Origin of the sequence: Bacillus daqingensis (genome assembly GCF_042654445.1) — a bacterium.
In the GTDB taxonomy this organism is placed as follows: Bacteria; Bacillota; Bacilli; order Bacillales; family Salisediminibacteriaceae; genus Alkalicoccus; species Alkalicoccus luteus.
Window position 1 is genome coordinate 226,749 of the sequence record NZ_JBHSGK010000021.1, and the last position, 57,671, is coordinate 284,419.

The 57,671-nt window shown below is 49.3% G+C and carries 57 protein-coding genes, 1 other RNA gene and 1 other annotated feature (2 of these 59 cut by a window edge); of the genes, 11 read left to right on the forward strand and 47 right to left on the reverse strand.

Features of this window, described 5'->3' with window-relative positions; all coding sequences use genetic code 11:
- Positions 1-287, forward strand: the final stretch of a protein-coding gene (locus tag ACFO4L_RS16670; RefSeq protein WP_377910795.1) for a prolyl oligopeptidase family serine peptidase. 1,636 nt of this gene lie to the left of the window's left edge; only the last 287 of its 1,923 coding nucleotides appear in the window; its start codon lies off the left edge, out of view; it ends in the stop codon at positions 285-287.
- A 67-nt stretch (positions 288-354) separates the two neighbouring features.
- Here the strand turns inward: ACFO4L_RS16670 and ACFO4L_RS16675 are convergent, their stop codons facing one another.
- Positions 355-594: an HPr family phosphocarrier protein gene (locus ACFO4L_RS16675; protein ID WP_377910796.1), complete on the reverse strand. Its 240-nt coding sequence runs from the start codon at positions 592-594 to the stop codon at positions 355-357.
- A gap of 106 nt (positions 595-700) precedes the next feature.
- Between ACFO4L_RS16675 and ACFO4L_RS16680 the strand changes: the two genes are divergently transcribed.
- Positions 701-1,342 carry an NUDIX hydrolase gene (locus tag ACFO4L_RS16680; RefSeq protein WP_377910797.1) on the forward strand — a complete coding sequence of 214 codons (642 nt, stop codon included), beginning with the start codon at positions 701-703 and terminating at the stop codon, positions 1,340-1,342.
- A 105-nt stretch (positions 1,343-1,447) separates the two neighbouring features.
- On the opposite strand, the gene mtnN is transcribed toward ACFO4L_RS16680, so the two are convergent.
- Entirely contained in the window at positions 1,448-2,158 is a 711-nt protein-coding gene (gene mtnN / locus ACFO4L_RS16685) for a 5'-methylthioadenosine/S-adenosylhomocysteine nucleosidase (protein ID WP_377910798.1), read from the reverse strand.
- A gap of 313 nt (positions 2,159-2,471) precedes the next feature.
- On the opposite strand from mtnN, the gene ACFO4L_RS16690 reads away from it, so the two are divergent.
- The gene (locus ACFO4L_RS16690; protein ID WP_377910799.1) at positions 2,472-2,678 is read left to right on the forward strand and encodes a DUF2536 family protein; all 207 of its coding nucleotides are present in this window, start codon (positions 2,472-2,474) and stop codon (positions 2,676-2,678) included.
- A gap of 701 nt (positions 2,679-3,379) precedes the next feature.
- Here ACFO4L_RS16690 and ACFO4L_RS16695 read toward each other — a convergent pair.
- The 15 genes from ACFO4L_RS16695 to ACFO4L_RS16765 form a co-directional block, all read right to left on the reverse strand.
- On the reverse strand, positions 3,380-4,141 hold the full coding sequence (locus tag ACFO4L_RS16695) for a YrrS family protein (protein ID WP_377910800.1): 762 nt from the start codon (positions 4,139-4,141) through the stop codon (positions 3,380-3,382).
- A gap of 194 nt (positions 4,142-4,335) precedes the next feature.
- Positions 4,336-4,806 carry a transcription elongation factor GreA gene (greA, locus tag ACFO4L_RS16700; RefSeq protein ID WP_377910801.1) on the reverse strand — a complete coding sequence of 157 codons (471 nt, stop codon included), beginning with the start codon at positions 4,804-4,806 and terminating at the stop codon, positions 4,336-4,338.
- Positions 4,807-4,988: 182 nt separating this feature from the next.
- Positions 4,989-5,624, reverse strand: coding sequence for a uridine kinase (gene udk, locus ACFO4L_RS16705; RefSeq protein WP_377910802.1), 636 nt, complete (start codon positions 5,622-5,624; stop codon positions 4,989-4,991).
- A gap of 59 nt (positions 5,625-5,683) precedes the next feature.
- Complete coding sequence (locus tag ACFO4L_RS16710; protein WP_377910803.1) at positions 5,684-6,328, reverse strand: O-methyltransferase; 645 nt, start codon at positions 6,326-6,328, stop codon at positions 5,684-5,686.
- Between the two features lie 71 nt (positions 6,329-6,399).
- Positions 6,400-7,527, reverse strand: coding sequence for an endolytic transglycosylase MltG (gene mltG / locus ACFO4L_RS16715; RefSeq protein ID WP_377910804.1), 1,128 nt, complete (start codon positions 7,525-7,527; stop codon positions 6,400-6,402).
- A gap of 147 nt (positions 7,528-7,674) precedes the next feature.
- Positions 7,675-7,992, reverse strand: coding sequence for a DUF1292 domain-containing protein (locus ACFO4L_RS16720; RefSeq protein WP_377910805.1), 318 nt, complete (start codon positions 7,990-7,992; stop codon positions 7,675-7,677).
- Between the two features lie 16 nt (positions 7,993-8,008).
- Positions 8,009-8,419: a Holliday junction resolvase RuvX gene (gene ruvX, locus ACFO4L_RS16725; RefSeq protein WP_377910806.1), complete on the reverse strand. Its 411-nt coding sequence runs from the start codon at positions 8,417-8,419 to the stop codon at positions 8,009-8,011.
- Positions 8,416-8,682, reverse strand: a complete 267-nt coding sequence (locus ACFO4L_RS16730) for an IreB family regulatory phosphoprotein (RefSeq protein WP_377910807.1) — start codon at positions 8,680-8,682, stop codon at positions 8,416-8,418. Before ACFO4L_RS16730 ends, ruvX begins: the two co-directional genes overlap by 4 nt.
- 129 nt (positions 8,683-8,811) lie before the next feature.
- The gene (gene alaS / locus ACFO4L_RS16735) at positions 8,812-11,442 is read right to left on the reverse strand and encodes an alanine--tRNA ligase (protein WP_377910808.1); all 2,631 of its coding nucleotides are present in this window, start codon (positions 11,440-11,442) and stop codon (positions 8,812-8,814) included.
- Positions 11,443-11,729: 287 nt separating this feature from the next.
- Positions 11,730-14,006, reverse strand: a complete 2,277-nt coding sequence (gene recD2 / locus ACFO4L_RS16740) for an SF1B family DNA helicase RecD2 (protein ID WP_377910810.1) — start codon at positions 14,004-14,006, stop codon at positions 11,730-11,732.
- Between the two features lie 12 nt (positions 14,007-14,018).
- Positions 14,019-14,681: a tetratricopeptide repeat protein gene (locus ACFO4L_RS16745; protein ID WP_377910811.1), complete on the reverse strand. Its 663-nt coding sequence runs from the start codon at positions 14,679-14,681 to the stop codon at positions 14,019-14,021.
- Positions 14,682-14,806: 125 nt separating this feature from the next.
- Entirely contained in the window at positions 14,807-15,910 is a 1,104-nt protein-coding gene (gene mnmA, locus ACFO4L_RS16750; RefSeq protein ID WP_377910812.1) for a tRNA 2-thiouridine(34) synthase MnmA, read from the reverse strand.
- Between the two features lie 48 nt (positions 15,911-15,958).
- On the reverse strand, positions 15,959-17,104 hold the full coding sequence (locus tag ACFO4L_RS16755) for a cysteine desulfurase family protein (RefSeq protein ID WP_377910813.1): 1,146 nt from the start codon (positions 17,102-17,104) through the stop codon (positions 15,959-15,961).
- A gap of 31 nt (positions 17,105-17,135) precedes the next feature.
- Positions 17,136-17,555 (reverse strand): cysteine metabolism transcriptional regulator CymR, encoded by a 420-nt coding sequence (cymR, locus tag ACFO4L_RS16760; RefSeq protein WP_377910814.1) that lies wholly within the window; start codon positions 17,553-17,555, stop codon positions 17,136-17,138.
- A complete protein-coding gene (locus tag ACFO4L_RS16765; RefSeq protein ID WP_377910815.1) occupies positions 17,539-18,186 on the reverse strand; it encodes a YczE/YyaS/YitT family protein in 648 nt (215 codons plus the stop codon). Before ACFO4L_RS16765 ends, cymR begins: the two co-directional genes overlap by 17 nt.
- A 142-nt stretch (positions 18,187-18,328) precedes the next feature.
- Between ACFO4L_RS16765 and ACFO4L_RS16770 the strand changes: the two genes are divergently transcribed.
- A complete protein-coding gene (locus ACFO4L_RS16770; RefSeq protein WP_377910816.1) occupies positions 18,329-19,651 on the forward strand; it encodes an AAA family ATPase in 1,323 nt (440 codons plus the stop codon).
- Between the two features lie 67 nt (positions 19,652-19,718).
- Here ACFO4L_RS16770 and ssrS read toward each other — a convergent pair.
- The 24 genes from ssrS to ACFO4L_RS16890 form a co-directional block, all read right to left on the reverse strand.
- Positions 19,719-19,898: non-coding RNA, 6S RNA (gene ssrS / locus ACFO4L_RS16775), on the reverse strand.
- Between the two features lie 298 nt (positions 19,899-20,196).
- A complete protein-coding gene (gene aspS, locus ACFO4L_RS16780) occupies positions 20,197-21,984 on the reverse strand; it encodes an aspartate--tRNA ligase (RefSeq protein ID WP_377910817.1) in 1,788 nt (595 codons plus the stop codon).
- A 5-nt stretch (positions 21,985-21,989) separates the two neighbouring features.
- Entirely contained in the window at positions 21,990-23,267 is a 1,278-nt protein-coding gene (gene hisS, locus ACFO4L_RS16785; RefSeq protein WP_377910818.1) for a histidine--tRNA ligase, read from the reverse strand.
- Between the two features lie 72 nt (positions 23,268-23,339).
- Positions 23,340-23,562 (reverse strand) — a binding site (T-box leader).
- Positions 23,563-23,601: 39 nt separating this feature from the next.
- Positions 23,602-24,057 (reverse strand): D-aminoacyl-tRNA deacylase, encoded by a 456-nt coding sequence (gene dtd, locus ACFO4L_RS16790; protein WP_377910819.1) that lies wholly within the window; start codon positions 24,055-24,057, stop codon positions 23,602-23,604.
- Positions 24,058-24,073: 16 nt separating this feature from the next.
- Positions 24,074-26,269, reverse strand: a complete 2,196-nt coding sequence (locus ACFO4L_RS16795) for a RelA/SpoT family protein (protein WP_377910956.1) — start codon at positions 26,267-26,269, stop codon at positions 24,074-24,076.
- A 181-nt stretch (positions 26,270-26,450) separates the two neighbouring features.
- Complete coding sequence (locus ACFO4L_RS16800; protein ID WP_377910820.1) at positions 26,451-26,963, reverse strand: adenine phosphoribosyltransferase; 513 nt, start codon at positions 26,961-26,963, stop codon at positions 26,451-26,453.
- A gap of 13 nt (positions 26,964-26,976) precedes the next feature.
- Entirely contained in the window at positions 26,977-29,313 is a 2,337-nt protein-coding gene (recJ, locus tag ACFO4L_RS16805; protein ID WP_377910821.1) for a single-stranded-DNA-specific exonuclease RecJ, read from the reverse strand.
- Positions 29,314-29,636: 323 nt separating this feature from the next.
- Entirely contained in the window at positions 29,637-29,954 is a 318-nt protein-coding gene (locus ACFO4L_RS16810; RefSeq protein ID WP_377910822.1) for a LapA family protein, read from the reverse strand.
- Positions 29,951-30,859, reverse strand: a complete 909-nt coding sequence (locus tag ACFO4L_RS16815) for a cation diffusion facilitator family transporter (RefSeq protein ID WP_377910823.1) — start codon at positions 30,857-30,859, stop codon at positions 29,951-29,953. Before ACFO4L_RS16815 ends, ACFO4L_RS16810 begins: the two co-directional genes overlap by 4 nt.
- 60 nt (positions 30,860-30,919) lie before the next feature.
- Positions 30,920-31,882: a protein translocase subunit SecF gene (gene secF, locus ACFO4L_RS16820; RefSeq protein WP_377910824.1), complete on the reverse strand. Its 963-nt coding sequence runs from the start codon at positions 31,880-31,882 to the stop codon at positions 30,920-30,922.
- Entirely contained in the window at positions 31,863-33,188 is a 1,326-nt protein-coding gene (gene secD, locus ACFO4L_RS16825) for a protein translocase subunit SecD (protein WP_377910825.1), read from the reverse strand. The genes secF and secD overlap by 20 nt, the downstream gene beginning before the upstream one ends.
- 101 nt (positions 33,189-33,289) lie before the next feature.
- A complete protein-coding gene (locus tag ACFO4L_RS16830) occupies positions 33,290-33,583 on the reverse strand; it encodes a post-transcriptional regulator (protein ID WP_377910826.1) in 294 nt (97 codons plus the stop codon).
- A gap of 16 nt (positions 33,584-33,599) precedes the next feature.
- Positions 33,600-34,412 (reverse strand): DUF368 domain-containing protein, encoded by an 813-nt coding sequence (locus ACFO4L_RS16835; protein ID WP_377910827.1) that lies wholly within the window; start codon positions 34,410-34,412, stop codon positions 33,600-33,602.
- 167 nt (positions 34,413-34,579) lie between these two features.
- Entirely contained in the window at positions 34,580-34,843 is a 264-nt protein-coding gene (gene yajC / locus ACFO4L_RS16840; protein ID WP_377910957.1) for a preprotein translocase subunit YajC, read from the reverse strand.
- Positions 34,844-34,965: 122 nt separating this feature from the next.
- Entirely contained in the window at positions 34,966-36,102 is a 1,137-nt protein-coding gene (gene tgt / locus ACFO4L_RS16845) for a tRNA guanosine(34) transglycosylase Tgt (RefSeq protein ID WP_377910828.1), read from the reverse strand.
- A 2-nt stretch (positions 36,103-36,104) separates the two neighbouring features.
- Positions 36,105-37,151 carry a tRNA preQ1(34) S-adenosylmethionine ribosyltransferase-isomerase QueA gene (queA, locus tag ACFO4L_RS16850; protein ID WP_377910829.1) on the reverse strand — a complete coding sequence of 349 codons (1,047 nt, stop codon included), beginning with the start codon at positions 37,149-37,151 and terminating at the stop codon, positions 36,105-36,107.
- A 25-nt stretch (positions 37,152-37,176) separates the two neighbouring features.
- Entirely contained in the window at positions 37,177-37,386 is a 210-nt protein-coding gene (locus tag ACFO4L_RS16855) for a DUF2905 domain-containing protein (protein WP_377910830.1), read from the reverse strand.
- Positions 37,383-38,384, reverse strand: coding sequence for a Holliday junction branch migration DNA helicase RuvB (gene ruvB, locus ACFO4L_RS16860; protein ID WP_377910831.1), 1,002 nt, complete (start codon positions 38,382-38,384; stop codon positions 37,383-37,385). Before ruvB ends, ACFO4L_RS16855 begins: the two co-directional genes overlap by 4 nt.
- An 18-nt stretch (positions 38,385-38,402) precedes the next feature.
- Complete coding sequence (gene ruvA / locus ACFO4L_RS16865; RefSeq protein ID WP_377910832.1) at positions 38,403-39,008, reverse strand: Holliday junction branch migration protein RuvA; 606 nt, start codon at positions 39,006-39,008, stop codon at positions 38,403-38,405.
- A gap of 81 nt (positions 39,009-39,089) precedes the next feature.
- Positions 39,090-39,821, reverse strand: coding sequence for a YebC/PmpR family DNA-binding transcriptional regulator (locus ACFO4L_RS16870; RefSeq protein ID WP_377910833.1), 732 nt, complete (start codon positions 39,819-39,821; stop codon positions 39,090-39,092).
- A gap of 89 nt (positions 39,822-39,910) precedes the next feature.
- Entirely contained in the window at positions 39,911-40,810 is a 900-nt protein-coding gene (gene pheA / locus ACFO4L_RS16875) for a prephenate dehydratase (RefSeq protein WP_377910834.1), read from the reverse strand.
- Between the two features lie 42 nt (positions 40,811-40,852).
- Entirely contained in the window at positions 40,853-41,305 is a 453-nt protein-coding gene (locus ACFO4L_RS16880) for an ACT domain-containing protein (protein WP_168004866.1), read from the reverse strand.
- A gap of 93 nt (positions 41,306-41,398) precedes the next feature.
- Positions 41,399-42,679 carry a GTPase ObgE gene (gene obgE / locus ACFO4L_RS16885; protein WP_377910835.1) on the reverse strand — a complete coding sequence of 427 codons (1,281 nt, stop codon included), beginning with the start codon at positions 42,677-42,679 and terminating at the stop codon, positions 41,399-41,401.
- Positions 42,680-43,225, reverse strand: a complete 546-nt coding sequence (locus ACFO4L_RS16890) for a Spo0B domain-containing protein (protein ID WP_377910836.1) — start codon at positions 43,223-43,225, stop codon at positions 42,680-42,682. It abuts the gene before it with no gap.
- 326 nt (positions 43,226-43,551) lie between these two features.
- On the opposite strand from ACFO4L_RS16890, the gene ACFO4L_RS16895 reads away from it, so the two are divergent.
- Positions 43,552-44,508: an agmatinase family protein gene (locus ACFO4L_RS16895; protein WP_377910837.1), complete on the forward strand. Its 957-nt coding sequence runs from the start codon at positions 43,552-43,554 to the stop codon at positions 44,506-44,508.
- A gap of 140 nt (positions 44,509-44,648) precedes the next feature.
- Here ACFO4L_RS16895 and hemY read toward each other — a convergent pair whose 3' ends face one another.
- The 4 genes from hemY to ACFO4L_RS16915 form a co-directional block, all read right to left on the reverse strand.
- Positions 44,649-46,052 (reverse strand): protoporphyrinogen oxidase, encoded by a 1,404-nt coding sequence (gene hemY / locus ACFO4L_RS16900; RefSeq protein WP_377910838.1) that lies wholly within the window; start codon positions 46,050-46,052, stop codon positions 44,649-44,651.
- Between the two features lie 4 nt (positions 46,053-46,056).
- Positions 46,057-47,001, reverse strand: coding sequence for a ferrochelatase (hemH, locus tag ACFO4L_RS16905; protein ID WP_377910839.1), 945 nt, complete (start codon positions 46,999-47,001; stop codon positions 46,057-46,059).
- 31 nt (positions 47,002-47,032) lie between these two features.
- Positions 47,033-48,070, reverse strand: coding sequence for a uroporphyrinogen decarboxylase (gene hemE, locus ACFO4L_RS16910; RefSeq protein WP_377910840.1), 1,038 nt, complete (start codon positions 48,068-48,070; stop codon positions 47,033-47,035).
- A 311-nt stretch (positions 48,071-48,381) separates the two neighbouring features.
- Positions 48,382-50,487 carry a transglycosylase domain-containing protein gene (locus tag ACFO4L_RS16915; RefSeq protein WP_377910841.1) on the reverse strand — a complete coding sequence of 702 codons (2,106 nt, stop codon included), beginning with the start codon at positions 50,485-50,487 and terminating at the stop codon, positions 48,382-48,384.
- 164 nt (positions 50,488-50,651) lie between these two features.
- Here ACFO4L_RS16915 and ACFO4L_RS16920 point away from each other — a divergent pair, with 164 nt between their 5' ends.
- A complete protein-coding gene (locus tag ACFO4L_RS16920) occupies positions 50,652-51,389 on the forward strand; it encodes a cytochrome c biogenesis CcdA family protein (protein ID WP_377910842.1) in 738 nt (245 codons plus the stop codon).
- A gap of 266 nt (positions 51,390-51,655) precedes the next feature.
- The gene (locus ACFO4L_RS16925; RefSeq protein WP_377910843.1) at positions 51,656-52,867 is read left to right on the forward strand and encodes an amidohydrolase; all 1,212 of its coding nucleotides are present in this window, start codon (positions 51,656-51,658) and stop codon (positions 52,865-52,867) included.
- 55 nt (positions 52,868-52,922) lie between these two features.
- Here ACFO4L_RS16925 and ACFO4L_RS16930 read toward each other — a convergent pair whose 3' ends face one another.
- A complete protein-coding gene (locus ACFO4L_RS16930) occupies positions 52,923-54,125 on the reverse strand; it encodes an ABC transporter permease (RefSeq protein ID WP_377910844.1) in 1,203 nt (400 codons plus the stop codon).
- Positions 54,118-54,864 (reverse strand): ABC transporter ATP-binding protein, encoded by a 747-nt coding sequence (locus ACFO4L_RS16935; protein ID WP_377910845.1) that lies wholly within the window; start codon positions 54,862-54,864, stop codon positions 54,118-54,120. Before ACFO4L_RS16935 ends, ACFO4L_RS16930 begins: the two co-directional genes overlap by 8 nt.
- Before the next feature lie 146 nt (positions 54,865-55,010).
- Here ACFO4L_RS16935 and ACFO4L_RS16940 point away from each other — a divergent pair, with 146 nt between their 5' ends.
- The 4 genes from ACFO4L_RS16940 to ACFO4L_RS16955 form a co-directional block, all read left to right on the forward strand.
- Positions 55,011-55,442 carry an HIT family protein gene (locus ACFO4L_RS16940; RefSeq protein ID WP_377910846.1) on the forward strand — a complete coding sequence of 144 codons (432 nt, stop codon included), beginning with the start codon at positions 55,011-55,013 and terminating at the stop codon, positions 55,440-55,442.
- Positions 55,443-55,505: 63 nt separating this feature from the next.
- Entirely contained in the window at positions 55,506-56,588 is a 1,083-nt protein-coding gene (serC, locus tag ACFO4L_RS16945) for a 3-phosphoserine/phosphohydroxythreonine transaminase (RefSeq protein ID WP_377910847.1), read from the forward strand.
- A gap of 295 nt (positions 56,589-56,883) precedes the next feature.
- Positions 56,884-57,492: an HTH-type transcriptional regulator Hpr gene (locus ACFO4L_RS16950; protein ID WP_377910958.1), complete on the forward strand. Its 609-nt coding sequence runs from the start codon at positions 56,884-56,886 to the stop codon at positions 57,490-57,492.
- Between the two features lie 101 nt (positions 57,493-57,593).
- Positions 57,594-57,671, forward strand: the beginning of a protein-coding gene (locus tag ACFO4L_RS16955) for a DUF3267 domain-containing protein (RefSeq protein ID WP_377910848.1). Its footprint extends 483 nt past the window's final position; the window shows 78 of its 561 coding nt (coding positions 1-78); it begins with the start codon at positions 57,594-57,596; the stop codon falls past the right edge of the window.

Consider the following 57,671-nt stretch of genomic DNA (forward strand, 5'->3'; position numbering starts at 1 on the left):
CGGTACCGCCGGAAGGAGTGGACGAGCTCTGGAGAATCTCTCCGCTCAAATATGCCAACAACATTCAGACTCCTTTACTGATCATGCATGGAGAAGAAGATTTACGATGTCCAATGGAACAGGCAGAGCAGCTTTATATTCACTTAAAACGGCAAAACAAGCCTGTATCCTTTGTCCGTTTTCCGAACTCCAATCATGAACTGTCGAGAAGCGGCCATCCGCGTCTGCGCAGACAGCGGCTTACCTATTTGCGCGACTGGTTTCATGAGCAGCTGCTGAACACGTAAGCAGTATTTATATATCAAAAGCCATTCAGGAATGTTCCTGAATGGCTTTTAATTGAATCGGGATAAATTATTCGAAGATCCCCTGGTCTTTAAACTGTTGAATGGCCTGTTGATCAGGCTCTCCTGAAAAATCCAGTTCAATTTCATCGCCCGGCTGCAGAGATACTGCCAGAACACCGAGCAGGCTCTTAGCGTCAATGACCCAGTGGTCTTTACGAATCAGCACGGTATCCTCGTACTCTCCTAAACGGTTAACAAATGTGCTTGCGGTTTCCCCAAATACCGGCTTTTTAACAATCAGTTTCATGTGTGCACGCCTCCTTATGTATTTTTTATAGTATAGCTTACTAAAAAGGAGGTTCCAAGTTTTTCTTTCAATAAATCGTCATGGTAAACTAATAGCAGGAAAGGGTGTGAGTCCGTTGGACAGACTGCAGCAATATTTTCAACAGCGCAAAGCCGATATTTTGCACGCGGAACAATATCGCGAATATGCCGTATTTGTACCGGTCATCCGCCGCTCGGGGGAGGATCACTTTTTATTCGAAGTCCGGTCTCCGCACGTGCCGCAGCCGGGGGAGATCTGCTTTCCCGGCGGTAAAGTAGACAGCACCGATCCATCGCCTGCTCAAGCCGGGATGCGTGAGCTTGCAGAAGAAACAGGGGTCCTCCCTTCTCAGATTACCTATTATGGAGAACTCGACTATATGATTACACCAATGCGATCTATTATTTATCCTTTTTTCGGGCGCATTGATGAGGACGCTGCGATTCAGCCAAATGAGCAGGAGGTTGCAGAGGTGTTTACCGTTCCGGTAAGCCATCTCCTTGCAACTGCCCCGGAAACACATCCCGTTCATATTGCAGTGGAGCCTTCAGAAAGCTTCCCATACCATCTCATCCCTAAGGGAAGACAGTATCCTTGGGGAAAAGGGAGCGTGCAGGAGCACTTTTACCACTACCAGCAGTACACCATTTGGGGACTAACTGCCCGCATATTAACACATGCGCTGGATGAGGTTAAAAAAGCAGAATCATTGAAGAAAACGTTATAGCATCGGTTGTCAATAGAATGACGGTTCCACGAACTTTAATGACCCGGCGGTGAAGGGACCGCCGGGTCATTAAAGCAGTATATCAGTCCGTCCACTACATAGTCCTTATAAAGCGTTGTTTTTACGGCGCAGGTCTTCAAGCATTAGAAGCACCATGTTGGCCGAGTTGACAGAAGCCGTTTCCAGAAACTGATCATACGAAACGCGTGCATCCTGTCCGGCAATGTCCGATAAGGCACGGATAATAACAAATGGAATCTCAAACTGATGACAAACATGTGAGATAGCCCCAGCTTCCATTTCAGATGCATACGGGTCCGCAAAGCGGCTGCGGATCAGCGTCGTCTGCTCATCGCTGCTGATAAAGGAGTCCCCGGATACGATTAATCCTTCCACCGCGGTCGCACCAGCTTCTTCAACACATTCTTTTGCCGTTTCCACAAGCATGGTATCCGGCACATAAAAAGCAGGCATACGTGGCACCTGGCCAAATTCGTACCCAAAAACTGTGGCATCCACATCATTGTAGCGTACCTGTGTTGACACGACGACATCTCCGACTTTAAGCTCTTTATGAAAACCTCCGGCTGAACCGGTGTTGATAATATAATCAGGGAAAAACAGCTGAATCATGAGCGTTGTACTGATTGCTGCATTCACTTTCCCTATGCCGGATTTTCCGATAATGGTGTCGACGCCGCGCAGCTTTCCTTCAAAAAATTCACAGCCGGCTATAACCGTCTCTGTATAGTCTCCCATTTCCTTTTTCAACAGCTCAACTTCTTCCTCCATCGCACCAATTACACCTATTCGCATCCCTATCGCTCCTTCAGTCTCTCTTTGCAACTTTTACTATCTTAACGTACGACCGGCCGCAGAGCAACCAGTCTTCACCTGCAGGAATGGACGAATTCATCCCAGAGGTACCTGTGTTTCTCAGGAAAATACGTCAATTATTTAGAACAACCCTTTCGGTCTCTTTGTGGAAAGCTGTTTAAATGAGGAACGTTCCCCTGCCCAGCTTCTGAATCGGCCTTATACAAATTGTCTTGAAGCGAAAATCCGTTTAACCTTTGCGCGATTTCGATTATACTAACGGAGTACGCTTTTCGGAAAGGAGAAATTGACCATGTTTATTACCCCAGATTCCATTCATGATAAAATTGAGTTTTTTCAGGAAGCTGATTTTACGTCTCTGGAATCCGCTATACAGCAAAAAATTGATGCAAACAGCACGCTCATGCTAGAGGTTCACCACGTCGCTTATGAGACTGTACATGTACAGGATAAGCGACCTTACGTAACAGCGATGGTCCATTTTAAACAAAAAAAGTAACAGCCTGCAGTCTTCTGTTGCGGCGGCTTTCAGAGTGTTGATAACGTCATTTCAGGTGAATGGCCTTGCATCTGCCTGCATCTGCGGACCCTCGCTTTCCGGCGGGAACGGCCTCCGCTAACCGCTTCTTCCTTTCGTCCGCCGGATCTTCGCCTCGTTCTGATCCTCTCGGGAGTCGAGTTTCCCCCGATTTAGCAGCTGGCTGTCCGGTTGAAACCCTGGTGATGATTCACACGAGCTTGTTCCATCTAGAGGGAACCTTTCGTTAGGCAGCGCTTCGGTGTCGAATCGGGATGAACGTCAACGTATCCACCAAAAAAAGCCGCAGCGTCCAGCGATTGGAACGTTTTTCTCCATTAAACAAATCCATTTCCCCTTTGTGTCCGGCGGGGACGTCGAAGCCGCGAAGCCTGAAGATGCCGTGCCGTTCAGATCTGCAAACGGCATCCACGCACGAGCGGAGCCGGACTGGGTCTTGAAGGCTTCTTGTAAGAAGCCTGAGTCCGAGTGAATCCGTGCCTTTCTTCCCTTCATACAGGGGTCACCCTGAGAAATAGCTGAAGGGCAAGCCCACGGCAGGCTCGGTAAACAGAGGGGAAAGTCAATCAATCGAATATTCATGTAGGCTGTTTGACTTTCTCAAAAGCCTGAAAGCCGCCCGGCGTAAATGTGCCGGGCGGCTGTTATCGTTCGTATAGCTGTTAATTATAAGGATTGGAAGAGAGTCGATCCACATCGACCGGCATCCAGCCTTCGTTTTCAACCCATTCAAGCTCCACCTGATAAGGATTACTGTAATCAGTACCTCGTTCACTAACTGTACCGACTGCTGTTTGAGGACTTCCACCGTTCTCCAGTCTCCAAATAATCAGATCATCTTCGTCATTCGGCAGATCTGCTGCATAGACGATAGCACGAACCATTTCGTCCCAGTTCACGTGACTGCGGTCAAAAACAGGTTCGAACGGTTCTTCCTGGACCGTCCCAATCGGTCCCCAGTCCCCGTTTTGATCCGTATTATAGGCATCATCATTTTCCGTCAGATCGGCTTCGTTTCCGCCGCGGTCATTCGAATTGTTTTCGTTAGCGTCGTTATTGTCGTTATTAGCGTTATTCTCATTGCTGTCGTTCGCATTGTTCTCATTTGTGTTTGTTTCATTCGAAGCGTTGTTCTCAGCTTCGTTGTTCTCATTTTCCTCATTATTTAAATCGATGTTAATCGATTCATTCTCATTCGAATTCTCGTTTTCGCCGCCGTTCAGGTTGATATCCCCGTTATCAGCCGAGTCGGCTACCTCCTGAGACGCACCATCTTGTTCAGCTGCTTCATCGCTGACGCCTGTAAAGAGGCTGACGCTGACGACCACGATCAGCAGTGCTACGAGACCAATGGATATATTTAATATCGAGTTCATACGCTGTTTCTTTTTCACGTTTTGACGCTGCGGAATTTGTTTGCTCACGTTGAAACACTCCTCCTTCGCCCACTCTTTTCCTTTTATTATAGATGATCCGTGCAGATAATTCGATAACCTTTCTTCCTATTCGACGGTTTTTTTCTTTATTTAGGACTTTTACGGCTGTGCTCCGGTATTTTTACATAGTTTCGCTGCACATACCAAAACCGGTCGCCTCTGATGGCAGACCGGTCTGTGGTTTAGTAAATCTCAATAATTTCAACTTTCATATCGCCGCCTGGCGTTGATACGATTACCTGCTCCCCGATCTCTCGGCCAAACAGGCTTTTAGCCATTGGCGAATCGTTGGAGATCTTCCCTTCCAGCGGATCTGCTTCCGCGCGGCCGACAATCGTATATTCTTCCTCATCGCCATCTGGAAGCTCCTTGAATTTAACCGTTTTTCCAACCTGGACAGAAGATGTGTTCGTATCTTCCTCGATGATCTCTGCGTTACGGATCATCGATTCCAGCTGTTGAATACGGCCTTCAACAAACGCCTGCTCTTCCTTGGCAGAGTCATATTCAGAGTTTTCAGAGAGATCGCCAAAGCTTCTTGCTACTTTGATTCGCTCGACGACTTCTTTACGTCTTTCTGTCTTAAGAAGCTCCAGCTCTTTCTCAAGCTTCTCTTTACCTTCCTCCGTCATATAATGCTTTTCTTCTGTCATAGGTGTTCCTCTCCTTCACACAAATCTGGCAGGCAGCGTTTTCAAAAATAAGTCACCGTATATACAGGGAAGCGCCCGGCGCATTCAGCACCGGGACGCCGGAAATACGTTACAAAAATGAAAGTCTTATCCTGCGTTACAATTGTCATTATATAGAAAAAAGTCCTTTCTGCCAATAGGCTTTATAACATGGACTTTTCCTCTAGAATGGTTTTTATTTTCGTTACCATTAAGTCAATCGCCACGTGGTTATGACCGCCTTCAGGAACGATAATATCAGCATATCGCTTAGTCGGCTCAATAAACTGCAGGTGCATTGGTCTTACGACAGAGGTGTATTGATCAATGACACTGTCAATGGTTCTGCCTCGTTCATTGATGTCTCTCAGCAGTCGTCTGATGATCCGCATATCTGAATCAGTATCGACAAACAGCTTAATATCCATCAAATCACGAAGCCTGCTGTCTTCTAGGATCATGATTCCTTCAAGAATAATGACATCTCGCGGCTGCACGGGAATAACGCGCTCTGCCCGCGTGTGATTGGCATAGTCATAAACCGGCTTATCAACAGCTTCACCTTTCATCAGCTGATGAAGATGTTCAATTAATAAATCGTTATCGAATGCCAGCGGATGGTCATAGTTCGTTTTTAAGCGCTCTTCCATTGGCAGATGTGTCTGATCTTTATAATACGCATCCTGCTCAATCATCAGAATGGAATGCTCTGGAAACTGATTGTATACTTCATTCGCTACGGTTGTTTTTCCAGAGCCGGAGCCCCCTGTGACTCCGATAATAATGGGTTTATTGTGCATAATGGCGATTCCTTTCACGTCATAGTACAAGAGTATAATTTACATGTCAACTGATCTGTTTAATTCCGTTTGCACGCTGCAAGCAGACCGTCACCTACTGGCAGGATCATCGTCTGGAACTGTTCAGATGCCATCAGACTTGCGTTAAACGCACGCAGTCTGTCTGACATGTTGATGAATCTGTGGGACTCTGGCTCCTCAGTGCCCGGCACGTAGCCTCTAAACAGCACGTTATCAGCGGCAATCAGACCGCCGGGCTTTACCATCGGTTCATAGGTCCTGAAAAAAGCCTCATAGCTGCCTTTCGCTGCATCAATAAACAGCGCATCAAACGGCCCGTATTCAGCTGCTTTTGCAGCGGTTTCCAACGCATCACCCTTGATGAGCCGGAATCGTTCAGCAACGCCGGCCTTCTTCACATTCATTTCTGCTTCTGCAGCGCGTTCGCTGTCTCTCTCAATGGAGATCACTTCAAGGTCCGGCAGTTCTTCCAATAGCCGAATAGCAGAGTAGCCGACGGCCGTACCGATTTCCAGGATGCGGGAAGTGCCGTTCATTTGCAGCAGCGTAATCAACGCATGCAGCGCTTCCCGATCCATGACTGGAATATAACGACGAAGCGCGTCCTGTTCCAGCTCAGCTGAAAATCCGCTGGTAGACGGAATCAGCTCTGTCAGATAGGTTTTTAAGGCATCCTGCTGCATCTGTAAAAAACTCCTTCGTTAACAGCCCGGATTATTTTATCACGGGGTTTTTCGAGTGTCAAAACAACTTCCTACTGATATTGCCCCACCGTCTGCTGGTGCTGCTCATACGTTTCGTTGAAATAAATGTCTCCCTCTGGGGAGTGATAAAAGTAGAGATAGCTGTGTTCCTCCGGGTTTTCGACAGCCTGAATGGAAGCTACTCCCGGATTGTTGATCGGTCCTGCAGGCAGACCGGTTTGATTGTACGTGTTATAAGGTGATTCAATTTCGGTATCTTCGTTAAACGTACGTGAAAGTCTTTCCCCGTGCGCATAGGATACAGTAGGATCCATCTGCAGCGGCATTGGCACGCGCATCCGGTTTTCAATCACTCCGGAAATCATCGGCCGCTCTTCATCATTCTGCGCCTCACCCTCAATAATGGAGGCCGCCGTAAGCAGCTCATGAATTGTATAGTCACTCTCACCTGTCAAGGCTGCGTTCAATTCCGCCTGCATCCGGTCCAGCATTGTCTCAATAATCTCCTCTGGCTGCGGGGTTTCCTCCAGGAAATCGTAGCGCGCCGGGAAGAGGTAGCCTTCAAGAGGTTCACGCAGATCCTCATCCAGTATTTCTTCTGTCAGCATGTCATACTGCTCAATCAGTTCATTCAAATAGTCTTCATCACGGGCCGTGCCGATGAGTTCTTCTACCTCCAAGCCAGATTCATCAGCTGCACGTGCAAAAATTTCTTCCGCCCAGAACCCTTCCGGAATAGTAAAGGAAAGTGCATATTCTTCCTGAACGGAGCCTTCCTTCAGCTCTTCTATGATGTCATCTACGCTCATAGCGGTGGAGAGCTGATACGTCCCTGCCTGAAAGCCGCTCTCATTCTGGAATCGTACATAATACCGGAACATCGTTGAACTGGATATAACTCCATTCTCTTCCAGAACTCCTGCTATCGTATCTGTACCGGAGCCAATTGGAATTTCCACCTCAACTTGTTCTGGTTCTTCCTCATCCACCGGGCCGAGAGAAGCCATTACGTATTGATACGATCCGAACGCGACCGCGGCTGCAACAAGAATCATAAGTACAAGCAATGAAAAGACAATTTTTCGGACGAGTCCTGCTTCCTTTCGTCTCTCCTGCAGCAGCTTCTGATGCTGTTCACGGCGCTGCTGCTTTTTTTCTTCTTTTGATAATTCTGTCATCCCATTCTCTCCCTCCCAGCCCGGTGAACACGAATACATGTCCACCGACAAAACTGCGCTGGACAGCTGTCACACAAAACAGAGCGGCCCCCCTGAAGCAGCCTGCTTCCGGAACCGCCCTGCTTTATCCTGCAGGCTGCTTATATTTTACTGATCCTCGTCCATATCTTGGATCGTATTGAATACTTCCTGGACCATATCCCATTCCTCTTCCGTTTCAATTGGGAAGAGAGAGAGATCTTCGCCTCCAGTATCCTCATAACGGAAGGCGTGCACCTCTACTTCGTCTTCGTCTGATTCTCCGGTTCCCTCCGGTGCAATCAGCACATAAGAGTGACCTGTCTGCGGGTTATCGAATTCCAGCACCTTTTCAAATAGGTGCTCGTCGCCTGTTTCCTGATCCGGAATAATGATCCGGTTATCATCCTCAGCAGGCTTTCTGATTTTCAGATCGGAATCTGCCATCGTCTCAATCGCTCCTTTACGGTCTGCTGTCGAGATAATTTTGTAAAATCATCACAGCAGCCATTTTATCGATTACTTTTTTCCGTTTCTTGCGGCTGACGTCTGCACCGACCAGCATCTTTTCCGCTGCGGAAGTCGACAGACGTTCATCCCACATCTCTACGGGTAACTCTAATTCCCTTCTCACCTTCTCTGCAAACGCCATGCAGAGTTCGGCACTGGGACCGAGGGTTCCGTTCATGTTTTTCGGAAGCCCGACAACGACCGTTGAAACGTCGTGCTCGTTGAAAAGCTGTTTCAGCTCACGTAAATCGGCCTCTTCCTCTGTTCGACGGACTGTTTTCACACCCTGGGCGGTCCAGCCGAAGGCATCGCTTACAGCGACGCCGATCGTTTTCGTGCCGACATCCAGACCTGCTGTTCTCATTTGTTTTGTCCATCCTTCAAGTAAGACCGGACGAGGGCTTCAATCATTTCATCCCGTTCCAGCCTGCGAATCATCGTACGTGCATCGTTGTGGCGCGGAATGTATGCAGGATCGCCGGACAGAAGGTAGCCGACAATTTGATTGATCGGATTATACCCTTTCTCCTCCAATGATCCGTATACGCTCTCGAGCACTTCGCGGACCTGTCTGTCCATTGAATCGTCATTAAAGTTGAATTTCATTGTTTTGTCCATGGAACTCATTGCTTTCCCGCCTTTCTATCGTGCCGGATTGTTTTCCATGCCCGGGTCAGCCCGCAGCTTATAAGAAGCGGGCATGCCGGCTTTGATTCTATTCTAGTACGAATTGCAAGAGAAGTACATGCTTCTCCTCTATGCTGTCACAATTTCTGACACTTTATTCAGTGCTTCCGGAATTTTTGAAGCGTCTTTCGCTCCAGCCTGCGCCATGTCAGGCCGGCCTCCGCCGCCTCCGCCGCAGACAGCCGCGACTTCCTTGATGAGCTTTCCAGCATGATAGCCTTCCTGTACAAGATCAGGAGATACAGCTGCGACAAAGCTGACTTTTCCGCCATGCGATGCACCGAGTACTAAAATCCCGGAGTCCATCTTCTCTCTCAATGAATCAGCAAGGCTTCTCAGCGCATTCATATCCGGCGCTTGAACCTGCTCTGCCAGAACCGGAACGCCGTTCACATACTCAACTCGATCCAGAATAGCTGTCGCTTCGATCCGGCTGATTCGGGACGTAAGAGATTCGTTTTCCTTTTCTGCATCACGCAGCTGCTGCTGAAGCATCGATACGCGCTGCGGAACTTCTTCGGCACTTGTTTTCAGCGAAGCTGCTGTCTGCAGAAGCACATTCTCCCGTTCTTTCATATATTCATAAGCTTTTTGGCCAGTGACTGCTTCTATTCGTCTGATGCCGGCGCCGATACCTCCTTCCGAGACGATTTTGAACAGTCCGATCTCGGCAGTGGAGGCTACGTGGCAGCCCCCGCAAAGCTCCAGGCTGTAGTTTTCCATTTGCACGACGCGTACGCTGCTGGAATATTTCTCGCCAAATAACGCCATAGCGCCCATCTCTTTCGCCTGCTCCAGACTCGTTTCAAAAATCTCAACCGAAATCCCGTTCCAGATTTTCTCGTTGACGATTGCTTCTATTTTCTCTTTTTCCTCTGTGCTGACAGGTCCAAAGTGGGAAAAGTCGAATCGCAGTCTGCCTGGCTCCACTAATGATCCAGCCTGATTGACGTGCTCCCCTAATACATCCTTTAGTGCCTGATGCATCAAGTGGGTGGCAGAATGATTTTTAATGATGTCTCGCCGACGTTTTCCTTCCACCTCAGCAGTCACTTCTGCTCCAGTTGAGACAGTACCGGAAAGGACTGTCGCTTCGTGCAGATGCTGGCCGTTTGGCGCCTTTTGAACATCCGTAATTTCCAATTCTCCGCGGCTGCTTTTAATCAGGCCGGTATCTGCAGTCTGTCCACCGCTCTCCGCATAAAAAGGTGTTTCTGAAAGCATCAGATGAATACGGTCTCCTTCTCCGGCCATATCCGTGCGTGCCCCATCTTTCACAATGGCAGTAACAGTCGTATCAGCTGATAAAGCATGATACCCCGTAAAGACGGATGGCTCTGTAATAGCACCGAGCACTTCATCCTGCTGCTGCATGGAACCAGAGTCCTGCCGAGCTGCACGGGCGCGATCCCGCTGTTTCGCCATTTCAATCTCGAACCCATCCCGATCTGCTTTTAATCCTGCCTCTTCTGCGTACTCCTCGGTTAAATCAACCGGGAACCCGTACGTATCATAAAGCTTAAACATGCCTGGTCCATCCAGCGTTTCGCTGCCGGAAGCTTTAGCATCGGCGATCATCTGCTGCAGCATTGTCAGCCCTTCATGAAGCGTTTCGTGAAAACGCTCCTCTTCGTTTTTGACGACCTTTTGAATGAATTCGGACTTTTGCAGGACTTCCGGATAGAAATCTTTCATTATTTCACCAACGACCGGAACAAGGCGGTACATAAACGGTTCGTTAATACCGAGCGTTTTCGCATACCGGACTGCGCGGCGCAGTAACCTTCTCAGGACATATCCACGGCCTTCATTAGATGGGAGTGCTCCGTCTCCGACTGCAAACGTTACGGTACGGATATGGTCAGCCACTACTTTAAATGCTGTATCCATTTCGCTGTCACGGCCGTATTCTTTACCGGAAATGGAGGCCGTTTCACGAATGATCGGAACAAACAGGTCTGTGTCGAAATTCGTTTTAGCGTCCTGAATGACAGAGACCATCCGCTCCAGTCCCATGCCGGTATCAATATTTTTCTTTGGAAGCGGCGTGTAGCTTCCGTCGCTGTTATGGTTAAACTGGGAAAACACCAGGTTCCAAATCTCCAAGTGACGTTCATTTTCTCCGCCTGGGAACATTTCCGGATCAGTTGGATCATCGCCGTACGCAGGTCCTCGGTCGTAGAAAATCTCAGTATTTGGTCCGCACGGGCCTTCCCCGATGTCCCAGAAATTTTCCTCGAGTCTGATAATGCGCTCTTCTGGAAGACCGACCTCTTCGTGCCAGATCTGAAATGCCTCGTCATCCTCCGGATAAATCGTCACGGCAAGCTTTTCCGGATCAAATCCGATCCATTTTTCGTCGGTCAGAAATTCCCATGCCCAATGAATCGCTTCTTTTTTGAAATATTCGCCGATCGAGAAATTGCCGAGCATTTCGAAAAATGTGTGATGCCTTGCTGTTTTCCCGACATTTTCAATATCATTTGTACGGATTGATTTTTGTGCATTAACGATACGCGGGTTATCAGGGATCACTCGACCATCGAAGTATTTTTTTAACGTGGCGACCCCGCTGTTGATCCAGAGCAGAGACGGATCCTCATGCGGAACGAGCGAAGCACTCGGCTCCACTGCGTGCTGTTTTTCTTTAAAGAAATCGAGATACATTTGTCTGACCTGTGCAGATGTCAATTGTTTCATCGTTCATCTCCTCCTCGCAGTTTGCATAAAAAAATCCCGTCTCCCGGCTTCTTGCCAGGGACGAGATGCTCGCGGTACCACCCTTGTTACAGACGTATGTCTGTCGCTCAAAAGTGCGTAACGGGCACGTGCCGGCAGGGTTTATCCTGCACTCGGGAGCAGCAGCTGCAGCGCTTCTCTGAAGACTTCTTCCAGCCATGGAAGTCCTTCTCTGGCAGAGGGCTGCTGCAGCATTCTCCTTCATCGTCTTAGTTTATATCCGATACATATTATAGAGATACTTTCTATCAGCTGTCAAACGAATTTTCTTTTTTGGCTTCAGCGAGCCGCTCTTGAAGCGATGTAAAGCGAAGCAGCTCCTGCTCGGCTTGCACCGCTCTGTTCAGCGCCTCCCATTCCCCGCACAGCAGCAAAAATTCTCTCGCTCTCGTAATACCTGTGTATATCAGCTTTCTGCGAAGCATTCTGCTGTAGCTGCGGACCACCGGCATCACGACGATCGGAAATTCACTGCCCTGTGATTTATGAATCGAACAGCAGTAGGCATGGGTAATCTGCGAGAGCTCTGATCTGCCGTATGTGACCTCGGTCCCATCAAATGAAATAACAAGCTGCATCTTTTTATCCGTCGTTTCTTTTTCTGTCAAAATGGCTACGATTTCGCCGCGGTCACCATTGAACACATTTTCTTCCGGATTGTTGACCAGCTGGAGCACGACATCCCCCTTCCGGTAGACGATATCGCCGTACTGTACTTCACGGACTTTGCCGGTCTTCGGATTAAACAGCTCCTGCAGCATCGTATTAAGCTTTGTAATGCCAGCGGGGCCTTTATACATCGGAGCCAGAACCTGAACATCCTTTGCAGTGTACCCCTTTGCTTTTGCTCCGCTGCATATTTTTTTCACTGCATCCTCCACCGATTCCGTCCGGCAGGGGAAAAAGCGCAGGTCCCTGCTCGACGTATCGATCTCATCAGGGAGCACCCCTGCTTTTACCTCATGTGAAAACGTAATGATATGCGAGTCTTCAGACTGTCTGTAAATATCCGTAAGCCTCACGACCGGGATCAGCTCAGAGGCAAGCAGATCTGTCATCACCTGGCCCGGTCCTACAGAAGGAAGCTGGTCTTCATCTCCTACGATCAGCACCTGCATGCCTGAAGGAACAGCCTTAAACAGCTGGTTGGCAAGCCACGTGTCGACCATCGACATCTCGTCTAAAATTAACAGCCTGCCTTCAAGCTGATTCTCCTCATCCTTGTCAAACCCTTCCTCTTCGCTGCCTTTATATCCGAGCAGGCGGTGAATGGTTGACGCCTGCAGCCCGGTTGATTCGGTCATCCGCTTGGCAGCTCTCCCGGTCGGGGCGGCAAGCAAAAACGGGAATGCTTCTTTCTTTCCGCGATAATCATCCCGATTCAGCGAAAGCCCGTGCAGCTCAGCAAACACTTCAAGAACACCTTTAATGACAGTGGTTTTGCCTGTACCAGGACCCCCGGTTAGCATCATCAGCGATGCAGAGACAGCCGTTTCAACTGCCAGTTTTTGTGACGGGGCGTAGGTAATGCTGTAAGTATCCTCCACTTTTCCTAGCGCCTTATCAAGCTCAGCATCCGGAAATTCCTCCGGCTTCTCCTGACGCATCAACCTGTTCAGGTTCGTGGCTATTCCCTGTTCGGCATAATATAACGAGGGAATATACAAGCGGCCGTCGGCTTCCTCGAGTACGACCTTTTCTTCTTCATGCAATTCTACAGTGACATCCCCCAGACTTTCAGGAGATACAGTCTCGTTGCCTCGCGTCAGCAGCTCCAGCGCACCGTCCAGCGCCTGTTCGAGTTGAACGAATACGTGGCCTTCGTTCAGGCTTTGTTCGTACAGAATGAACAGCACGGCTGCTTTGAGCCGGTCCGGATGGTCGCCGGTTACACCCTGCTTTTGTCCGAGCTGATCTGCCTTAATAAAGCCGACGCCTTCTACATCCCCCACCATCTGATACGGATTTTCTTCGATAATGCGCAGGGCATCCGTCTGATAGGTTTGATAAATCTTGACAGACAGCTTCAGTCCAAATCCATATTCGTACAGGCGCATCAGCACTTCTTCTATTCCCTGATCCTCCTGAAGCTGCTTGTAGATCAAATCGGCTTTTTCACTGTCGAGTTTAGGTATTTCAGTCAGTCTCGACGGCTTCTCCAGAATGATGGATATCGCCTTCGTCCCGAACGCTTCGACAATAGCAGAAGCTGTCTTCTTGCCGATCCCCGGAAACCGGTCGCTGGAAAAGTACAGCATCAGTCCATTGTGCGTATCCGGCATTTCTTTCTTATATGTATCAAAAGCAAACTGCTTCCCGAAACGGGGATGCTCTTTCATGAAACCGGAAAACGTATAGACCGTTTCCCGGTCCGGTTTTGCCATCAGTCCGACGACGACCGTTTCTTTCTCTGACAGTTCTTCGGAGGACTGGATGATTTTTAGTTTTGCGACCGTATATAGAGAATCCTCCTGGTGATAAATCACGTGAGAGATTTCTCCTTTCACAAACTCCTTTTCCTCCATCATCGGACCTCCCTATTCGTTGCCGAGTATTTTCAGCATCTGCTTCCGGCCGTTCTCTGCAAGCGCGTGCTCCGGCTGAATATCCAGCGCCTTCTCAAACTGTTCCAGCGCTTTTTCTGCATCACCGCGATAGGCCCATGTGACGCCCAGATTAAACAGCGCATCGGCGTGCTCCGGATCCAGTGCAAGCACAGCTTCGAATTCCGGAACAGCCAGCTCTACTTGTTCTGTCTGAGCCAAAGCCAGACCATATTGAAAGCGGGCCTCTGCATCTGCCGGATTCAGTTCACACGCTCTTGAGAGCGGAGCAAGCGCTCTTCGTGCTTCTCCTGCCTGAAACTGACTCATTCCGAGCATGTAATAAACGTCTGACTGCTCCAATCCCGCTTGAACAGCCTGCTGGTAAACAAGAATCGCATCCTGAAACTTATCCTGGTTGTAATATAAGTTTCCAAGTCCGTAATAAGCCGTGCCTGCTTGGTTGTTCAGTTCAATCGCCTTTTCATAGAAAATCGCTGCCCGCTCTTCTTCATTCACCGCTGCGAGCAAATTACCAAAGTTAATAAACGCCGTGTCATCTTCCGGATTTTCTTCAATCGCTTCATTCAGAAGCTTTGCTGCCTCTTCAATATTTCCATCCTGCATCTCCTGCACTGCTTGTGCGTTTTTGTCCATACCAATACCTGCCTTTCTGTCCTCACTCATTCCAAATGTGCCGCAATCAGATGCTGCTGTTTTCATCTGCACCTGTTAAAGGGAGAAAGGTTCATGACTCATGCCATGAACCTGGTCCTGCGCCGTCAGGAAGACAGTGCAGCTGCTTTATACACCTGATCGATCGTACCCCCGCCAAGACAGACGTCCCCGTCGTAGAAAACGACATACTGGCCTGGTGTCACTGCTCGTTCCGGCTCCTCAAATGTCACATCCGCTGATCCATCTGCGTTCACGGTGACGGTAACCGGCTTGTCCTCCTGCCGGTAGCGGAATTTAGCCGTACAGCTGAATTCCGCTGCCGGTGCAGCTCCGGAAATCCAGTTCACGTGTGCTGCTTGTAAACCTTCGGAATAAAGCAGAGGGTGATGATAGCCCTGACCGACAATCAGCACATTGCGGTCTAAATCTTTATCGACGACAAACCATGGTTCACCTGCACCGCCGATCCCGAGTCCCTGTCGCTGTCCGAGCGTATAATACATGAGTCCTTCATGAGTCCCTTTTTCTTCTCCATCCGGCGTTTCCATCTTTCCGCTTTTAGCCGGCAGAAACTGCATCAAAAACTCTTTGAAGTTGCGCTCTCCAATGAAACAGATGCCGGTGCTGTCTTTTTTAGCTGCAGTCGCAAGCCCTGCGCTGCTCGCGATCTCGCGGACTTCCGGCTTTGGAAGATGTCCGAGCGGGAACATCACTCTGCTCAGCTGCTCCTGGCTCAGCGCGTTGAGGAAATAGGTTTGATCTTTATTCGTGTCTACTCCTTTAAGAAGCTTCACTTCACCGTTTTCCACTGTCTTACGCGCATAGTGGCCGGTCGCAACGTAGTCTGCTCCGAGAGCCATTGCATGATCCAGAAACGCTTTAAATTTAATTTCTTTATTGCACATCACGTCCGGATTTGGCGTTCGGCCTGCTTTATACTCGTCCAGGAAATACGTAAAAACGTTATCCCAGTATTCCTTCTCAAAGTTCACGGTATAATACGGTATTCCGAGCTGATCGGCTACCGCTGCCACGTCCTCGTAATCTTCCGTAGCGGAACAAAATCCGCTGTCATCACTGTCGTCCCAATTTTTCATGAAAATGCCAACGACATCATAGCCCTCTTCTTTCAGAAGGTGGGCCGTAACCGAGGAGTCAACGCCGCCCGACATTCCGACAACTACTCTGATCCCTGTGTTGTCTGCCAAAACAGACACCTCCTTTTTTGAATCCGCTGGCTTCATGCCAGCTCTTTATTAATGGAGCACCTTCATTCGCTGGAGAACCCGTAAAAGGGCCGCTGCTGTTTGCTCCATGTGTGCCTCTGTCGTTCCGAGTCCGAAACTGAACCGGACAGCCGAGCGCCCTCGTTCTGAGTCTCCGTGCATCGCTGTCAACACGTGCGATGCTTCAATGGATCCCGCTGTACAGGCAGACCCGCTGGAAACTGCAATGCCTTCCAAATCCAGATTCATCAGCAGCTGCTCCACGTTAGCGCCGGGAAAGCTTATATTCAGTACATTTGACAGACGTTCATGACGGTGCCCGTTTACGACAAACTCCACGCCTCCCTGCTCGAGATGCGTTAGCAGCAGATGCCGGAACCGTTCTTGTTCAAGCTGTTTCTGCTCCATATTTTCAAGCGCGAGGCGAAGCGCTTCCGCCATTCCTGCTGCTAGCGCCGTGCTCTCTGTCCCTGCCCTGCGCTTTCGTTCCTGTGATCCGCCGTAAAGCAGCGGATCGAGCTGAATACCTTTGCGCACATAAAGAAAGCCGGTGCCGTTTGGGCCGTTGAATTTATGCGCAGAGGCAGCCAGCATATCAATCCCAAGCTCGGTAACGTTCAGCCTCCGCTTTCCAAGAGCCTGAACTGCATCTGTGTGAAAGACAGTCTGATGCTCCTTTAGAAGCGCCGCCGCTTCCTGCACCGGCTGCAGCACCCCTGTTTCGTTATTCGCTGTCATGAGGCTTACGAGTATGGTTTCGTCGGTTAGTGCCTGCTTCAGCTCCTCGAGGCTGATACGGCCTTCGCTGTCGACATCAAGATACGTTACGCGGAAGCCCTCTTTTTCGAGAGCGCCGCAGGCGTGCAAGACACCGTGATGCTCAGTTACAGCAGTAATGAGGTGCCTGCCGAGATGCTGATGCCGTCTTGCATACCCCATAATCGCCAGATTGTCAGCTTCTGTACCGCCGGCCGTGAGCACGATTTCATCTGCAGAAGCTCCAACAGCTTCCGCAAGCACCTTTCTCGACTGCTGCAGCGCTGCTTTAGATTCGCGGCCGAAATGGTGTGTGCTCGACGGGTTTCCGTAAACGCTGGTGAAATACGGCATCATCGCCTCAGCTGCTTTCGGGTGGACCGGTGTCGTAGCAGCATGATCCAGGTAGATCCGTTCCATTCTATTTCTTCCTTTCTATCCGTTACTTACACTAAATATAAAACATGTAGTTATCCTGGCTTCCTTCATCTTTAAAATTCGCCAGGTCATCAAGCGTCGTTGAATCAAGCACGTCTTTTACGGCATCTCTGATTTTAATCCATAAATCCCGCTTTGCCGGCTCTTCATCATCGATGATTTCAACAGGAGTTATCGGTCCTTCCAAAACGCGGATAATATCTCCTGCCGTAATTGTTTCCGGATCTTTTGCGAGCATGTAGCCGCCGTAAGCACCGCGTACACTTTTTACGAGCATGGCATTTCGGAGCGGTGCAATCAGCTGCTCCAGATAATGCTCGGAAAGTGAATGCTCTTTGGCAATCGACTTGAGTGAAATTGGCCCTTCACCATGTTTTTTTGCGAGTGCAATCATTATAGTAAGTCCATAGCGTCCTTTAGTTGATATTTTCAACAGTCATCCCTCTTTCCCTCAGTCTGTTCATCCATTTTGCGCAATAATTTAATGAGAAGCCGGTGATGTGGCCGATCGTCAGACTGAACAAGATTGTCCCGACAAACACTGGACCACCGAGCATCCAGCCGGCAATAAGAACGATTACTTCCATATAAATACGGACTCGTGCAACCGACGCCCCGGTTTTTTCAGAGAGCGCAAGCATCACGCTGTCCCTGGGCCCGGCTCCGCACTGCGGAGAAATATAGAGTCCGATTCCAAATCCCATAATCACAATTCCAGCTGCGAGCATGATCAGCTGAGCCCCGAACATAGCAGGTGTTCCGAGCAAAAACAAAAAGATATCGACAAATATCCCGACAAGCAGCATATTTGCGTAAGCTCCGGCTTTTGGCAGCTCTTTCAACATCACAGAGGCTGCAGCCAGCAGCAAGAAGCCCATGATGATGGTCCACGTTCCGACGGTCAGCCCGAACTGATTCATCAAACCGATATGAAGCACATCCCAAGGAGCGCTTCCCAGCTCCGCTCGAATCATCAGCGCGATTCCGAAGCTCATCACAATAAGGCCTGCCGTAAAAACGCTCCATCGGAAAAAGGAGCTGTCAGCCAGCGGACGATTTCTCAATTGTATCTCCTTCTTCCCCTGATTCTGCAGTCTATTATAGCATGAATCAAAAAACCTTTATATGACGCCATTTGCATTTTATCTGTGTTTCGATAGAATTGCAATGAGACTGCACCTTTGAGTGCGGAAAAGAGGGATGAACATGGATCTTTTTATTCAGCAGGCCGGCCGATCGCCGAAAGGACCGCTTGCTTCCAGAATGAGGCCCGCCACACTGGATGAAATACGCGGCCAGGAGCATATCATTGGAGAAGGCAGGCTTCTTCGCCGGGCGGTGGAAGCAGACAGGCTGTCGGCTATGATTTTCCACGGCCCTCCCGGCACTGGTAAAACGACGATGGCGCGTGTCATTGCGAATACAACATCGGCTGCATTTATACAACTGAATGCCGTTACTGCCGGTGTGAAAGATATTAAAGAAGTTACCGCTGCCGCAAAAGACCGTCTAACCTTTGATGAACGGCAGACGGTACTGTTTATCGATGAGATCCACCGTTTTAATAAAAGTCAGCAGGATGCTCTCCTTCCTCATGTAGAAGACGGAACGGTCATCCTTATTGGTGCCACTACGGAAAACCCGATGTTCGAAGTCAATGATGCTCTCCTGTCGCGATCCAGACTTTTCCGTTTGGAAAGGCTGTCAGACCAAGCAGTTAAGCAAGTACTCGAAGAAGCTCTGGCAGATAAGGAACGGGGCTTTGGTTCCTATGAGATCTACGTAAAGGATGAGGCAATGGACCACCTGATTCAGACAGCGCAGGGAGATGCAAGGACTGCGTTAAACGCACTGGAGCTTGCCGTATTGACGACAAATCCGGATGACACCGGCGCCATCGTGATTAATTTAGAAGCTGCTGAAGAATCAATTCAAAAACGAACGGTTCAGTACGATAAAAAAGGCGATAACCACTATGACACGGTTTCCGCCTTTATCAAAAGCATTCGCGGATCGGACCCCGATGCCACCCTTTACTGGCTTGCTAAAATGATTTATGCAGGTGAAGATCCCCGATTCATCGCAAGACGACTTTACGTGCACGCGGCAGAGGATATCGGTTTGGCCGATCCCAACGCGTTGTTAATCGCAGAAGCAGCCTTTCAGGCGGTGGAGTTTATCGGAATGCCTGAAGCTCGGATTCCATTGGCAGAAGCGGCGCTTTATCTGGCCACTGCCCCTAAAAGCAATGCTGTTATTACAGGCATTGACGAGGCGCTGAAAGCTGTTGAGAAAGAGAAAACTGGCGATGTTCCGCTGCATTTACGAGATGCTCATTACAAAGGAGCCGCCCGGCTCGGACATGGAGAAGGCTATTTGTATCCGCACCACTATGAGCATCACTACGTCGTGCAGCAATACCTGCCCGACCACATGCTCAACCGCCGATTTTATACGCCTTCCATTAACGGCTATGAAAAGACCGTTCAAAAGCGGCTCGACTATTTTGATGCTCGGAAAAAAAGCTGAGCACAAGAAAAAGCTGATTTACTAAAGGCACACAAACCTTAGTAAATCAGCTTTTTTGTTAAAACATAAGAGCCCCATTATGCCGCAGCTGTAACTCGCTTTGAACCTGCCCTGGCAGGTGGGTGCCCTGTCCACAGGGCCGGACGTCCCGACGTTGCGGGCTTGCCCATTCCGGCGGAACCCTCAGGCTCCCAATGTAAAAATGTTGGCTCAAAACCGTCTTTTTACGCGTACATCTCAGGACTCTTATAGTTGCTAACGTTGAGTACGGTTTTATCATAGCGCACGTAAATGGAAAATGCAAGCTATAAGACGAAAAATTCTGTCAATTTATTTCACAAAATGCTGACGGTCCTGACAGATTCCGGCAGCATCGATAACATGCATACGGTTGTTCGGACCGGTTACATCCGAATGGCTATGCTTGATTCATCGGATACAACTTTACGAACAGGAACACTTGACAGCGGATTAGAAAAGCCGGCAGTCGTTCGGCTGCCGGCTCGTCGCTTTCCATTCTTCTCCGTATCAGGCCTATAGTTGGCTTACGATGATTCGCTTGACTGTTTTTCTTTAACAGAAAGATGCAGCTCATCCAGTTTGGCTTGATCCACTGATGATGGAGCATTGGTCAACAGGCAGCCTGCACTCGCTGTTTTCGGAAATGCAATTGTATCCCGGAGATTGTTCCGGTCTGCAAGAATCATGACCAGCCTGTCAAGTCCAAGTGCAATACCGCCGTGCGGAGGCGTTCCATACTCAAACGCGTCCAGCAGGAACCCAAATTGCTCATACGCTTCTTCCTTTGAGAATCCGAGCGCCGCGAACATGTCTTCCTGAAGTCCACGCTCATAAATACGCTGCGAGCCTCCTCCGAGTTCGTATCCGTTCAAGACCAGGTCATACGCTTCTGCCCGCACTTTCTCGGGCGATTCGGTCAGCAGATGCTCATCTTCTTTTACTGGCCGTGTAAACGGATGATGCTCCGCTGCGTAGCGGTCCTCCTCTTCATCGTAGGAGAGCAGCGGGAATTCCGTTACCCAAAGGAAATCAAACGTGCCTGGTTCCACAAGCTCTAAGTCTTTAGCGAATTTCACACGCAGCGCGCCGAGTACATCCCACACGACCTGCAGTTTATCAGCTGCAAACAGCAGAATGTCCTGTGGTTCAGCTTGGAATGACTCTTTTAACGCCTGTGCTTTGTCTGCATCGAAGAACTTTGCGATCGGCCCTTTCAGTTCCCCGGTTTCGTCCACCTTCAGCCAAGCGAGCCCTTTAGCTCCGTAAATGGCCGCAAACGAACTTAGTTCATCGAGATCTTTTCGGGAGTAGTTAGGCGCTTCCGCTTTTACACAGATCCCTTTGACCGCTCCGCCGGAGGCAACCGCTCCTGAAAACACCTTAAAGCTTGTATCCTGAACGATGGCGGAGACATCCTGGAGCTCCATGCCAAAACGGGTATCCGGTTTATCCGAGCCGAACCGGTTCATCGCTTCCTGATAGGTCAGCCGCTTAAACGGAGCTTCGACCTCTGCACCTCTCAGGTCTTTTACGAGCTTTTGCATCATGTTCTCTGTCATTGCAAGCAGCTCTTCCTTTGGCATGAAGGACGCTTCAATATCCACCTGCGTGAATTCCGGCTGGCGGTCTGCACGAAGATCTTCATCACGGAAGCAGCGTGCTATTTGGAAATACCGCTCAAATCCGGAGACCATCAGCAGCTGTTTAAACAGCTGTGGAGACTGTGGCAGCGCATAAAATTCACCATGGTGTACACGGGACGGAACCAGATAATCACGGGCTCCTTCCGGTGTGCTTTTCGTAAGCATCGGTGTCTCCATTTCCATAAAGCTTTGTTCGTCGAGAAAGTCACGAATCAGCTTTGTCGTTCTGCTTCTCAGCTTCATCGTTTCTTGCATGGCAGGACGCCGAAGATCCAAATAGCGGTATTTCAACCTCACATCCTCATTCAGTTCGGCCGTATCCTCTACGACGAAAGGAAGCCCTTTCGCTGCGTTTAATACGCGAATAGCTGTAATCATGACCTCAATCCGGCCCGTCGCTATTTTCGGGTTCACATTTGCTTCGTCCCGTTCCATGACGGTTCCTTCGACTTCGATCACATACTCGCTTCTGACATCTTCTGCCGTCTTGAGTGCCTCCGGATTCTCTTCTCCATTAAACACAATTTGAACTTGTCCGCTGCGGTCGCGTAGATCAATGAAGATCACTTGCCCGAGATCACGGCGTTTTTTCACCCATCCTTGCAGCACGACGCTGCTTCCTGTTAATGCTTCAGACAATTCTCCGCATACGTGTGTTCGTTGTCCCATTACGCTTATTCCCCTTTCAGCCATGCTAACGTTTTTGCTGGTGCCTCTTCGAGACGGACCAGCTGCTGATCTCCGGTTTCCATATCTTTCAACGTGACCTGATTGTCTTTTAGTTCCTCATCGCCGATTAGAAGCACTACCTTCGCTCCCTGCCGGTTCGCCGCCTTCATTTGAGCCTTCATTTTTTTACCTGTATAGTCGGTATCTGCCGCCACGCCAGCCGCCCGTAATCCGTGCAGGAGTTTAGGCACAACGGCTTTAGCCTCGTCGCCGATAGCCGTGATATACGCGTCAAGCGGCGCCTCATCCGTTAGTTGGATACCCTGAACTTCCAGAGCCATAAGAAGTCGCTCAAAGCTCATGGCAAATCCAATTCCCGGCGTTTCCGGTCCGCCAATGTCTTCGACTAAGCCATTGTACCGCCCGCCGCCTGCGAGCGTTGTGATCGCGCCAAATCCTTCTCCGTCCAGCATAATTTCAAACGCTGTGTTGTTGTAGTAATCCAACCCTCTCACGAGTGATGAATCCACCGTGTAATCGAGGCCCATATCGTCCAGGTATCGTTTCACGTCATCAAAATATGCGATTGATTCATCATTCAAGTAATCGAGTATGGAAGGAGCTGTCGAAATCAGCTCGTGATCCCGGTCTTTCTTGCAGTCGAGAATCCGCAGCGGGTTTTTGTGAAGCCGCGTTTGACAATCCTCACAAAACTCCTCAATATGGGTAGCAAAATGTGCAGTCAATGCTTCCCGGTGAGCATTTCTGCTTGCTGTATCCCCGAGACTGTTCACCACAAGGCGAACCTGCTTTAAGCCAAGCTCTTTGTAAATATCCATCGCGAGCGCCATCACCTCTGCATCGACAGCAGGATCGGCGCTGCCAAGCGCCTCGACTCCAAATTGCACAAACTGCCTCATACGTCCGGATTGCGGCCGCTCATAACGGAACATTGGACCGGTGTAGTAAAGCTTTACAGGCTGTTCTACCCAACCGTGCATTTTTTCAGCCACATAGGACCGTACGACCGGAGCAGTTCCCTCTGGCCGAAGCGTTAAACTTCTGCCGCCGCGGTCTTTAAATTCGTACATTTCTTTTTGGACGATATCCGTCGTATCCCCGACCCCTCTTGCAAACAGCTCCGTCTGCTCAAAAATAGGCGTCCGGATTTCCTTGTAATTATACCGGCGGCAGATGTCACGAGCTTTCGCTTCGATCAACTGCCATTTTTCCGCTTCACCGGGGAGAATATCCTGCGTTCCCCGAGGTATTTGAAAAGCCATGCTGAATCCTCCATTCATCTGCGTTTATCTATTATTCTGCGGGCATACAAAAAGACCCCCGTCTCTGACATAGTCAGGGACGGGAGCCTAAACAGCCCGTGGTACCACCCTAGTTGAAGCATACTGCTTCCACTCAAACCGGTTAACGCCCGGAAACGTTTCTGCCTACTGGTCATTCAGCAGAACACCTACGAAGTGTTCGTTCACGGGCACCGGCAGCTGTACTTGCAGCCCAGGGTACAACTTCTCTGAAGCACGGTGTGCTCCCGCTACTTTTCTTCATCACTGGTGTTTTCATCATGTTTTTTTATCATACGAATTACACGGAGTAATGTCAAGTTCCTTTCTCCATGCTGTCGACGATGAGTGTAACCGGTCCATCGTTAGTAAACTGCACGTCCATCATTGCACCGAATACTCCGGTTTCAACGTGGAGGCCATGAACCGAGCGGAGCCGTTCATTGAACGCATGAAAAAGCTGCTCTGCTTCTGCCGGCGGCGCAGCCTGCATGAAGTTCGGCCTTCGTCCTTTTCGGACGTCTCCATAGAGCGTAAACTGTGAAACGGAAAGGATGCTGCCGCCGGTATCACCGACAGACAGATTCATTTTGCCGGCGCTGTCTTCAAAAATACGCAGCCCGGCAATCTTATCAGCCGTATAGACTACATCTTTTTCTTCGTCTGAGTGTGTTACACCGACGAGCAGCATGAGCCCGTGGTCAATTTGGCCATTGAGCTCTCCATCTGCTGTCACAGACGCATCTTTTGCGCGCTGAACGATCACTTTCATGTGCGAAATCCTCCAATCAATGCATCACGCGGCGTACCGTATAGATGTCCGGAATCTGTTTAATGCGATCCACCACTTTTTGCAGGTGAGCCGTATGCTGAATCGATACCGTCATATCTATTCTTGCCATCTTGTTTTTATCTGCTTTTCCCGTCACAGCGTGAATATTTGTCTTTGTTTCTGCTACTGCCTGAAGTACATCGTTTAAGAGGGACCGACGGTCATAGCCAGAAATTTCAATATCCACATCATAATTTTTAGACTGATTCGGCTGTTGCTCCCAATCCACTTCCAAGAGCCTCGCATCTTCTTCCTGCTGAATATTCGGGCAATCTGCACGGTGAATGGAGACGCCGCGCCCTTTTGTTATATAGCCGACGATCTCGTCACCTGGGACGGGATTACAGCATCGGGAAAGACGGATCATCAAATTGTCGATTCCTTTTACCTTTACCCCGGTCTTATCCTTTTTCTGAACAGCTCGCTGATTAGGCTTTAAATCGCCGACGGCTTCGGTAAGCGTTTTGCCTTCTGCCGCGGCTTCCTCCTGCCGGAGCGTATCCGTCAGGCGTGTAACGACCTGGGCCGCTGTAATGCCGTGGTAGCCGACAGCAGCATACATATCCTCTTCTGTCGTAAAGCTGAATTTATCCATCACTCTGGACAAATTGTCTGTCGTAAGCACCTGCTTTGTCGTAAAGCCTTTTTTCTCAATCTCTTTTTCAATGAGGTCTCGCCCTTTTTCAACATTCTCATCGCGCTTTTCCTTTTTAAACCACTGCCTGATCTTGTTTTTCGCATGCGAGCTCTGCGTGATTTTCAGCCAGTCCTGACTCGGGCCGTATGAGTGTTTGGAGGTTAAAATTTCGACGATATCCCCCGTTTTGAGCTGGTGATCAAGGGGAACCATCTTCCCATTCACCTTAGCTCCTATACAGCGGTTGCCAACTTCGGTGTGGATCCGGTAGGCAAAGTCGAGCGGAACCGAGCCTTTCGGAAGCTCCATCACGTCGCCTTTTGGTGAGAATACGAAAACCATGTCGGAAAATAAATCAATCTTCAGTGATTCCATGAATTCCTGCGCATCACTCGTGTTGTTCTGCCATTCGAGAATTTCCCGGAACCAGGACATTTTTGTTTCCAGCGATTCAGCGTCATCCACTGTTTTGCCTTCTTTATAAGCCCAGTGAGCCGCTACACCGAATTCAGCTACTTTATGCATGTCCTCTGAACGGATTTGAACTTCCAAAGGATCACCTTTGGGTCCGATAACCGTCGTATGAAGCGACTGATACATGTTTGCTTTTGGCATCGCAATATAGTCTTTAAACCGCCCCGGCATCGGCTTCCACTGTGTATGGATAGTCCCCAGCACGGCATAGCAGTCTTTAATGCTTTTTACCACGATCCGAATGGCGAGCAGATCGTAAATTTCGTTAAACTGCTTGTTCTGCAGCACCATTTTACGGTAAATGCTGTAAATATGCTTGGCACGACCATGAATATCCGCTTCGATCTGCATGCCTGCAAGCCGGTCCTTTAACAGCTCCTGCACCTCTTCAATGTAGCTCTCACGCTCCACGCGCTTCTTTTTCATTAAGTTCACGATCCGGTAGTACTGCTGCGGATTCAGATAGCGGAGCGACGTATCCTCCAGCTCCCATTTAATCTTGGATATACCGAGGCGGTGGGCAAGCGGCGCAAAAATCTCCAGTGTTTCGTTTGAGATTCTCCGCTGTTTTTCCGGAGGCAGATGCTTGAGAGTCCGCATATTATGAAGCCGGTCAGCAAGCTTAATGAGAATCACACGGATGTCCTTAGCCATCGCAACGAACATTTTCCTGTGATTTTCCGCCTGCTGCTCTTCCTTGGACTTATATTTAATCTTCCCGAGCTTCGTCACCCCGTCGACGAGCATGGCAACCTGCTCACCAAACTTCTGCTCGATTTCTTCCAGACCGATATCCGTGTCTTCAACGACGTCATGCAGAAAAGCCGCCGCTACTGTATCCGGGTCCATCCCGAGATCGACAAGTATGCCCGCTACCTGAACGGGATGCCAGATATACGGCTCACCCGAACGTCTGTACTGTTCCCGGTGGGCATACCTTGCCAGTTCATAGGCCTCCCGCAGAAACGCTGTATCGTCTGCGGATAAATATTCTGCAGCTTTTTCAAGTACTTGTTCACTGGTCATGGAATCACCCTGCATTTTCTTTAGAGATTTCCGGGAAGTTCCTGCTGGGAGCGGCGTCACTCCGGCATATACCGGTTTGTCGAATTAACTCGATTATATACTATATCGGCCCGCATTTATACGGTCCTGCATAGAGATTATGTAACAAGAAAGCGACAAGGTTCTGTTAAAAAAGAACCTGCCGCTCGAATGCTCATTAATATGTCATGAGCGTAAATACGTCGTACTCTTTCAGACGGTCAGCCCCGTCAAGATAGCTCAGCTCGATCATGAAGGCGATCCCCGCCACAACGCCGCCCATTTTTTCAACCATTTTGATGGTTGCTTCGATGGTGCCTCCGGTTGCAAGCAGATCATCTGTAATCAGAACACGCTGACCCGGCTTAATGGACCCTTTATGAATATTAAGGGAATCTTTACCATATTCAAGTCCATAATCGACTTCCAGCACTTCCCGAGGCAGTTTACCTGCCTTACGAACTGGCACAAAGCCTTTGCCAAGTGCTACGGCAATCGGACATCCGACTACAAATCCGCGTGCTTCTGGACCGACGATAACATCAATGTCCCGGCCGTATGCGAACTCTGTCATCGCTTCAATTGCTTTTTTATATGCTTCTCCATTTTCCATCAGCGTCGTAATATCCTTAAAGCGGATACCTTCTTTTGGAAAATCTTCTACTACTGTTACGTACTGCTTAAAATCCATTCGTTTTTTCCTCCTAACGGCTGTGCGTCTCCACACTTGCCGTATTCGTCATCTGATCCAGCTGTTTTTTCAGGGAGCGGTACGTTGAGTAGCAAAGCTCCTGCTGAATATTTGTTTTTTCCAGTCTGGAAGTGTAAAGCTCTGATTCCGACAAATCCCGTTTCTCAGGACGGTCGTTAACAGAAATAACACCATCGTTTATTTTAACAAATCCGAGCTCAAAAAACACGTTTGACATGAAAGAAATCATTGATTCGCTCCAACCCTTGTGAACGGCGAGCTTTTTCAAGTGCTGATTCATATCAAATGATCCGCGTTTTTGAAGAAATGCGTAATACCATTTAAATTGATCACGCGAGGGAGCCGGTGAAAAAAAGTAATCATTCTCATCATGGAACACGACATCAAGCTGCTCAAGTGATGTGAGCTGCTGCATAACGGTTCGCAGCTGTTTCATGGAGTCCGGAGTATCATACAGCGTAACATGTGACGCTTTTGCGAGAACGGGAGCTGCTTCTTCCGGATTCGCACAGCAGACCGTTTCCCACGTATCCGGCGTTTCTGCAGGAGCCGATTCGCTGAAATGCACGAGGACGCGAGGCTCCGTTTGCTTGGTTAAATACTGACGGCTGCCCCGGTGATCAAACAGCTGCCACTCATCAATCTTTATATCCTCTACGATCATCTGCGGTTTCACGCGTCCATTCCATTCATTGATGGAAAGTTTGCCGACAGCAGAAAGTGCAGCCAGAGGCGAAATAGACTTCTCTGCCGCTCCCATTCGAAAGGCGATCACGTCCAGCGAGGAGCTGTGATCACTGTTCGTAAGCGTCAGCTTTAAATGATCTTTTGTAGAACCGATCACCTTCGCCTGCTCCACTAATGCACGTCGGATCAGGATTTTTGGCGCAGGATTCCCCATGCCGAAGGGAGCCATAGCAGCCAGATCCTGAATTGTTTTTACACTGATTTCATCAACAGAAACTTCGAGATCGACGTGAATTTTCTTCAGATAATCTTCTGCTGTTAACGTTTCTTCAGCAATTTGAATGAGGCCGCTGCGTAAGCTGTCGATATCCTTTCGCTCCATCGTTAATCCAGCCGCCATCGGATGTCCGCCAAAATGAGGCAGGAGATCCCGGAATTTAGAAAGAGACTGAAACATGTCAAAGCCCTCGATGCTTCTCGCAGAACCTTTTGCCGTCTTTCCGTCTTCAAGCAGGCTGAGCACGATTGTCGGACGATAAAACCGCTCGACAAGCCGGCTGGCTACAATCCCGATCACTCCTGGATTCCATCCTTCTCCTGCAACAATGATTACGGGCGGAACACCTTGCTCTTCTACTTTCTGCTCTGCTTCAGCAGCAATTTCTTTCACAAGCTCCTGCCGTTCCCGATTCAGCCCATCAATCATACTAGCTGTATCCTCTGCTTCGCTTGGATCCTGCGTCAGAAGCAGTTCTACGGCAGGGTCAGCGGAATCAAGCCTGCCTGCAGCATTCAGACGAGGTCCGATGACAAAGCCAACTGTTTCTTCATCCAGCTCATCGCGGCTCGTGCCGGCTGCCTTCAACAAGGCTTCCAGTCCGGGACGGAGGCGCCCCTGCATAGCCTTCAGTCCCTCGGCTGCCAGAATTCGGTTCTCGTCCTCTAAAGGCACTAAATCGGCGATGGTTCCGACCGCTGCAAGATCAAAAAATTCGTTTGGAAGCCGCCCGAGCAAGGCCTGTGCTACTTTAAAAGCGACGCCGACACCGGCCAGCTCCTTAAATGGATACCCGCAGTCTTCCTGCTTAGGATTGATGACAGCAAAGCCATCAGGCAGTGCCGGCGGCGGCTCGTGATGGTCTGTAATGATTAAGTCGACACCCAGCTTTTTAGCAGCATCAGCTTCCTTCACACCAGAAATGCCGGTATCAACTGTGATAATCAAGGTGACACCTTCTTCGGCAGCTTGTTTAAACGCAGGTTCGTTCGGGCCGTAGCCTTCAGTAAACCGGTTTGGGACATACCAGGCTGCCTCGGCTCCAGCGAGCGTCAATGCTGTATATAAAAGAGACGTGCTGGTAACGCCATCAGCATCATAATCTCCAAAAACAAGAATGCGTTCCTTATCCATGATCGCTTTATGTATGCGGTTTACTGCTTTTTCCATATCTTTCATAAGAAATGGATCATGCAGTTGTTCCGTTGTACCTTTTAAAAACAGCTGAATTTGTTCATCTGTTTCAAAACCCCGCTGCACTAGAAATTTAGCGGCTATAGAGGTTAGTCCTGTTCGCTGCTGAACGTCCTGGACCGGTCCGTCTGCGGGATTCGTAATTATCCATTTGGATGATGAATGAAGCATCTGTATTCCCCCTGACTTGTACATTATACATAAGCTGCCGGTTGGAAACAAACCTGTCAAGAGTCCCGGATTGACGCCTCCTGCTTCTGAACAGGTAATACGATGGATGTTTACGAAGCTCCATTTTTCAGTCCGGCTTTTTGGCAGGTTAAGCACCCCCGATCAGAGTTTGCCTGTTTTTGATTCAAGTGCAATGCGGATCCAGGGGGGATCGCTGCAACAGCATCACCTAATTAACAATGAAAAGCCGCTTCGACATCCGGTCGAAGCGGCTTTATCTGAATTTAACATAAGGTTACTCGATGTGTGCGAAGAGATGCGCCTTATTTACCTGCCTCAGGTGCTGGAGGCGGATCATTCTTTTTCCGGTCTTTTCTGCGCTTTTGATTGTCTTTATCGGACGCTTCCCGCTCCTGCTTCAGCTGCTTTATTTCCTGTTGCAGCTGGTAAATCTTATACATGCCGACTAAGCCGGCAGTCACTGCCCCCATCAGAACAGACGCTAAAATAACCAGTACGAGCGGCCAGTCCCCCTGACCAAAGAGAAAGTTAACTTCTACAGGATCGACGTTAATAACAGCGAAAATTGCAATGATCAGGATCACAATCAGTCCTGCAATTAAACCCCATTGCCCTTTCATAGCTTTTCCTCCTCTGAGCTTGGATTAATATGTACACGGACATCGTGAACATACCCCGCTTCAATCAGCTTGCGTTTGACCTGCTTGCCGATCGCGTGACCAGCTTCGACCGTGATGTAAGGATCGACAGAAACTTTAATATCAATAATCACATAGTAACCGTGCTCTCTCGCCAGCAGTTCATCCACGTTGACAACGCCTTCAACAGAGGCAGCTGCTTCATACATCCAGACTGTATCTTCATCATGAAGCACATGATCCATTGACTGGTGTATCGCTTCAGAACCAAGACTCCATCCCATTTTCATGATTAGCAGCGCGACGACAATGGTAGCTGCCGGATCTGCATAAACCGCTGCTTCAATACCGGCCGCAGACCCAAATACTGCTGCCCCGGCACCGATTAACACAGCCAAAGACGACAGAACATCGCTGCGGTGATGCCAGGCGTCTGTGATTAAAGCATCGCTTTTATACTTTTTACCCAATCTTACTTTATATTGAAACATCGCCTCTTTCACAACAATGGAAAACAACGCTGCATAAACAGCAGCCTGACCCGGAACGGGCACTTCCTGAAAGAAAGCCTGACCTGCACTGAAAGCTACTTCTATTCCGACGACAAAGAGCAGGACAGAAACGATAATAGCAGTGACCGTTTCCGCCTTGCCGTGACCGTAAGGATGATCTTCATCGGGCGGCTGCTGAGCGGCCCTGACCCCGATCAGCACCGCGATCGAGCTGACGACATCAGCGGCGGAGTGGAGTGCATCTGCTGTGAGGGCCCTGCTGTCTGCTACTGTGCCGACAATTCCTTTTACAGTTGCTAACACAGCATTTCCAGCGATACCGATCCAAGCTCCAAGCTGCACTTTTTTATAGCGAACGTCTCCGTCATCCAGCATGCCAGTTCCTCCTGTTCAAGCGACGATACCCCCGGATACAGTTCCGGGGGCGGAATTTCTTTATGTTGTGCTGTTTTCCTGCAGAGCCAGTTTTCGCTCTTCCTCAGCCTGTTTGGCTAGTTTTCGCTTGATGCTGCGGTACTTCATGATGCACCACAGCTGAGCTGCAATGAAGAGGGAGGAATAGGTTCCAGCTGCAAGACCAACGACAAGCGCCAGTGAGAAGACTCTCAGACCATCTCCGCCAAAAACGAGCAGCGCTCCTGCTGCAAAAACAACCGTCAGCACGGTGTTAATCGAACGGGCCAGCGTCTGCACGAGGCTTTTATTTACGACTTGGGCGAGCTTTTCGAAAGTTTCTACTTTTTCTTCACGCTCCATGTTTTCCCTGATCCGGTCAAAGGTGACGATCGTATCATTGATCGAATAACCTATGATCGTAAGCACCGCCGCAATAAACGGAATGTTCACTTCCATTTGTAAAATCGCAAAAACGGTGATGATAAACAGCGCATCATGAAACAGAGCGACGATGGCAGCAATCCCATATAAAAGCTCAAATCGGATGGTTACGTAGATAATGATCCCGACGGTTGCGATTAACACAGAAATAATCGCGTTTTGCGCTAGCTCCTGACCTACGATAGGAGAAACTGTGCTTACATTTGGCACCGCCCCGTACTCTTCTTCAAAATGAGACTGAATCTGCAGTGATTCCTGCTGATCAAGGCCGCCGATAAAAGAGGCCCGGCCGATCTCGTTATTATCTCCGGCCAGGACAACATCGTCCGGCTCAAACCCTATTGACTGAAATTCGTTTTCAATTTCTTCGGCAGTAACTGCTTCCTCTGTCAGCACATCAACCGTCGTTCCGCTTTCAAAGTCGATGCCTAAATTGAGTCCCATCGTTGCCAGCAGAATAATCCCTGTCAGTAAAAAAGCGAGAGAGATGCCGAAAAACGTTTTCCGATGACGGACGAAGTCCAGCTTCGACGTTTCATGATCAAAGTTCACGAATCTCACGCTCCTTTACTCCAAAAAGCTTCTGCTTGCGGTTCAGCGCCCTGCTGTTTACCCAGAGACCCAGCAACAGCCTGGCACCGAACACGGCCGTGACAAAGCTTGTCAGGATGCTCACGATCAGCATGACGGCAAAGCCCTGTACAGCGCTGGTACCGAAATAAAACAGTACGCCTGCTGCAAGAATGGTCGTGATGTTCGCATCGAGAATCGTCGACAGCGACCTTCTGCTCCCTGCTTTAAAGGCGCTCATCACCGATCGTCCGTAGCGGAGTTCATCCTTTATCCGCTCAAACGTAATAATATTCGCATCGACAGCCATCCCGACACCAAGTATTAAGGCCGCGATTCCCGGAAGCGTGAGAACAGCGTTCAGCCAGTTAAAGATGACAAGCACCAGGTAAATGTACGCGCTGAGCGTAAGCACAGCGATCATTCCCATAAACCGGTAATAGAGAAGCATATAGCCGAAAATAAGCGCAATCCCAATGAAGCCTGCATATACGGCAAGCTCCATCGACTGTTCTCCAAGCTGCGCCCCGACAGAGTTCAGCTGAAGCTCCTCCAGCTCAACCGGCAGTGCTCCTGCATTCAAAATACCTGCGAGATCGGCCGCAGATTCCTGTGTAAAATCTCCGGTTATCATGACGTCGCGGGATTGGATCCGTTCGTCGACGCTTGGTGCTGAGACGATTTTAGAGTCTTCCCGCTGCATTTCTTCTTCGTACGAATCGCCTTCCTCATAGTCCAGCCAGATAACGAGTCGATTATCCGGAAACGGGCGCTGTGAGATTTCTTCCGTAATTTCACCGAACAAATTCGCATCATCCACGGTAACAGTCACAATCGGCTCGTTCGTCTGTTCCCTGAAGTTTTGACGAGCTCCGCCTTCTACCAAGTCAGAGCCATCCATTTTCAACTCGTCGTCTGTATCGCGGAATTCAAGTCGTGCCTGTGTGGACAGAAGCTCGCGCGCCTGCTCCTGATCATCTACTCCGGCGAGCTGTACGCGGATCCGGTCGTCCCCTTCGATATTAATACTCGGTTCTGACACGCCGAGCACGTCAATTCGCGCATTCAGTGCACTGACCGTATCTGTCAGCAGTTCACGGTTAATTTCTGTTCCTTCTTCCCCATCGAGAGGCTGCACTTCATACAGCACTTCGAAACCACCCTGGAGATCCAGACCAAGACTGATATCATCGACGTGATCCATAACGTTGGAGGCAATTAAAATTCCAAGCGCTGTAATGATCACGAAAAAGAGTGCGATCAGACTGCTGCGAACTCCCTTTCTTCTCTTAGCCAATGCCATGTCCTCCTTCTATCCATTCCGCACAAGCCTTATGTACGGCGGAACATCTGCCTCATTATAGCCAGTCGTTTTCCAGCCTGTCAATGAAGCATATCTTAAAGATCTTTCAGTGAAAAACTGCCTTTCGATGTAAACCAGTCGTCTGCTTTATACGCACCCACGGTCAGCTGCGTCATATAATCGGAAGCAGAGGTTTTAAACAGCTCCGCTGTGATCCAGTGCAGCCGGATGCTGTCCGGAATATCACTTTTTCGCTTCATCTTTTCCTTAAACGTATTCCAGACCTCTTCTTCTGTCACCTGTTCATGACCATATATGCGCCATTCTTCAGCTTTACTCACAAGCACAGGTCCGAGCTTTTCTTTCCACACATCCCATTGTTCTTCCATGGACGTTCTCCTCCTGTCAGGGCTGTTTTAAACTCAGTATATATGCTGCAGAAGCACCGGCAGCAAACGTTGCCAGGCTCATAAAGTCATTTCCGGCTCCAAAGCCGGGATAAATCGTAAAGACAGATCCAGTGATTAAACCGATAATGGCGGCATAAACACCCGCCGGATAATGCTGAAACAAATACTTAATTGCTTTGCTGCTCAAAATAAATCCTGTTACAACCCCTGCTCCAACGACTGCGATCACCGCAAAGTCAGGATTCGTGACAGAAAGGGCATTGGTAGCCGTATGGTAGACACCAAACAGCAGCAGAACAAATGCGCCGCTCACCCCGGGAAGGAGCATGGCCATACTGGCTGCCCATCCGGCAATAAAGAAGAGCCAGGCGTTACCTGCTGTCACTTCTATAATACCGGTTTCAGCGGCTCGCTGTGCAGTGTCGCCAATATACATAGCCCCTGCCGCAGTAAACAGCATCATCGCAAAATGGAATGGGCGAAACGAGCGGGAGGCTTCCGATTGTTTAATAAGCAGCGGAATGACACCGATCAGGAGCCCGGTAAATAAAAAGTTCGTTTCCTGAAAATAATTGCTCAAAAAATAATTCATGACGCCGGCGAGCAGTACAATCGCTGTTCCCATTCCTGCCGCAAGCGGAACAAGAAAACCGAGATGCCTGCTCCAGTCTCTGCTGAAAAAACCGCTGATTGCGCTGATAAAATCGCGGTAAATACCCAGTATCAATGCCATTGTTCCTCCACTTACGCCGGGTATGATATCGCAAATACCCATCATTGCGCCGCGGTACAAGTTTTTCCAATGCAAGATGCATAACTCCTTTATGTGTGACCGAAATGAGCCGGCAAAAGCCGTATGTATGGATCGGAGGATGCTGTTCCCGGACGATGAAGCGATCCCCGGGAACAGCATCCGCAAGCCAGATTATAAAAAAGGGAGCCCGCTCTGATACTTCAAGCAGGCGCCCTTACTCATCAATCCTGATTTGTTACTTCACGGACCGCCTGACGGTCAAACGTCAGCTTGTTCGCTCCGTCAACGTCTACAACAATACGATCTTCATCGATCGCATCAATCGTGCCGTGCAGACCGCCGATTGTAATAATTTTATCTCCCTTTTGCAGAGAAGCGTGCATCTGCTGCACTTTCTTTTGACGCTTCTGCTGAGGTCGGATCAGCAGGAAATAAAAAATAGCGAACATTAAAATTAATGGAATTAACGCCCCAAGTACATCCAAGTTCTTCACTCCCTTCTCCCATAAACGGCAGAAACCGATGTTTCTGCTTCGAAAACGACAGGACAGTATCCCAAAGTCTATTGTGCCCGAGTAACCGGTTAAAATCAATAAATAATATGTGTCTAAAAGTTTTTTGCATCCGCCTTGTTAAAGCCGTAGCTTTCGAAAAACGCTTCCCTGAAATCAAGCAGCCGGTCTTCCCGGATCGCCTGACGGACATTTTCCATGAGCGTAAGCAGGAAGTGCAGGTTGTGGTAAGAGCAGAGTCGCAGTCCCAGTGTTTCATTGGACTTGATTAAGTGACGAATGTACGCACGTGAATAAGAAGCGCACACTTTACAACTGCAGTTTTCATCGAGCGGTCTGAAATCCCGGGCAAATTTAGCATTTCGCACGACGAGTCTGCCGCTGCTCGTCATGAGCGTGCCATTCCGTGCGATTCGGGTGGGCAGCACACAGTCAAACATATCAATGCCGCGGATCGCACCATCAATAAGGGAATCCGCAGAACCAACGCCCATCAGATACCTTGGCTTGTCATCTGGAAGGTACGGCGTCGTTTCCTCCAATACCCGGTTCATCATGTCTTTTGGTTCCCCAACAGAAAGTCCTCCGATTGCATAACCAGGGAAATCAAGGGAGGTGAGGTCTTTGGCACTTTGCTTGCGCAGGTCTGCATATTCTCCGCCTTGAACGATGCCAAACAATCCCTGATCATCCCGGCCATGTGCCTTTAAGCAACGTTCGGCCCAGCGGCTTGTACGTTCTACTGAGGCCTTCATGTATGAATGTTCTGCCGGATAGGGGGGACACTCATCAAACGCCATCATGATATCAGGGCCAAGCGCATTCTGAATCTGCATTGATTTTTCAGGTGTCAGAAACAGCTTTTCTCCACTGAGGTGATTACGGAACTGCACGCCCTCTTCCGTAATATTACGCAAGTCGCTCAAGCTGAAGACTTGGAACCCGCCGGAATCAGTCAATATTGGACGATCCCAATTCATAAATGCATGCAGTCCCCCGGCTTCCTCAATAATATCTTCTCCAGGCCGGAGCCATAGGTGATACGTATTGCTCAAGATGATCTGCGCGTTCATCTCGATCAGTTCATCCGGGCTCATCGTTTTGACGGTCGCCAGTGTCCCGACTGGCATAAAGATCGGTGTTTCAAACGTACCGTGCGGCGTGTGTACTTTACCGAGTCGGGCTCCGGACTGCTTGCACGTTTTAATGTGTTCATATGTTACGGCTGGCATGATTATCGGTTCCTTTCTGTATCTGTCAACAGCATGGCATCCCCAAAGCTGAAAAAGCGGTATTTCTCTTGCACTGCTGTTTTATATGCGTGCAAAATATGATCTCGGCCTGCAAAAGCACTGACGAGCATAACTAACGTCGATTTAGGCAAATGGAAATTTGTTAAGAGCGCATCTACCGCTCGAAACGTGAAACCGGGATAAATAAAAATATCAGTCCATCCAGAAGCTTCACGAAATTCTCCATCTGTATCCCTTGCAACCGTTTCCAGCGTTCTCGCTGAGGTGGTACCGACCGCTATAATACGGCGCCCTTCCTGCTTCGCTCTATTCAGCTTTTCTGCTGCGGCTTTCGAGAGCTCATAATACTCTGCGTGCATGCTGTGTTCTTCCACAGACTCCACGGAAACAGGCCGGAACGTACCAAGACCAACGTGCAGCGTTAACGTCACGACGTCTACTCCTGCCTGACGAATCTTATGCAGCATAGCAGGTGTAAAGTGCAGACCTGCAGTCGGGGCAGCTGCCGAGCCTCTGTTCTCTGCATACACCGTCTGATAGCGGTCCTTTTCCTCCAGCTGCTCCTGAATATAAGGCGGGAGCGGCATTTCTCCAAGGTGATCGAGTATTTCCGGGAAAATCCCGGTAAACGACAGCTTCATCCGGCGCCGCCCCTCTGGAAGCTCTTCGAGACAGACAGCTTCAAGAAGCCCATCTCCAAACGTAAGCACGGTCCCTTTTCGAATCCTGCGGGCCGGTTTGACGAGCACTTCCCAGACGAAGTCTCCTTTCTCATGCAGCAGCAGCATCTCCACTTTTCCGCCGGTATCTTTCCGCGAGCCGAGCAGGCGGGCCGGGATCACTTTCGTGTCGTTGAGGACGAGCGTGTCACCAGCTTCCAGCCATTCCGGCAAATCATAAAAATGTCTATGTTCAATCGTGCCACTTTCTTTATCCATCACGAGCATCCGGGATTGTTCCCGATCTTTAAGCGGTGTTTGTGCGATCAGACTTTCCGGGAGCTCGTAGTCAAATTGATTTACATCCATGCCTTCCTGTCTCCTTCTTCATCAATCAGCGTCTAAAAAGCAAAAAAATCAGCGACAGCAGGACGCTGATAACAATGGACGTCATAAGCGGAAAATAAAATGTAGAATTTCCCCGCTCAATGACAATATCTCCGGGCAGACGGCCGAACGGCAGTACACGGCCGCCAAGCTGCCAGAGCACGCCGGCAATAATCAGCACCACTCCGGCTGCTATCAGCATCTTTGGGATTGTCATTCTTCCGGCACCTCCATCTCAAAATGGCGGTACACGTCATGGGTGACAATTCTCCCGCGCGGGGTCCGCTGCAGGAAACCGATTTGCAGCAAATACGGTTCATAGACGTCTTCTATCGTATGTGACTCTTCACCGATCGTCGCAGCTATCGTATCAATTCCCACCGGCCCGCCTCGATATTTTTCAATCATGCCACGCAGCAGTTTATGGTCCACTTCATCGAGTCCAAGTCTGTCAACCTGCAGAAGATTCAGCGCTTCTTCAGTAATCGCTTCGGATATCACCCCGTCTCCCCTCACTTGAGCAAAATCACGAATCCTTCTTAACAGTCGGTTCGCGATCCGGGGAGTCCCGCGTGACCGGCGGGCAACTTCACCAGATGCAGGGTGCTCCATATCTACCTTCAGCACATCAGCGGTCCGTCTGACTATTTCCCTCAGCTCCGGCTCTTTATAATATTCCAGCCGGCTGATTACTCCGAAACGGTCGCGCAGCGGGGCTGAGAGCATCCCTGCCCTCGTCGTGGCACCCACAAGTGTAAATGGCGGCAGTTCGAGCTTTACTGATCTGGCTGAAGGTCCCTTGCCAACGACAATGTCGAGAAAGAAATCCTCCATTGCCGGATACAGTACTTCTTCCACCGCGCGAGGAAGACGGTGAATCTCATCGATAAACAGGACATCGCCGGGTTCAAGCGCCGTCAAAATGGCTGCCAGGTCGCCCGGCCTCTCTACGGCCGGGCCGGAAGTGGTTCGGAGCTGAACGCCCATTTCATTGGCGATAATGGCTGCAAGTGTTGTTTTTCCAAGCCCCGGCGGACCGTATAACAAGACGTGGTCGAGCGATTCTTCCCGCATACCGGCAGCTTCAATAAACACTTTCAGGTTGTTCTTCACCTGCTCTTGTCCAATATACTGCTCCAGCGTCTGCGGCCGCAGCACGGCATCCTCGGACAAATCAAACGACTGGGCATCTCCGCTCATCATCCGTTCTTCCATATGGGATTCAGCTCCTTTCTATGCATTCAGCATCAGTCTGAGTGCCTTTTTAATATATGCGTCCGTGGAATCCAGTTCTTCTTCCTTCAGCTTCGGTCGGATCCGCTTCACTTCCCTGTCCGTATATCCGAGCGCTGCTAGAGCTTCGCACGCCTCCGTCAGGGCATCAGGCTCGTCACTGGCTGCCGGAACCGGAGCGAATAGACCTTCAGCTAGTGTAGGCACAATTTCCCCGACCTTTCCTTTTAAATCAAGAATAATTTGGCCGGCTGTTTTTTTACCGACGCCTGGAAACTTTGTTAAAAAGGAGGCATCCTCCTGTTCAATAGCTTCCACAACGAGCTTGGGCTGTTCACTGCCGACAATCGCGAGTGCTCCTTTAGGTCCGATACCTGATACTTGCAGCAGTTTTTCGAAAAGCCGCCGCTCCTCGCGGTGTGCAAATCCGAACAGCTTAATGTCATCCTCCCGAACATGCTGATACGTATAGATCGTAATATTTTCAGTACCTGGCGTATATCGGTAAGGGTTGCCGCAGTGAATCAAATACCCGATTCCGCTGTTCGTAACAACGACCGTGTCTGCTTCTGTATGTACAACTGTTCCAGTAATATGCTCAATCATTTTTCTGCCCCTTTATTCTGTGATTGCGAACACACATTCCATTTTAGCATATTTTCAACTTGATTAGGGGGCAGTGAAAGCTTAAGGCATGAAATCCGCGTTATGGTAAACATGCTGCACGTCATCGCTGTCCTCAAGTGCCTCAATTAACGCAGCAGCCTGCTCCGCCTTATCATTATCAAGCTCTACCATCACGTCCGGTATCATGGCTGCCTCTGCCTCTGCAATCGTGATTCCATCCAGCTGTTTCATCTGACCACGGACATTGTCCAAAGAGGCAGGATCTGTCTCGATATATACGGTCTGCTCCGATACCTGCATATCATCCCCGCCGGCTTCCAATACGAGCAGCAGCAGTTCTTCCTCATCTATCGGCTGTTCTGCTTCAAGAATCAGTCTTCCCCGCCTGGCAAACATAAACGAAACACAGCCGTTTTCTCCAAGGCTGCCTCCGTTTTTATTAAAGGCAAGCCTGATCTCTGCAGCTGTTCTATTTCTGTTCTCTGTCAGAGCTTCCACGTAAACTGCCGTACCCGCTGGACCATACCCTTCATAAACGACATGTTCATAGTCCACACCATCTAATCCGCCGGTTGCTTTTTTAATCGTACGGTCGATATTATCCTTCGGCATGTTCACTTGTTTTGCTTTATCTAACGCTGCACGAAGTGCAAGGTTTGTTTCAGGGTTTTCTCCACCGGTTCGAACAGCCTGATAAATTTCTTTCGATATTTTCGTAAATAATTTCCCTCGTTTTTCATCCTGTCTGCCTTTTCGATGCTTAATGTTGTTCCATTTAGAGTGTCCTGCCACTGTTCCTCACCCTTTCCCATCGATCATGCTAATCACCTGCATCAGCAGAATAGCCCGGAAAATAGAGCTTTTCCGGGCCTACACTGCATTCAGCGCTGTTTGACTTGCGGAACAGCACGAGTACCGTTCAATTCTTCCCACGTAAAACATGGGAAGCTGCCCAGTACGTGCACTCCGCAGCCAAGTGCTCTCAACTCTTCCACCACGGAAGGGATAAGCACATGATCCTGTTTCATCGCTGCATCAACGATGAAAAAATAATTTCCCAACCCGGTTTTGGTCGGTCTTGATTCAATCCGGACCAGATTGATTTTCCTCCAGGCAAATGCTGCAAGCACTTGATGGAGAGCTCCTGCAAAGTCAGAAGACAGGCTGATCATCATGGAGGTTTTATACAGCGTATTCTCTGTAATCGCAGGATGACCGAAGTCAACCGCTCCCTTGGTAAGCAGCACAAATCTGGTTCTGTTATGATCGTAGTCGTTTATTTTTCGTTCTGCTACCGTCAGTCCGTAAGCTTCTGCTGCAATTTCGTTAGCGATCGCAGCTGCAGGCTCATCCGGATTCTCCATAATGTACCGGGCTGCCGATGCTGTTGAATTCGTATAGGCAATTTCTGCCTCCGGAAGCCATTCTCGAATAAACTGGTGACACTGGGCGACAGCCTGCGGATGGGAGTACACTTTTTTGATCGCTGCCAGGTCCTTACGGTTTTCAGCTGAAGTCAGCAGGTGCTGCTCAATTGGTGCTTCTATTTCAGCCGCCATATTCATGCGCTGATGGTGGATAAAGTAATCCAGCGTAATATTGACAGAACCTTCAATGGCGTTTTCCATCGGTACTACTGCGTATTCCACTTTTTCGTCTGCTACCGCATCCATCGTATCCGGGATGGTCGTAAATGGAACGCGCTTGTCGTCCGGCAGCAGCGTAGCAGCAGCAGCCTCGGTGAAAGACCCGGCGGGCCCAAGATAACCAACCTGTTTCACAGTCGTCTCTCCTTCATCCTTTATTGTATCGGAAATATCCGGTTATGCACCGGAGCCGACTACTTCGACTTTATATACGGCATCAAGCCCCTGCATTTGTTCAAGCAGATTCGTCACATCCATCGTCATTGCTGCAGTTTCAATCGTTAGCGTGATCGTGGCTTTCCCTTGAAGCGGAATCGTCTGATTGATTGTCAGTACGTTTGCACCCGTCGTCGCCACCATCGCTAGCAGACGAGAAAGCGATCCCGATTGATCCTGAAGATGAATCGAAAGCGTGATAATTTTTTCCTTCACCATCGTATGAAAGGGAAAAATACCGTCTTTGTATTTATAAAATGCACTGCGGCTCAATTCAACCTGATTAACCGCATCATTTATCGTACGTACTGATTCTTCCTCCAGCAGGCGCTTCGCTTCCACTGTTTTCAGCATGGCTTCCGAAAGCATATCCTCCCGGACGAGATAAAACTGATCCGACCGTTTGTGTATCATAGTGTCCCTCCTCCTGCTGCCTTCCTGTACAGAACCTTATTGTAAACGAGGAGGGAACGGATGTCCACTCTAGAGAGACACACCATACAGCGGTTATTCAATAAATTCAAATTCATATTCGAGTATGCGCACCGTATCGCCATCTTCAGCACCCAAATTGCGAAGGGCATCGTCAATCCCCATTCGACGCATTTTTTTGGAAAAGCGCTGAACGGAATCATGGCGGTCAAAGTTAGTCATTTTAAACAGCGTTTCAATTTCATGACCAGTGATTGTAAAGGTACCATCATCCTCTTTTTCAATCACGAACGGCTCGTCTTTTTTCGTATATTTATAAACAACCCGCTGATCCTGATCTTCTTCATGAAGCGGGAATTCCGGTGTTGATTCAATTTTATCGACCGCAGCTCTAAGCAGCGGCTCCAGTCCCTGTTTCGTAACAGCGGAAATCGGGAAAATTGCCACGTCTTCACCAACCTGTTCCCGGAAGAGTTCAAGATGTTCTTCCGCATCAGGCAGATCCATCTTATTTGCAACGATCAGCTGCGGTCGTTCCATAAGCCGCAGATTGTACTGTTCAAGCTCAGCATTGATCGTCAAGTAGTCCTCATAAGGATCACGGCCTTCCATCCCGCTCATATCAATCACGTGAATCAGGACGCGAGTTCTTTCGATATGGCGGAGAAACTGGTGGCCAAGTCCGACACCGCTGTGGGCGCCCTCGATCAGGCCTGGTAAATCCGCCATGACAAAGCTGCGCCCGTCACCAGATTCAACAACTCCAAGATTAGGCACAAGCGTCGTGAAGTGGTAGTCGGCAATCTTAGGCTTCGCTGCTGACACGACAGAGAGCAACGTTGACTTACCGACACTCGGAAACCCGACCAGCCCTGCATCTGCAAGCAGCTTGAGCTCCAGAGTCAATTCTTTCTCCTGGCCGGGCTCCCCATTTTCAGCAATTTCCGGTGCTGGATTGGAAGGCGTGGCAAACCGGGCATTTCCACGGCCGCCTCGGCCTCCTCTTGCGATAATGGCACGCTGGCCATGCTCAGTCAGATCTGCCGTCACTTCACCTGTCGCTTTGTCAATTATGCTCGTCCCAGGCGGAACTTTAACAAGCATCGCATGGCGGCTTTTGCCATGCATACTCTTTGGCATACCGTTTTCACCGCGGTCTGCTTTAAAATGACGCTGATACCGGAAATCCATGAGCGTCCTAAGCCCTTCGTCTACTTCAAAAACAACGTCAGCACCACGGCCTCCGTCTCCTCCTGCAGGACCTCCGTTCGGAACATACTTTTCTCTTCGGTACGCAACGAGTCCATTTCCCCCGTCTCCTGCCTTTACGTAAATATCGACCTTATCTACAAACATCTATTCGTCCCCTCTTTCGTCCATTTGCGGTTTAATAATAAATATGGCTCCGTCATCCGTCTTTTCTACCGTCAAGCTTCCGCCAGCGGACTCTACTTTCTTCTGCAGCTCCTCTATTACCCTATGCTCCAGCTTTACACCGTCGTAGCTGAAAAGGATATGCCGGTCCTGCGGGCCCCGCAGCTCCCCGTAAAGGTCATGATCCGGTCCAAGCGGGAGCACAGCCTCTAACCCGTCCAATAAAGCCGCAGCGCTCGCAAGCATATTCGACTCGATATCTGCCCACGTCACGTCAATCGCCTCAACGCTCCATGTTACGGGAGCTTTCGGTGATTTCCAATTGTACGTCAGGGCCCACTCGACAAAGTCAGGGACAGCTAAAGCAGTCATGCGCGATTCCTGTGCTGCACGTTGTATATATTGATCAATTTTCGGCTTGATTCGATCATAGTGGCCGAGATCTGCATAGGCTTTTATGATCTGAAGTTCGTTCATATGGTCATGCCGGCTGTATTTCAATACATCTGCCGGGCGGTATTTCGGCATCGACTAACTCCCCCTGCTCGTTATAGCTCGATAAACAGTACTCCTAATCATAGCACATTTCAACCCCGTTTTCTAATTCAATCTTTTGGCAGTGCGATGTGTTCACCCTGCCTGTTACCCACCGTTACACGAGTCTTTCCGGACACTAAAAAGCAATTATACAGATTGGTGACAACGACAGAACCTATCACGAATGGGGTGCCTGCAGTAGTAAAGAATGACGTTCTATTCCGTTTACAAACCAGGCAGCAGCTGAAATGAGTATCCTTTTCAGCCTCAGAACGTTTATGATAGAAGAGTAGCAGATTTTTAAAGGAGGCATTATCATGGCGGACGATTTTATTTATGGCAATACACCATGCTTTCTTCATTCAGAAAATCTTGTCAGGAATCCGGAACGAAAAGACGCGATGGATGTCATTGTTTACGGGGTCCCGTGGGAGGGGGCTGTCACCTGGGGAGATTATACCGGCTGTGAGCTCGGGCCGAAGGTGATCCGGCTGGCTTCAGGCCGCTACAGCGGCTATCTTCCAGAGCTTGATCATTTAGATGTCTTCGAGCATCTATCAATGGGCGACATGGGTGACGTCGCTGTAACTCCGGCTGAACCGGAACAAACAATGGAGACAATCAAGCAATTCTCGACCGATGTCTGGCATAGCGGCTCCTACCCGATTGCTTTCGGAGGCGATCATGGTATTACGTACCCTATCGTAGAAGGATTAGTAGAAGCGACTGGCAAAAAAGTCGGCATCATTCATCTCGATGCCCATTACGATAACAACGAGCATTCTAATGGAGACCCATACGGCAGAGGAGCCCCCTTCGCCCGGCTGTATGAAACAGAAGGAGTAGTAAATGAATCACTCGTTCACATGGGTATTCACGGACCGCGGAATAAGCCGGAAAATGGCCGTCACGCTGCTGCGAATGGAACAACCACGATGACGATTCACGATATCCGCCGGTTAGGAGACCCACGCGAGGCTGCAAGGCAAGCTTATGACATTGCTTCTGCGAATACCGATGCCGTTTATTTAAGTATTTGCAGTGATGTGCTCGATCACGCCTTTAACCCGGGCGGTCCGGTCGATGGAAATGGCTTAAATTCGTTTGAACTGCTGGAAATCGTTCACGAAATTACTTCCCTCGGTACAATTGGCATGGATTTTGTGGAAGTTTATCCTCAGCAGGATGCGACAGATTTCAGTTCTCATTTCGCAAGCTTTATTGCTTTATATGGTCTTGCCGGCGAAATTCAGCACCGCAGCAATAAAAAATAAAAAAAAGGGAAATTTATGTTTAAGATTCTGCTCACGTGGAATACTACAAACAACTCCCCCCACTTTCTCAAATTTTCCTCTCAACGATGTGGAAAACCGCCAGTACATACTGTACAGGCGGTCTATTTTTTTGCTTTATTTTATTGGTATAATTTGGATACTGCCTTTTCAGCCTGCGTGACGCAGTCTGGAAGGCCGATACCGCGAAAGCTTGCACCTAAAACGAGCACGCCCGGATACTTTGCAGAAAGACCCTCTTCCAAATTCGTCAATGCTTCACCGTGGCCGACGTTATATTGAGGCATTGCACGGTTCCATCTCGTTACTACGGAAAATTCCGGTTCTCCCTCAATGTTCATGATCTGCTTTAAGTCACGCATAACGGTTTTTGTAATAACGCGATCATCCTTAAAGACAATGTCTTCATCTCCAGCTCTGCCTACGTACGCACGCAAAAGCGCTTTCCCTTCCGGTGCTGTATGCTCCCATTTTTGATGCGTCCACGTACAGGCTGTCATCGTAAATGACTGGTCTCTCGGTATTAAAAAGCCGGTTCCATCCAGCTTATCTTTAATTTGTTTCTCGTCGAATGCGAGTGCACACGTTGCAACACTCGTCGCTGACTGTTTCGACAAGCGCTCCATAAATGGTTCATGTGCAAAAAGAGCTGCTGCGTCATCATGCCTGATTGTAAGCAGCACCCGGTCCGCATAATCGATCGTCCCATCAGAAAAGTACAGCGCATAGCCATCTTCGACCTTCTCCAGCTTCTCAAGCCGTTTTCCGAGATGAATCGATTCTTCCGGCAGAGCCTGCTCTAGCCTGTCTACAAAAGACGATAATCCGCTTCGAAATGTTAGAAACATATTCGCCGGGCTCCGGGATTCTCCAATGAGCACCGGATCTTCGGGCACCGTCTTCTGCATGCTCTGTTTCATACCTAGAATCAGGCTTCTTCGTTTATTTTCTATCTCAAGAAACTGCGGGAACGTCGCCTTTAAACTCAGCTCATTCAAACGTCCTGCGTAAATGCCGGACAAAAGCGGTTCAATCATATGTTCCACGACCTCAGAGCCAAGCCTCCGGCGGAAGAAGGCATCAACAGAAATATCCTCGCTGTCTTTTCTTCTTGGAATCACAAGATCCATCGCAGCACGCAGCTTTCCGGCCGGACTAAACAGACCCGTCTTCAAAAACGGCTTCCATTCTGTCGGAATTCCCATCACCGCTCCTTGAGGAATGCGGTGAAGCTTCCCATTATGGTAAATGTAAGAGCCTGACTTATTCGTCGTCAAATCGTTTTCAAGACCCAGTTCTACTGCAAGCCGGTGAAGACTGCGCTTGCGCGTAAGAAAGGAATCAGGCCCCCGCTCGATTACATAACCGTTTCGGTACTCTGTCTGAATCGTGCCTCCAAGACGCTCTCCTGCTTCATACAAGGCAAAGCTTCCGGAGCCGCTTTGTTCAATTTGTTTTTGCAGAAAATAGGCGGCGGATAATCCAGTTATCCCGCCGCCTATCACTGCTGTTTTCAGCTCTGTCATTCGGTTACGCTTCTTTCCCGACTTCTGAAAGTCTGCGTTCTACAACGTCTGCCAGCGCTTCAATGAAGAATGGTTCGGCATTCGGCATTTTTGGACGGTAGTAGCCGGCTCCAACTTCATCCGTGACGACCTTACACTCATAGTCATTATCGAAAAGGACCTCGAGGTGGTCTGCCACAAATCCGACAGGACAGTAGACGTAAGCAGCGTAGCCTTTTTCCTCGTGCAGATCTCTCGTCAAGTCCTGTACATCCGGACCAATCCAAGGATCAGGCGTATTCCCCTCACTCTGCCAGCCGATCTCGTAGTTCTCAACGCCAGCCTCTTTGGCGATTAAATCAGCTGTTTCCTGAAGCTGCTTCGGGTAAGGATCTCCATTTGCCAGAATTTTTTCCGGGAGGGAGTGTGCGGAGAAGATCACGCAATGGTTTTGCTTCTCTTCTTCCGACATTTGCTCACGCACCTTTTTAATTCCGTCTGCCCAGAATGAAACAAATTTCGGATCATTATACCAGGATTCTACGCTTGTAATAGATGGTCCCTGGATCATTTCGGACTCCTCTGCTGCCCGTCCGTTGTAAGATTTTACACTGAATGTGGAATAATGCGGCGCCAGCACAATGCTGACCGCTTCTTCAATACCGTCTTTTTTCATTTGCAGGACCGCGTCTTCAATAAATGGATCAATATGCTTTAATCCCTCATACACAACAAACTCGACATCTTTAGAACGACGGTTCAGTTCATTCTTCAACTCATGCGCCTGTTCTGTTGTAATTCGGGCAAGCGGAGAGATGCCGCCGATTTGTCTATAACGGTCAATCAGATCGTCGAGCGCCTCCTTTGAAGGACGGCGTCCTTTACGGATGTGCGTGTAGTACGGCTCAATCTCCTCTTCGGAACGAGGTGTTCCGTATGCCATTACTAGAAGACCCATTTTCTTTTTCATGCCAAATCACCCTTTTGTTTTGATGAAGTTCCTATTTGGATAGCTTTTCAGCAGAATAGTCATGGACAAACGCTGTAAGGCGCTTAAGAACAGCCGGATCGACCTCTGGAAACACACCATGGCCGAGGTTGAAAATAAAACCAGGCTGCTGCATTCCCTGATCGAGAATCTCACGCGCCTTTTCTTCAATCACATGCCAAGGTGCCAGCAGTACACTTGGATCAAGGTTGCCCTGCACGGCTTTTTGAATACCATCTGCGCGTGCTTCTGCAATCGGATAGCGCCAGTCCAGGCCAACAACGTCAAGCGGGAGGTCTGCCCAGTCCGCTGCGAGGTGTCTGGCACCGACACCGTGCATAATGAGCGGCACTTTCTCCTTGGAAAGCTCGGAGAAAATCCGCTGCATCACCGGCTTCACATAGCGCTGGTAATCGGCACGGCTCAGAGCACCAATCCATGAGTCGAAAATCTGAAAAGCCTGGGCTCCAGCATTAATCTGTGCCCGTCCATAAGTGATCACCATGTCTGCAAGCTTTTGCATGAGCAATTCCCATGCCTCTGGCTGGCTGTACATCATGGCTTTTGTATTATTGTAATTCTTTGAAGGTCCACCTTCAATCATATAGCTCGCGAGCGTAAACGGTGCTCCGCTGAACGTAATGAGCGGTACGTCGAGCTGCGTGCGGAGAATGCGGATTGTTTCCAGCACATAATCCACATCTTTTTCAGGCTGAAGCTCTGTTAAAGCTTCTACATCTGCCATACCTTTTACGGGGTTGGAGATGACCGGTCCAATACCGGCTTTAATCTTAACGTCAACGCCCATTGCAGGAAGCGGAGTCATAATGTCTTTGTACAGGATAGCTGCATCATTTTGATACTGATCCACCGGAAGCTTGGTTACCCAGGCACACGTTTCCGGTTGTTTTGTGATTTCCTCCAGGCTGTATTTCTGCTTTAATTCACGGTATTCCGGCTGAGACCGGCCTGCCTGGCGCATATACCAGACCGGAACGTGTTCTACCGGCTGCCGTCTTGCTGCCCGCAGCAATGTATCTTGTTGTTCCATGCTGTCTAACACCTCATCCATTCTCATAGTACTTTCTTTTCTGAGCTTCTTGTCCGCTTCACATTTTAACGCTTTTTCATACGTAAAGAAAGAAATTATGTAGGACGTTCACAAAAACACCGTATTTAGTCGGTTGTTAGAGTGAAAATAGGGGGCTTACAATCACCACAAAAAATCGCCCGCTTGTTCAAACGGACGATTGCAATCTGTTTATCACGTTTTCTCCTGCACAGACTGCCTGCTGTCTGCATGTTCGCAGGAATGCCAGCTGCAGCCCTGCTTGCAGCATGGCAGAAGCACTTCTTCTGTAATCAGGAGCCATTTCGTGAGAAAATATTCCAAGACGCTTCCACAACGTTTGAAGCTTCTCCTTCTGCACGAGTCTGCGGGTTATAGGGAATGACTTGAAAAGCGTGAGTTGAAAACAAGTTTTGACGACTCAGCGTGTAGCTGGAAGCCCCTTCAACTTCCTCAAGCAGCTCCCGCTCGCCATCCTCAATCCGGTAAATATGAAATATGACGCGTTCGTCCGCTGGCTCCTGCCACGACAGCTCAATTTCAGCCCCAAGAAAGCCTGCCCGCATTTCTGCTTCCACGGGGCCCAGCTCCGCCATCTGAATAGGTTCGTCCAGCTCTGCCACGCTCTCCGGCTTTTCAAATGCCGTTTCACCAGTATGGCCACCGATAACATCTTTAAATACAGATGCAGCTGTACTGCTTGACGAATTTCCGTCGGCTCCGCCGCCCATCCATAATGCGCCGCTGATATCCGGTGTCCACCCTGCAAACCAAATGTCCCGGGCGTTTTGTGACGTGCCGGTTTTACCTGCAAGGTCGCCAGCGAAGCTGCCAGCGGCGGCCGTGCCGTCTGTTACAGCAGCTTCCAGCATTCTTGTCATGTACCACGCCGTCTGTTCGCTGAACACACGCTTTTGTTCGACCGCTTCGCCTTCAATCACTTCTCCGTCCCTTCCAACTGCTTGCTCAATCAGGTATGGCTCTTTATAAACGCCTCCGTCTGCAAAGGCTCGGTAAATCGCTGCCGCCTGCAGCGGCGAAATCCCTTCATCCATTCCGCCAAGCGCAATGGAAAGTCCTTCGTCTTCACTCTCGATATTTAATTCAGCTAGTGTTTGACGGGCCTGATTGACACCGATCTCGTTTAAAAGCCATACAGCCGGTGCATTTAACGAGTCTTTCAACGCATCATACATCGTCACTTCTCCGCTGTAAGTACCGCTGAAATTTCTTGGTTCATAGCCATCATAGGATAACAGCTCATCAGTCAGCAGACTGTACGGCTCATAATCGCCGGACTCCATTGCCGGCGCATAAACAGCAAACGGCTTCATGAGCGACCCCGGCTGTTGGGCTGCGGCCGCATAGTTAAATCCCTTCCTCGTATATTCTTTGCCTCCCTGGACGGCCGTTACGGCTCCTGATTCACTATCAAGAAGGACTCCGGCTCCCTGCATATCGTTTTCAGGATACGTTTCACCAGCGGTCAGCGTCTCATATAAATCCTGCTGAAGCTCTGCATCAAGGGCTGTCGTAACCGTATACCCGCCCGTCAGCACTCCCTCCTCACTGATGCCGTAGCGTGTCTCCATTTCACGCAGCAGCATGTCGACAAATGTGTCGTAAGCCGGATTGGAGGTGATGCTGTGCTGTTCTTCCGGCAGCGTCCTGCTTTGCAGATTCACCGTTTCTTCAGCTGTTAAGTAGTCTTGACGGTGCATGAGCCCGAGTACGAGATTGCGCCGTTCTCTTGCCCGGTCCATATCCTGAAAAGGAGAATAAAGAGCAGGCCCCTTTGGAAGCGCCGCGAGCAGCGCCCCTTCATGCGGCTCCAGCTCGTCGATCGATTTATCAAAATAAAGCCTCGATGCTGCCTGAACTCCATGAGCACCATGCCCAAAATAAATACGGTTTAAATACAGTTCGAGAATTTCTTCTTTTTCATAGCGATGCTCCAAATTTAATGCAATGAGTGCTTCTTCCGTCTTTCGAAGCAGAGACTTTTCCGGAGACAAAAAAGCGTTTTTAGCGAGCTGCTGGGTAATCGTACTGCCCCCTTCTGCCGCAGACCTCGTTACGATGTCACGATAAAGCGCTCGGCCGATCGACCGAAAATCAAGACCGGTATGATCAAAAAAGCGCTGATCTTCAACTGCAATAAATGCATGCTGGACGTGCTCCGGAATGTCGTCGATAGAGACGGTTTCCCTGTTTTCTTCAAACAGCCTTACCAGCTCATCTCCATCCCGGTCCACCACCGTCGTCGTCTCAGCCGGAATAAGCTCTGTTTCATCCAATGTATAAGTGCCAAATAAAATGATACCGAGATAACCTGTCACCGCCAAAATCGCAGTCGACAGGATAAAAATAATCGTATAGGCAATTCTTCTGCCCCACATGATGCTCACCTCATTCTGCATTGTATCACCTGAGAGACCTTGCTGATACACTTGTTTATACGCTGAATAGACTGGAAAGTTGCACATTTTGTGAAACTTGCGTGACAAGGATGTTATCACCTCTCTCTCTCGTGTATGATTGACTTGAGAAAGTGGGTGGAGACATGTACAGCCTCAGTATATTTATGATTAATGAATTAACGTTTTTGTCTATATGGATTGCACTTTTTGCCGGGATCGTCTCCTTTCTGTCCCCCTGTGTTTTCCCGCTCGTACCAGCATACTTAGCGCAGCTGACCGGCTCTGAAATCACGCAGAACCGTGTCTCTGCAGACAGACGCCTGATTTTATCACGATCACTTGGATTCATACTCGGTTTCACATCCATATTTCTGGCTTTAGGCGCCTCTACTTCCATGCTCGGAGGACTGTTTCTTCAGCATCAGAGCCTGCTGGAGCAGCTTGGCGGAATTATCATTGTATTATTCGGTCTGCACTTGGCCGGCTTTTTTCAGCTCGATTTTCTGATGAGCGAAAAACGTATGAAAAATCCGGGCCGTTCGACCAGCTTCGGGCGATCAGTCGTGTTCGGCCTTGTTTTCGCAGCCGGATGGTCTCCGTGTATCGGACTCGTGCTTGGTTCGATTTTGGCGCTGGCCTCCCAGCAGGATCCGGCCGGCGGCATGCTCCTGCTTCTCGTTTATTCAGCAGGACTCGGCATTCCTTTTCTGCTGGCGGGTCTTTTGTTCGCCCGTTCGCTTGATAAAATGCGCAGCTTAAATAAGTTTTTGCCCATTTTTCAAAAGATCAGCGGCGGAGTCATGGTTATTTTAGGAATTATGCTCTTTACCGGGCTGTTCTCCAGAATTGCTGGCTACCTTTCGCAGTACTACATTATTTAATGCATTTAAACGGTGTCTGGGATCGTCCAACGGTCTCAGACACCGTTTTTCATCTGCATAGAGAATCAAACCTGACAGAATTGGATCGTTTTACCTGCCGCATCTCGCCGATTCCAGGCCATGCAGTTTCGTCTATAAAAGTTCGCATACTGCTGCATCGTCTTTATCAGAGCGCAGAAGACGGCGGACAAAGAATCAGACAATTCTTTTCATTTATTCTTGAAAAACGTATGATGGAATCACTACATAGAAATGGAGGCTGAATGATGTACAACGATATGCAAAAACAGCTTGAAGCACATTTTGATGAAATGGTGGAAATTCGCAGGTACCTTCACCAGTATCCGGAGCTTTCCTTTCAGGAAGTGGAGACTCCTGCCTACATCGCCGACTACCACCGGAAGCTTGGTCATGATGTAAAAGAGGGTGTTGGGGAACGGGGCGTTACGGCTGTATTAAAGGGCGGAAAGCCTGGACCAGTCGTCGCGCTGCGTGCGGATTTCGATGCGCTGCCTATACACGAAGAGACCGAGCTGGACTTCCGCTCCAAGCGTGACGGCGCCATGCACGCCTGCGGTCACGATGGTCACACCGCAGAACTTCTTGTCCTGGCAAAAGTACTGAACAAATGGCAGAAGCAGCTTGCCGGCACGATCGTCTTTATTCACCAGCACGCTGAAGAGTATGCACCGGGAGGCGCTCAGGCTATGATCGCTGACGGATGTCTCGATGGAGTAGACGTCATTTATGGAACACATCTGTGGGCGACCCTGCCACTTGGTACCATTGACTATTCCAAGCACCGCCTGATGGCCGCGGCCGACAAGTTTACGATTGACGTACAAGGTAAAGGCGGACATGGAGCGCAGCCTCATTTAACGAAAGATGCCATCTTAATCGGTTCTCAAATCGTACAGTCTCTCCAGCACATCGTAAGCCGCTACGTGGATCCGATGGAAAGTGCCGTCGTCAGCGTCGGACATTTCGAGTCAAAAAATGCCTATAATGTGATTGCAGACCGGGCAAAAATCATCGGCACAGCCAGAAGCTTTGACGAAGGCGTTCGTGACATCCTGGAAGAGCGCATTAAAGGAATTGCTGAAGGAACCGGTTATCATCATGGCGCTGAAGTCAGTGCAGTATATGAGCGCGGCTATCCAGCCGTCATCAATCACGAAGAGCAGGCTGAAGTAATTGCAGAAACAGCGGAACTTGCTTCACAGACGAAGCTCGTAAACGAGTGTGTGCCCCAGATGGGCGGAGAGGATTTTGCTTATTATTTGCAGGAAGTAAAAGGAGCCTTTTTCTTCACAGGAGCAAAGAATCCTGATTGGGAAACAGCCTATCCGCATCATCACCCTAAGTTTGATATTGATGAACGTGCCATGCTTCATGCAGCTGAAGTGCTGGCAGGACTCGTACTTTATGAATTTGGACAGCTTTACGAGCTTTACGATGAAGAAGATGAGACTGCCTGACCCGTTGGAACGATGAAGAGCCGCCGGTACACCACCGGCGGCTCTTCATCATGTTTTATACGGCGACAGCCTTTTTCTTCATTCGGACTCGTGCAGAGTAGGCAGATACAGCTGCCGCAGCTGCGAAAGCAGGCAATGCAGCAGTAACATCAGGCAGCGCGGCTAAACCAAACAGAAAGGCCTGCAGCATCCCCGCCCGCATGATCCACCATCCGGCTGCATAATAGCGGTCACTGTGCTGAACAGGGTAAAGCGGCAGCATGTGATTCGTATCGAAATGATACGTCATCGTTTCCAGCTGTCTCACCGTCATATAGCTGAACAGAGCAGCGACGAGCCAGACGCCCCATGTGATGTGAACCGCCAGAACAAACACTATACCAACTGCCGTCAGCCTGATCCAAATGCCGCTGTAATCGCCAGATCGAATCAATGCTCTGCCAAACAAATAGCGGTACGTAAACTGCTTTCCGTAGGAAATGTTCTTTAAAAGCATGGAGAGCAGCTTTCTCTGCTTGACATCCTTTCGAAGCTGCGGTACATCAGTGAAGTTATCCGCCATTCTGAAAAAGGTGCGCACCATATTTTCTTCAATTCGAATGACCCGCTCCCAATTCAGCAGCCCCGTCTTCTTTCTTAGCGCCGCGTAAAAAAGCAAGAGCACTGCGAGAATCCCGATCACCGCTGCTGCATGACCGGCAAAAGCAGCGTATAAAAGGATTAACGTTCCTGCTCCACGAAAAGCGATTCCCGCACGGTACGCCCGCAGATCCTGCAGCTTTTGCTCTTCAAATGAAAACGCGAGGTTCCACGCTTTTGCAGCCGCCAGCACGGCCACTGTTCCGAGGTATGGCTCCCAGCCAAAGGCAATCCGGTCAAGAAACAGCGGCGTGAGCAGAAACAGCAGCGTCAACGTCCAAAACACTTCCATAGCGAAGCTGTACGCATAGGAGGATCGAAAGTAACCGTCCAGCCGCTTTTCCATTGGCAAAATGAACACCAGGTCCGCTGGCTTTAAAAAGGTGCGTACCCGTCCTCTCACTGTCATAAGTGTGAAGACTCCGGCAAAGAAAAGTGCTGCAGGAAACGTTTCAGGCAGCCATTCCAAAAAAGGCCCGTAATAATAAGAGCCAAACAGCATGAGGATATACAGCGTGAACACAAATCCGCTGTTGCCAATCAAGCGCAGGTATTTGATCGCAAGCGTCCAATAATCCCGGCGCCGGACATGCCACAGTTCCATTGGGTTGTTATGCATCGGCGGTCCCCGCCTCTGCTGCATAAATATCGTCCAAAGCTGCTCCCGGCATGTCTGCCTGCTCTCGGAGCTCCTGCAGCGTTCCTTTCATAATAACCCGGCCCTGATCTAAAAAGACAAACCGGTCACAGTATCGTTCCGCGGTGGCAAGAATGTGCGTAGACATCAGAATCCCGCAGCCGTCTGCTTTCATATGCTCCATCGTATCCAGAAACGATTTGATTCCAACAGGATCAAGTCCTACGAAGGGTTCGTCGGCTATATATAAGTCAGGCCTCAGCAGAAAAGCGCTCATAATCATCACTTTCTGCCGCATCCCTTTTGAAAAATGATCTGGAAACCAGTTTCTCATTTTGTTCATCCGGAACTGCGACAGCAGCTTCTCCGCCCGCTCCTGAAAGACCGATTCGTCAATACCATACGCCATCGCCGTAACCTCTAAATGCTCCCAAAGCGTCAGTTCCTCATATAAAATCGGTGTTTCCGGTATGTAGGCGATTCCCGAACGGTAAGCATCCGCATCTTCCGAAAGGGTTTTGCCATTAACTGTTATCGTTCCTTTATGCGGCTGCAGCAGTCCCAGTATATGTTTGATCGTCGTACTTTTTCCGGCTCCGTTCAGCCCGATCAGTCCGACGATTTCTCCTCTGTTCACCGTCATGTCCAAATCGTGCAGGACCGGCCGCGTTCTGCTGTAGCCTCCCGTGACGCTGGACACGTCAAGCAGTAAATTGCTCACCTGGCATTCCTCCTCTTTCCTCATCTTAGCTGATCATCGTACAGTTGAAAAGAATCCTCCTCCGAAACTCGCAGCCTGTCAGAAAATATGATAAGCTGTTTTTTATTATATGAATATTCCTACTACTAAAAAAGAGGTGGATCACTATGGCCGATGAGTCCTGTATTTTCTGCAGCATTATTAACGGGGACATCCCTTCTGCAAAAGTGTTTGAAAACGAACACGTTTACGCGTTTCTTGACATTAGCCAGGTAACGAAGGGACACACGCTTATTATTCCGAAAAATCATGAAAAAGATGTGTTTGAACTTCGCGAAGAAACGGCGGCTGAACTTTTCAAAGCTGTACCCGCAGTTGCTTCCGCGTTGAACGACACGTTTCAGCCGGAAGGGTTAAACGTACTCAATAATAATAAGGAGCCTGCCGGCCAATCCGTGTTTCACTACCACCTGCATCTGATACCGCGCTACGGTTCAGAAGATGGCTTTAAAGCTGTCTGGGAAGAACACAGCAGCGACTACAGTACAGAAACGCTGCAGCAGATGGCGCAGAATATCGCAGACGCTATGAATGGGTAAACCGGCCGGAGTGTTCCAGCTCCGGCTAGCTTTATTAGTTCACTATACGAGGAGGTTCGATCAATGAAACGAGCTTATAATTTTAACGCAGGGCCAGGCCCGGTGCCCGAGGCAGTTTTGACCAGGGCGCGTGATGAAATGTTCAACTTTGAGCAAAGTGGCGCTGCTGTTATGGAACTCAGCCATCGCAGCAAGCTTTACGAGTCCATCCATTTCGAGGCGATGGAGCAGATCAGACAAATTTTACAGGTTCCAGATTATATGGAAGTGCTCTTCCTGCAAGGTGGTGCCACTCTGCAGTTTTCAATGGCCCCGCGCAATTTCTTACGGGAAGGCCAGACCGGAACTTACGTGCTCAGCGGCTCCTGGTCCGAAAAAGCACAAAAGGAAGCGGCTTACTTTGGACACACGGAAATTCTCTCCAGCTCCAAGGATGTTAACTACGCGCATATTCCAGAAACGGATTATCAGCTGGCTTCCGAGAACAGTGCCTATATTCACCTTACGACAAACAATACCATTTTCGGCACCCAGTGGCAGACTATTCCAGATAATCAAACGGATATTCCAGTCTTTGCCGATATGTCGAGTGACATTCTCAGCCGCCGCATTAACTGGAGCAACATCGACCTAGCTTATGCAGGTGCTCAAAAAAACGCCGGGATTGCAGGAGTGACCATTGTGATCATCTCCAAAAAACTTCTGGCCAGTGCTCAGGATGGCCCCCCTTCTACCTCCTATCAAGTGCACGCTGATAAACAGTCCCTTTACCACACGCCGCCGACAGGTGCTGTCTACATAACAAAGCTTGTCACCGACTGGATTCTGGAGAATGGCGGAGCAATCGGCATGGAAGAGCGCGCTAAAAAGAAATCTGAGATGCTGTACGATCTCATCGACGGCTCAAACGGCTTTTTTCGAGGGCACGCTGCCAAGGATTCACGCTCCAGCATGAACGTAACCTTCCGCCTCGAAAATGAAGAGCTGGAAAAGCAGTTTCTGCGTGAAGCTGCTGCAGAAGGATTTATGGGCTTAAACGGTCATCGCAGCGTCGGAGGCTGCCGTGCATCTATCTATAACGCTGTCCCGCCGGAGCATGTCGAAGCGCTCTGCAGCTTTATGGAAAAATTCCGCAAGCGCGCATAAGCTCTTCCTGTTTTTAAAATAGTATCCGATAAAAATGATCTCCGCGCTTCATTGGCGCCTTTATCGATTGAGCTGCGACCGTTCTCTTTTAAGGCAGAACGGTCGTAAAGGCTCGAAAATTTTCAGAAAATACAGAAATGATATTGAGCCCCACTCTTTTCCTGTGTTATTATATGAATAACATTTTCTCAGTAAAGTAATTGCGTCACATACTGAAACACGCCTGTTTCCAGTCCGGCTGCCCCGGCTGGCGGGGCTTTTTATGATTATGTACCCAGCAGAGGAGGAGTTGTTTATGGAGCAGGATCCAAACCAGTCGATGAAACAGTCGATCATGTTCAGTCATAAGATCGCCCAGCTGAGCAAGGCGCTTTGGAAATCCATTGAAAAGGACTGGCAGGCCTGGATTAAGCCATTTGATTTGAACATCAATGAACACCATATTTTATGGATTGCTTATCATTTGGAAGGTGCCTCAATTTCCGATATCGCCAAATTTGGAGTTATGCACGTTTCCACCGCGTTTAACTTTTCCAAAAAGCTGGAGGAACGCGGTCTGTTAACGTTCTCTAAGCGGGCGAATGATAAGCGTAATACGTACGTTTATTTGACAGAAAAAGGCGAGGAGCTTCTTAAAGAAACGTTCGAAAGCTATAATCCCGATACGTACAGTGTATATACCGGCTCTCTCCCGATAAAACAGCTGTATGGAAAGTTCCCCGAATTTTCCGAACTGATCAGTATCGTCAAGCACGTGTACGGCCCTGACTTCATCCAAATTTTTGAAAAATCAATGCTAAAATTTGAAGAGGACTTTAACGAGGAGGATGGACGGCTCGTTCCGGCTCCTAAAACGCGCACCCGTAATTCCACGGATCTGCTCGAAGAACTTCCCGGAAAATAAAATTCCGGGTTTTTTTCTGGAAAGGTATTGATTTTTCCTTTCTGCGGGAGTACATTAGCTAAGTATTGCCGTGAGTTATTCGTGAAAAGGAGGTGTGCACAGTGAACTGTATTAAGACTGTGTCCCTTGCTAAAGAAATCGGCCAGGCCCGGATGTGGGTGCTGTCCGTATTAGTGATG

Coding starts and splice junctions, on each gene's coding strand:
- ACFO4L_RS16675 (WP_377910796.1), bottom strand. CDS start 594: ATGAAACTGATTGTTAAAAAGCCGGTATTTGGGGAAACCGCAAGCACA.
- mtnN (WP_377910798.1), bottom strand. CDS start 2,158: ATGCGAATAGGTGTAATTGGTGCGATGGAGGAAGAAGTTGAGCTGTTG.
- ACFO4L_RS16690 (WP_377910799.1), top strand. CDS start 2,472: ATGTTTATTACCCCAGATTCCATTCATGATAAAATTGAGTTTTTTCAG.
- greA (WP_377910801.1), bottom strand. CDS start 4,806: ATGACAGAAGAAAAGCATTATATGACGGAGGAAGGTAAAGAGAAGCTT.
- udk (WP_377910802.1), bottom strand. CDS start 5,624: ATGCACAATAAACCCATTATTATCGGAGTCACAGGGGGCTCCGGCTCT.
- ACFO4L_RS16710 (WP_377910803.1), bottom strand. CDS start 6,328: ATGCAGCAGGATGCCTTAAAAACCTATCTGACAGAGCTGATTCCGTCT.
- mltG (WP_377910804.1), bottom strand. CDS start 7,527: ATGACAGAATTATCAAAAGAAGAAAAAAAGCAGCAGCGCCGTGAACAG.
- ACFO4L_RS16720 (WP_377910805.1), bottom strand. CDS start 7,992: ATGGCAGATTCCGATCTGAAAATCAGAAAGCCTGCTGAGGATGATAAC.
- ruvX (WP_377910806.1), bottom strand. CDS start 8,419: ATGAGAACAGCAGGTCTGGATGTCGGCACGAAAACGATCGGCGTCGCT.
- ACFO4L_RS16730 (WP_377910807.1), bottom strand. CDS start 8,682: ATGAGTTCCATGGACAAAACAATGAAATTCAACTTTAATGACGATTCA.
- alaS (WP_377910808.1), bottom strand. CDS start 11,442: ATGAAACAATTGACATCTGCACAGGTCAGACAAATGTATCTCGATTTC.
- recD2 (WP_377910810.1), bottom strand. CDS start 14,006: ATGGAGGAAAAGGAGTTTGTGAAAGGAGAAATCTCTCACGTGATTTAT.
- ACFO4L_RS16745 (WP_377910811.1), bottom strand. CDS start 14,681: ATGGACAAAAACGCACAAGCAGTGCAGGAGATGCAGGATGGAAATATT.
- ACFO4L_RS16755 (WP_377910813.1), bottom strand. CDS start 17,104: ATGGAACGGATCTACCTGGATCATGCTGCTACGACACCGGTCCACCCG.
- ACFO4L_RS16770 (WP_377910816.1), top strand. CDS start 18,329: ATGGATCTTTTTATTCAGCAGGCCGGCCGATCGCCGAAAGGACCGCTT.
- aspS (WP_377910817.1), bottom strand. CDS start 21,984: ATGGGACAACGAACACACGTATGCGGAGAATTGTCTGAAGCATTAACA.
- hisS (WP_377910818.1), bottom strand. CDS start 23,267: ATGGCTTTTCAAATACCTCGGGGAACGCAGGATATTCTCCCCGGTGAA.
- dtd (WP_377910819.1), bottom strand. CDS start 24,057: ATGAAAGTGATCGTTCAGCGCGCAAAAGATGCGTCTGTGACAGCAGAT.
- ACFO4L_RS16795 (WP_377910956.1), bottom strand. CDS start 26,269: ATGCAGGGTGATTCCATGACCAGTGAACAAGTACTTGAAAAAGCTGCA.
- ACFO4L_RS16800 (WP_377910820.1), bottom strand. CDS start 26,963: ATGGATTTTAAGCAGTACGTAACAGTAGTAGAAGATTTTCCAAAAGAA.
- recJ (WP_377910821.1), bottom strand. CDS start 29,313: ATGCTTCATTCATCATCCAAATGGATAATTACGAATCCCGCAGACGGA.
- ACFO4L_RS16810 (WP_377910822.1), bottom strand. CDS start 29,954: ATGAAAGGGCAATGGGGTTTAATTGCAGGACTGATTGTGATCCTGATC.
- ACFO4L_RS16815 (WP_377910823.1), bottom strand. CDS start 30,859: ATGCTGGATGACGGAGACGTTCGCTATAAAAAAGTGCAGCTTGGAGCT.
- ACFO4L_RS16830 (WP_377910826.1), bottom strand. CDS start 33,583: ATGGAAGAACAATGGGATGTGTGGAAAGAAAAGCTCGGACCTGTGCTT.
- tgt (WP_377910828.1), bottom strand. CDS start 36,102: ATGCCAGCCGTAACATATGAACACATTAAAACGTGCAAGCAGTCCGGA.
- queA (WP_377910829.1), bottom strand. CDS start 37,151: ATGGATGTAAATCAATTTGACTACGAGCTCCCGGAAAGTCTGATCGCA.
- ACFO4L_RS16855 (WP_377910830.1), bottom strand. CDS start 37,386: ATGACAATCCCAAAGATGCTGATAGCAGCCGGAGTGGTGCTGATTATT.
- ruvB (WP_377910831.1), bottom strand. CDS start 38,384: ATGGAAGAACGGATGATGAGCGGAGATGCCCAGTCGTTTGATTTGTCC.
- ruvA (WP_377910832.1), bottom strand. CDS start 39,008: ATGATTGAGCATATTACTGGAACAGTTGTACATACAGAAGCAGACACG.
- ACFO4L_RS16880 (WP_168004866.1), bottom strand. CDS start 41,305: ATGATACACAAACGGTCGGATCAGTTTTATCTCGTCCGGGAGGATATG.
- obgE (WP_377910835.1), bottom strand. CDS start 42,679: ATGTTTGTAGATAAGGTCGATATTTACGTAAAGGCAGGAGACGGGGGA.
- ACFO4L_RS16890 (WP_377910836.1), bottom strand. CDS start 43,225: ATGCCGAAATACCGCCCGGCAGATGTATTGAAATACAGCCGGCATGAC.
- ACFO4L_RS16895 (WP_377910837.1), top strand. CDS start 43,552: ATGGCGGACGATTTTATTTATGGCAATACACCATGCTTTCTTCATTCA.
- hemY (WP_377910838.1), bottom strand. CDS start 46,052: ATGACAGAGCTGAAAACAGCAGTGATAGGCGGCGGGATAACTGGATTA.
- hemH (WP_377910839.1), bottom strand. CDS start 47,001: ATGAAAAAGAAAATGGGTCTTCTAGTAATGGCATACGGAACACCTCGT.
- hemE (WP_377910840.1), bottom strand. CDS start 48,070: ATGGAACAACAAGATACATTGCTGCGGGCAGCAAGACGGCAGCCGGTA.
- ACFO4L_RS16915 (WP_377910841.1), bottom strand. CDS start 50,487: ATGTGGGGCAGAAGAATTGCCTATACGATTATTTTTATCCTGTCGACT.
- ACFO4L_RS16920 (WP_377910842.1), top strand. CDS start 50,652: ATGTACAGCCTCAGTATATTTATGATTAATGAATTAACGTTTTTGTCT.
- ACFO4L_RS16925 (WP_377910843.1), top strand. CDS start 51,656: ATGTACAACGATATGCAAAAACAGCTTGAAGCACATTTTGATGAAATG.
- ACFO4L_RS16930 (WP_377910844.1), bottom strand. CDS start 54,125: ATGCATAACAACCCAATGGAACTGTGGCATGTCCGGCGCCGGGATTAT.
- ACFO4L_RS16940 (WP_377910846.1), top strand. CDS start 55,011: ATGGCCGATGAGTCCTGTATTTTCTGCAGCATTATTAACGGGGACATC.
- serC (WP_377910847.1), top strand. CDS start 55,506: ATGAAACGAGCTTATAATTTTAACGCAGGGCCAGGCCCGGTGCCCGAG.
- ACFO4L_RS16950 (WP_377910958.1), top strand. CDS start 56,884: ATGGAGCAGGATCCAAACCAGTCGATGAAACAGTCGATCATGTTCAGT.